We start from the raw sequence: 57,671 nt of genomic DNA, 5'->3' as shown, positions 1-57,671 counted from the left end.
ACGCGCGGTAAATTGTCTTTACCCTGTGTTTGATACTTCAGTTGTTCGTCAGCTTGCAAAAGCAACGGGTGGGGTTCCACGACTGATTAACCTTGTCTGTGATAAGGCGATGCAGCGAGCATGTCAACATTCACGCCACCAAGTCACCAAGGTGATGATGACTCAGGCATGTGATGATGTGCTTAGTTGGCAATTACCTGCAGCTCAAGCGGCTCGCTATTCTTCTGCAGCAATACCAGCAGGATTCATTCGATGGGGAACGACAGCGCTGGTAGCTGTTTTACTCGCTGGTGGTGGCTGGTATTGGAGCAGCCAGCAGGAAGACGGTTATACCGCGACAGCTACTGTAACAACAGTACCCGTTTCTACCGTTCACGTGAACGAACCCGCTCCTGTTTTTGCTGAATCTGTTGAAGAGGTTGAAATTGTTAAAGTGGCGACACCAGTAGAACGTCTTCAAGCGGCGATAACGCAAAGTCGACATGAACGACAAGCCATGCAATCGCTTTATCAATTGTGGGGGTTTGACACCGCGCTTAACCAAGCGAATTGTACAACGAGCCAACGAATTCAATTGACTTGCCATCAAGGTAATACGGATCTAAATCGATTAGGTTTAATCAATCGCCCAGCAATGGTGACTTTACAAGATAGCCAGCAACAAACGTTTTATGCCGTTGTTTATGCCGTTACAGCAAAGCGCATTGAGTTATTATTTGGTGGCGAACGGATTGCAGTTAAACCCGAGTGGTTTGAACAACACTGGCAGGGTGAATATACCTTATTGTGGCGTCCTCCTCATGGTAGTAAAACAACCATTCGTTATGGTCAGCAAGGGCCACGTGTTGCATGGCTTAGTCAGCAACTCAATTCCTTTTTAGGAGAAACTCAAACCCATTCTGATTATTTTGGTCAATCGGTATTAGATAAATTGCGTCGTTTTCAGCGATCGCAAGATTTAGCTGCAGATGGTATAGCGGGTCCTTTGACGCTAATGGTACTTGATTCTGCGTTGAATCTGCCTGGCCCGACATTGCAACCGGAGAGAAGCTAATGTCCAATTTGTTGAACGCGATTGAGCAGTCAGAGCAAGGACACTCAGCACAACAATCTCAGCCTGTTACTCATCAGGTACCCCATGGCAATGCGACGGTACATCCATTAAAACAAGATAAACTGACACCGAAAGTATCTGGTTGGTTACTGCCCTTAGTGATAGCTATTCTACCGGCCGTATTGATCGTCGGTTATAAGATACAAGTGTCTTCTGAAACAGTGTTAACGCCACAATCGCTTGAACCATTGACTCAGCCTCAGGAAGTACGCGTTATTGCCCCTGAGCGTGTGATACAGAGCGTAACGACGGTTAAATCGGTAAAGGCTAAGCCAGCAAGGGTAAGCAGCGCAGACGGTCAATTTGTGTTTTTAGCCTATCCAGAGTTAGTGACTGAGCCATTGCCTTTAGGTGATAGACAATATTTCGCTCAACCTGCCTATGCTGAGATTCAGACCGATACTCGACCAGCAAGCGTACCGATACCTCGTAAGGGGGCAGAACGTTATACCAATGAAAGTGCAAGTCGTGATCGCTCAGCATCATCCGAGACCGATCTTTTGCAATTGGATAACCTTGATTTATCGGGCTTATCACCACAGCTCGCCCGGCAGTTGAAATCGGCGATTGCAGCAACAGATGAGACGCCGTATTACGATAGCGAACCCACAGAAAGACGAGCAGTGCCGCAAACTAACCCTGAGCCAGCCATTGTGCCTCTTGGTCAATTGCCTGTTGCCGTTCAGGAGCGCTTACCGTCACTGAACTTTGAGCAGCATATTTACTCATCAACGCCAGAAAGCCGTTGGGTGAAAGTGAATGGTCGAGAGGTGTTTGAAGGTGATGAGGTCACTGATGGTGTGAAAATCTACCGAATTGATCCACGCCAAGTTGTGTTGGCATTCGATGGTTATTTAGTTTCGATGCCAGCGCTTTCTGAGTGGTAAGTGTTTTGAGGAGGCTTGGGTATACCGTTAATAGATAAAAAAATGGCAGCCCATAGGCTGCCATTTTTATTAGGTAATCTATTATTACGCCCAGCCGTTATTACGCTTACGGCGACGTGGAATGATATGTGGAAGTACTAGACCAAGTAGCAAGCCAAAGCCCGCCACCATACTGCCATACGTAAACCACTTCATGAGTAGATCATCTTTCTGAGTGTCAATTTTCGCACGTAACTCACGAATTTCGGCTTGAGATGCCGTTAATTGATCATTCATATTAATGCTTTTCTCTTCCATTTCACTGATTTGAGTATTGCGTAGCGCCAGTGAATTTTTCAATCCTGCATTTTGCTCATCGCTTGATTTTGTCGCTTCAGCAAGCGCTGCTTTTACTTTTGTTAATTCACTTTCAAGTGCAGGTACACGAGCTTGTAAGCCAACTTGACGAGAAACGAAGTCTGAGTTTACCCAACCGGAGCGTCCACGATCATCGGTAACGCGACTAAAGCCCGTTTCTTTGTTGGTTTCTAGTAATGCAACTTTGGTACCCGCATTCACACTACCGATAATACGAAATTGAGTGCTTGGACCTTTATGCATGTAAGTGAATAAATTATCCGAAATGTAACGAACTTGCTCAGCTTGCACAGGAGCTGTAACAACAGCGCAAGCTAATAATAAAATGCTAATTAGATGCTTCACAATTTGATCCTTGAGGAGCCGTATTCTTTAAGAGCACAGATACTAAAAAGTTTGTGCCTTAGGTGCAAGAAAAGAGGGAGGCAAAGCCTCCCTCTTTTGAACCTGAGTCACGCTTAACCAAAAATAGCTTGTATGATGTAGAAGAAAACAACAGCAAGTAGGGCACCAGCAGGTAACGTTACAACCCAAGACGCGACGATGTTACGTACAACGCCTAAGTTCAACGCTCCAATACCACGGGCAAAAGCGACACCAATTACACCACCAACTAACGTTTGTGTTGTAGAGATTGGTAAACCAGTACCAGATGCTAATACCACGGTTGATGCTGTTGCTAACTGAGCAGCAAAGCCTCGACTTGGTGTTAGTTCCGTAATACCAGTACCAACGGTGGCCATTACTTTATGCCCCATTGTTGCTAGACCAATAACAATACCGACACCACCTAATGGTAGAATCCACCATGCTATTGTTGTTTTCTCTGCAATTTGTCCCATGTTCTGAACGGTTGATACAATCGCAGACAGTGGACCAATTGCATTAGCGACATCATTGGAACCATGAGCAAATGCCATCGCACACGCTGTAACAACCATTAATAGGCTGAATACGCGTTCTACGCCAGCATAGCCATTGCTATCAACTGAGCTACCATCGTCAGTGTATTTTTTACTGATATAGATATAACCAAAAATCATAATCAGAGTAGATACAGCTGCCGATGCCGCCCAAGCTTCACCACTTGATAGATGTAATCCAACGTGTTTTAGACCTTTTGTAATTGTTACCAACGCAATGACCATCGCAGTGATAAACATGTAAATAGGGACAAAACGCTTGGCATTTATCAAGGGGTTATCAGTATCGAAAATGAGGCGCTGAGCACTGACAAAGATCAGGTAAGCAAAGAGACCTGAAATTAATGGGGTAATAAGCCAGCTACCGACAATGCCCTGTACCGACTGCCAATCCACAGCTTCAGTACCAACAGAAATACACGCAAAACCGATGATAGCACCGATGATTGAGTGTGTTGTTGATACCGGCCAGCCCATATAAGAAGCCAGCAATAACCATGTTCCAGCAGCAAGAAGAGCTGACATCATACCGTAAACCAAAACTTCTGGTTGATCAGCATAAAACGACATGTCGATAACACCCTTACGGATAGTATCTGTTACTTCACCACCCGCAAGGTAAGCACCTGCGAATTCAAAAATCATCGCAATGATGATTGCTTGTTTAACGGTAAGTGCCTTTGAACCTACTGAAGTACCCATAGCATTGGCAACATCATTTGCACCAATACCAATCGCCATCAAAAGACCGAAGATAGCCGCCACCAAAATAAGAATGGTGCCGTAGTTAGCCAGGATTTCCATTGTAAAACCTTGTTATTTTAAATTCTCGTGCTTTAAGAGCGCGATAGCATGATTTCTAATCGCGAGCCGACACGTTGTGCCTGATCAGCGATACCGCCAACCCACTCGAGAATTTTATAAAGGAACATTACATCTACCGGGTTGTATTGGTCTTCGATAGACATAAGCTGTTGGCGCAAGACAATCTGCATGCTGTCAGTATCATCTTCGATGACATCAAGCTGATTAATCATTTCGGCAACAAGCGTTACTTCTCTGCCTTTGAAGCCTGTTTCTAGCAGTTCATCCAATTCATTGATCACTCGACGAGCTTGGTCAGCTGAGTCAAGACAGCGTTGAACGTATGCGACGAAATCAGGATACATAACGGCAGGGATTTGTAGCTTACGACCTAAGACTCGACCTGCGATGTCTTTTGATAGATTGGCTAGTTTATCCTGTTGAGTAAGAAGTCCTAACATGTCAGTACGGTCGACTGGCATGAAAAGGCCACGAGGAAGCTTTAGACGGATCTCACGCTTCAATACATCCGCATCTTTTTCAAGTTGCGAAATCTGTTCACGTAAGTGAGATGCTTTGTCCCAGTCTCCAGCATTACATGCTTCAAAGAATGGTATAAGCAAATCGCAACATTCATTTACGCGAGTAACGTGACGTTGCAGTGGTTTCATTGGGGATTTAGCAAAGAGCCCCATTATTGTATTTACTGGCATAGCCGATCAACCTGAGAGAGTGCCTAAAATGGCTAATTCTTGAGCGATGGTCATTGAGGCGCGCATGGTAACGTATAACTAAGTATAGGGGAAACACTTTTGATCAAGCTTTTGTTGATATTTCTCTCTTGCCCCCAAGCGCATAAGGAAATATCCTTGGTTTGCCACTGTTTATAGGTATAACTATGGAAACTGAGATAGAACTGAAGCTTTTCGTTTCGCCGGAATTTTCGAGTCATTTATTGCGCAAAATATCTGAATCGAAAATACTGCAGCAAAGCAGCCGAATGCTAGGCAACGTCTACTTCGACACACCCGAACAAATTTTGCGACAGCATGATATAGGTTTACGCATTCGTCGTTATGATGACGTATATGTTCAGACATTAAAAACGGCGGGTCGTGTTGTTGCGGGGTTGCATCAGCGTCCGGAATACAACGCTGAAACCAATAGCACGGTACCTGATCTTACTTTGCATCCGGTCGATGCATGGCCAGAAAGTGTTGATGTTGCCGATATTCAACAACAACTTCAGCCACTATTTTCAACTGATTTCGAGCGGCAACAATGGTTGGTCGCAATGCCTGATGGTAGCCAGATTGAATTGGCTTTTGATCAGGGACATGTCAGTGCAAATGGCCAAACAACCCCCATCTGCGAAGTTGAGTTAGAGCTGATTTCCGGACAAACCGATGTTTTGTTTATACTAGCTCGTGAGCTTTGTACCGAAGGCGGTATGCGTCTGGGTAATTTAAGTAAAGCGGCACGAGGCTATCGTCTCGCGGCGGGGTATGAAGGTGATGATGTTAAAGCGTTGACCTTTGTGAATGTCGAACCTGAAGATTCAGTTGAAACGGTTTTCGTAAATACGTTAGAACATGCTTTAGGACATTGGCATTATCATGAGCAGATTTTTGCTGAGTGTCATGATCTAGCCGCGCTTAGCGAACTTAAAAATGCCTTAAGTTTGATCCGACAAGCCTTTGTTGTTTTTGGTGGCGTGATTCCTCGCCGTGCGAGTGCATTAATTCGACAAGAGTTACAGTGGCTTGAAGGTGAACTTCAGTGGTTAAATGAAGCGTCAAAGATTGTGGCGATTCAGGCAGAAAAAGGGAGTTTACTGAAAAAGCTAAATGCCCGTAAACCATTGCTTCAGCAGTTGGATGCTCGCTTTGAAGCGCTACCGACTGCCAGTGATATGTTGCAGCTATTACAATCTGCACGATATTGCGGTTTGTTGCTTGATTTAAGCCGTTGGATTTTAAGTCGAGGTTGGCAGCCATTCCTTGATGACAAAATGCGTAATAAATTAGCGGATAATATTAAACCGTTTTCTGATAGTGCGTTATCTCGTTCATGGGAAGAGTTACAAGATGTTTTTCCCTCTTCTCGTGAATTAAACCGGATTGATTATTTTGATCAACAGCCTCGGTTATTACGCAATTTGATGAGTGGGATGTGTTTTGCTGAGCTGTATGATGAAGGTAAACGTTCGTATTTTAGAATGCCATGGCAAGACCTTTTACAAGGTATTGAAGATCTCCACCAGTTAGATGTGGTTCGTTCTCTTGTGGCCCTTCAAGACGATGAAGAAGATCAAGCTCAGATTGAAAAATGGCTAAGTCGTAAAGAAGAGTCATTGATTCATGCGATGGATCAGACGCGTCAAATGGGGGTTGAATTAACCCCGTACTGGCCATAAAGATCCGCTTGGCAGTGAAAATGACTAATTGTTATGCTCATCTTTGAGATCATATAGAAAGAAGCGCACCTATTGATGGGGCGCTTTTTTATGCTCATCTTTTATATTTTCGTGTTGTTCTGTTCCCGCTTTTTCACTTAAACGACATTCTAAAGTTTCTAATCGCTCAAGAAGCCGCTTTTGTATATCAAGCATTTGTAGCCATTCTTTTTGATGCTTCTTTTCATTAACTTCTTTCTGTTTTTGTGGGTCAGAAACAACGGAGCTGACTAAACCTGCCACCATACCAAACAAACCAACCCCACAAATTATAATGATAGCAGCCAATAATTTACCGGAAGTCGTGACAGGATAATGGTCGCCATAACCGACGGTCGAAATGGTTACAAATACCCACCATACGGCATCAGTAGCAGAGTGAATATTAGCGTTAGGGTCGCTACCTTCTAAAATCAATATCAGCGCAGAACCGACAGTTACAAGTACCGTTATTAATAAAAAGATGGTGGCGACCGTTGCTTCCCGGCGATTACTTCGGATATGAGCTAAAACTTGCTGGCTAGAACGAATTAGCCGTAACACGCGAAATATTTGCAATATACGGATATAACGAACAGGTTCAATGATTGGAATGCTGGCAATAAAGTCTAACCAATGGGTTTTAAGGTAATTGCTTTTTTGCTTAGAACGGCATAAATCGGTCAATAATTGGCACCAAAACATTAAACAGATAAATGTGTCAATGCCCAGAAATAGCCTGTAAGCATCATCTGTTTGCGGAATAAATATTAAGCTGGTCACAATCGCTAACGACATGAAAGATAATATTAAAGCCATCAGACTCATGGGATGCAATTCATGTTTGACGCCGTCGATCTTTTTCATCATTTAATCTTCACAATCTGCTGCCGATAGTTAATATAGCTATAGTTTTTTTGAGCTTTGAAATAATTCAGGCTTTTTTGATTCAATGGGTAAAGCAATCGGTTTGTTGGACATGATATCGCTATCACTATAAACAACTGAGATCGTTGAGGCCAGCGCACGATTAATAGGGAGATACCAAATGACCAAGATGGTGTTCAAACCATGGGAAAAAGGATTAACAAATATACGTCTTGTGCCTAAGCTCGTATTGTTAATGGTATTCAGTACGTTGCTACTGATTGGCAAGCAATTATGGGATGCAAAGACCTTTCATCAGTCAGTTGTTCAGATTCAACAAGATCGCTCTGAAGAGTTAGCCCAAGCGAACGCTGCGTTATTAAATAATTTCCTTGCCCAAGGCGAAAGCGGCAAGGCAATGGCAGAGCAAATAATTAATACACAAGCCGCAAGCTGGCAAGAAGGTGCATACCTCTATTTAGTTGAGCGTGATACTGGAAAGGTGATTGGTCATCCTACGGCCCGTTCTATCAGTAATTTAACGGACACCACTGATCAAGGTATCTCTTTAGCGCGGTATTTTTCACAGCATACTGGTGCAGGATCTGTTGTTCTTAACGATCAGGCACGTTTTGACTATGCGATTGAATTACCTCAGTGGAATTGGCTGGTTGTTGCATCACAGTCTGCGTCAGTCGCTGATGGTTACTACAATGATTTCCTTACCCAGGTTGCTTGGCAAACGGGCTTAATGATTGTGGCATTCGTGATGATTCTATTGGGCGGCTCAAGCGTGATGTTACGCCAGACACAGTATTTAGCTGATAGTATTAAAAAGTTGGCTGATCGTGATTTATCTCAACCGATTAGTATGGATTGCAATGATGAATATGGCGATCTGGCGCGTGAGCTTGAACGAACACGAGTGCAATTGCGTGAAGTGATGGGTAATCAACGTGAAACATCAGCAGAGCTGTCATGCTTGGCTGAGGTTATGTCGATTAGTATGGTGGAAACGAAAGAATCTGCTAAAGAAGAATTTATTGAAATTGATCAACTCGCCTCAGCGATGAGTGAAATGACATCGACGGTACAAACGGTTGCTGAGCATGCTCGTGATGCATCAAATACCACTGAAGGCACATCTGAGCAAGCGGCACAGGGGCAAGAGTTTGTCTCGAAAACCATTGTTACTATTAATCAGTTATCTCAAGATATTACACAATCGGCTGGTGCGGTAAATCAAGTGGAAGCACGTGTTGATCAAATTGGCAGTGTGATTGTCACTATTCAAGGTATTTCAGAGCAAACTAACTTACTGGCACTGAATGCTGCTATTGAAGCGGCACGTGCGGGCGATGCCGGACGCGGTTTTGCCGTTGTGGCAGATGAAGTGCGTAATTTGGCGCAGCGAACCCAAACAGCCACGGTCGAGATTCAAGAGATGATCTCTCAATTGCAAAATAGTGCGAATCAAGCTGTTGGTTTAATGGAGCAAAGTGTTGTTGAAGCCGCTGAAGGGGTAGATTTAGTGACTCGAGCTGGTGGCGAGTTAGATAAAATCGTTGAGCAAGTGCAAAAAATCAATGATATGAACTTCCACATAGCCTCGGCTGCTGAACAGCAAACGGCAGTAGCTGATGAGATGAATCAAAATTTAACCAATGTTCGTGAATTGGTTGAAGCCTCTGTGACGGTTGTGACTGAATTGTCAGAAACATCAGACACGATGCAAGCTTACGCTAATGATTTGGAAGGGAAGATCCAAGCATTTAAAGTGTAAAAATCATCGAGTAGTGAGAAAGCACTCATCTTCAATGTTTTTATAAAGCGCCCACCTCTAGGTGGGCGTTTCTTTGTGGTATCGTAATTGATATATACCCAAGTCACCTCAGGATGCAAGATTCACCTTGAGGTGACTTGGGTATACACGCTTTATATTATTTGGCGATAGAAATGGCGTGAGCGATAAGCTCATCAGGAAAAAGGATCAAAGGAACTGCGATGACTCAACACCTAGAGCGACCTGAATTGTTGTCTATAGCCGCAACCAAAGCGTTAGATAAACTTCAACAAGCCCATCCTGAACTCTTGGCTCAGTGGCCAACAGAGCGCCAAAATGAACTTGAAACCGTAATTGGTTTAAGTGATTTTATTGCATCATCCCTAGTGTGCGATGGGCAATTATTACCTTGGCTATCCGAACATATTGATGATAAAGAGCACGCAGAGCAATACCGTCAACAACTTGAAATAAAGCTAGTGACCACGGCTGATGATGTCGGGTTAATGCGTCAATTACGCGCCTTTCGACGCCAAGAAATGGTGTGGATTGCGTGGCGCGATTTCACGAATAAGTCCACATTAGAGCAAAGCCTTGCGCACCTCTCTCAGCTTGCTGAAGCCCTTATTATGGAAGCGTATCAATGGCTTTATAATCAATGTTGTAAAGAATGGGGTATGCCGACAAATTCTGCAGGTGAAGCGCAGCCGATGTTGGTGCTTGGGATGGGAAAGTTAGGTGGCGGAGAACTAAATTTTTCTTCTGATATTGATCTGATTTTTACTTACCCCGAAAATGGCGATACGGTGGGGGGGCGTCGTAGCATGGCAAACGCCCAATTCTTTACCCGTTTAGGTCAGCGTTTAATAAAGGCACTTGATCAGCCAACCTATGATGGTTTTTGTTATCGTGTTGATATGCGGTTACGCCCATTTGGTGATAGTGGTCCTTTAGTGATGAGTTATGCGGCACTAGAAGATTATTACCAAGAGCAAGGGCGAGATTGGGAACGTTATGCGATGGTCAAAGCGCGTGTAATGGGGCGTGAAAGCTTTACCCAATACCAAGAGTTACGTCAAATGTTACGTCCTTTTGTTTTCCGTCGTTATATCGATTTCAGTGCCATTCAAGCATTGCGTCGCATGAAATCTATGATCAGCAGCGAAGTGCGACGTCGTGGTCTTAGTAATAATATTAAGTTAGGTTCTGGTGGTATTCGCGAAGTTGAGTTTATTGCCCAGTCATTCCAGCTCATTCGCGGCGGACGAGAGCCAAGTTTACGTGGTCGTAGCTTATTGAAAACCTTGGCTGCAATGAAGCAATTGGCATTACTGCCAGAAAAACAAATTGAGCACCTTGAGCTGGGCTACTGCTTTTTAAGAAAGTTAGAAAACTTGCTACAAGCGATTGATGATAAACAAACCCAAACCTTACCCGATAAGCCATTAGATCAAATACGCTTAGCGTTTGCGATGGGCTATGCAGATTGGCAATCCTTGTTTGAAGCCATTGAACTACATATGAGTGCGGTCCACCTTGTATTTGACGATATTATCGGTACTGACGAGGATGACGCTGGATGCTCTGTTAGTGAGCAATATCATGAAATGTGGGCAATGGCGAAAGATGAGGATGTTCTGTTGAGTATTATGGCAGAACTCGATGCGGCAGATCCCGCTAGCCAAGTTAGTACCATATTGGGGATGAAAGCAGAATTATCGAAGCGTACGTTAGGGCCAAGAGGTAGAGAAGTCCTCGCAAAGCTGATGCCTGAAGTTTTATCTCGTATTGTTCCACGCTCTGATGCTTCAGCCGTATTGGCGCGAGTGACTAAATTAATTGTGCGAGTTGCAACCCGCACCACGTATCTTGAATTGCTTGGGGAACACCCCGCGGCGCTGGGTCAGCTAATTCGATTATGTGCCGCGAGCCCGATGGTGGCAGAGCAACTAACGCTATACCCTATTTTGCTTGATGAGTTATTGGATCCTCAACATTTATATAACCCAACCCCATTGGATCAATATGGTGATGAGTTACGCGAATACCTTGCTCGTATCCCTGAAGAGGATATGGAGCAACAAATGGAGGCTATTCGTCAGTATAAGCAAGCGCAATTATTACGCATTGCAGCGGCTGATATCGCGGGTGCGTTACCCTTGATGGCCGTGAGTGATCACCTTACATACCTTGCTGAGGCAATTATCACAGCAGTGGTTAACCAAGCTTGGTTACAAATGGCCGAGAAGTATGGTGAGCCCACCCATTTAGTTGATCGTAATGGCAAAGGTTTTGGTGTTATAGGCTACGGAAAAGTCGGCGGCTGGGAATTAGGCTACGGTTCTGATTTAGACGTGGTCTTTTTACATGATTGCCCCGCCGATGTTTATACCAACGGTAAAAAAGAGATTGATGGGCGTCAGTTTTATTTAAGGCTAGCGCAGCGTATTGTACATTTGTTTTCGACGCGAACATCTTCTGGGGTGTTATACGAAATTGATGTGCGTCTTCGCCCGTCAGGTGCCTCTGGTCTATTGGTAAGTACTGTTGAGTCTTTTGATGAATACCAACAAAAAGAAGCATGGACATGGGAACACCAAGCATTAGTGCGTGCCAGAATGATCTATGGCGATGTGCCATTATTCGATGCTTTTTCTGATGTTCGAAAACGCATTTTAACTCAACCTCGAGATACCCAATCACTACAGGCAGATGTAGTGAGCATGCGTCATAAAATGCGTGATCATTTAGGCAGTAAAAAAGCCGGTATGTTTGGCTTAAAGCAAGATAACGGTGGTATTACTGATATTGAATTTTTAGCGCAATATTTGGTACTACAACATTCACATACTGAACCTTATTTAACACGCTGGTCTGATAATGTTCGTATTTTTGATACTATGGCGGAATGTGAAGTATTGAGCTTGCCTCAAGCATCAGCATTGAAGCAAGCGTATTGCGTAATGCGTGATGATATTCACCGTTTGAACTTACTTGGATTATCCGCTTATGTTGATGAATCACAGTTTGTCACAGAGCGTGGAACTGTACAGCAGATCTGGCAAGAATACTTAGTACCAAACAGTGATGAGTAATATATAGTTATTAAAATAATCATTGGTTTAACGAATACTTAAAATAAATTAATAGCGCTTATTATTGGTCAAAGCCAACTAAGTGTATTAAAACCGCCATAATGTAAGGCATTTTCACTTTATGTTAGTATTTGGCGGTTTTCACTATCCCGGAGATAAAAATGAAACTGACTCTTCCTGATTATGATCAAGCTAGTGTTCTGGTTGTTGGAGACATCATGCTTGATCGTTATTGGTATGGACCCACTGGGCGTATTTCGCCTGAAGCGCCAGTACCAGTAGTCAAAGTTGAGCAGATCGAAGAACGCCCTGGTGGTGCTGCAAACGTTGCAATGAATATTGCCGCCTTAGGTGGGCATGTTCATTTAGTTGGGTTAACAGGGATAGATGAGCCAGCGAAAGCCTTAAATGAAAAGCTGACCTCGCTAGATGTACGGTGTGATTTTGTGTCGTTGCCTGATTACCCAACCATTACCAAATTACGTGTAATGAGCCGTGGGCAGCAGATGATCCGGTTAGATTTTGAAGAAGGTTTCCATGGTGTGGATAAGGACCTTATTCTGCCGCGTTTAGAGCAATCTCTAACGCATGTAAAAACGGTTATCTTGTCTGATTATGCGAAAGGTGCACTGGAGCATGTCAGTGCCATGATTAAGCTAGCACGTGAAGCGGGTAAGCCTGTTTTTATCGATCCTAAAGGTACCGATTTTGAACGCTACCGTGGCGCTACATTATTAACCCCTAATCTATCTGAATTCGAACTTGTTGCCGGTAAAGTGACGAGCGATGATGAACTCGTAGCAAAAGGTTTTGAGCTGATCGAGCGATTTGATTTTGAAGCGCTATTGGTTACACGCAGTGAACATGGCATGACCTTGTTACAAAAAGGACAAGCACCTTTGCATCTGCCGACACTTGCTCAAGAAGTCTATGACGTAACAGGTGCTGGCGATACGGTGATTTCAGTATTAGCTTCTTCTGTTGCTGCGGGAAAATCGTTAGCGGATGCTTGTAAACTAGCCAATGCCGCTGCAGGTGTAGTGGTCGCTAAGTTAGGCACCTCGACGCTATCAACCATTGAGCTTACTGAAGCTATTTATGGTAGCCAAGATAGTGGCTATGGCGTGATCGCAGAAACAGAGCTTAAGCAAGCCGTATCGGTAGCAAGACAACGTGGTGAAACGGTTGTGATGACGAATGGTTGCTTTGATATCTTGCATGCGGGTCATGTTGCTTATCTAGCAGAGGCCGCTAAATTAGGTGATCGTTTAATTGTTGCGGTGAATTCTGATAGCTCAGTGCAAGGTCTAAAAGGTCCTGGTCGTCCAGTTAACCCTGAAGATCGTCGTATGGCGGTATTAGCAGGTCTAGGTGCTGTTGATTGGGTGGTTCCATTTACGGAAGAAACGCCTCAACGTTTAATTAGTGAGATATTACCCAGTCTGCTGGTTAAAGGTGGTGATTATAAACCGGAAGATATTGCGGGCGGAAAAGAGGTTATCGCTGCTGGTGGCGAAGTGCGCATTCTGAGTTTTGAAGATGGTTGCTCTACCAGTAAGATCATTGAAGCGATTCGTGGTGGTAAAGGTTAATACTATTCTGGTTCACTCTGGATAAGTGGTGGTTTTTAATTCCATTCGCTGGAATTGAAGCATAAAAAAGCGCCATAGTGTATGGCGCTTTTTTTATATTGGTATCATTGCACTATCTACTTCGAAGTACTATTCAATAGAAGCAGTATTCGATTGAAGTAATGCGAACGAGAAGATTACTTCTTAGCAGCAATCAAGCCTTTGTTAACATCAATGATGTCTTGTTCATTCAATGAACCAACTGCTTGCTTAAGCTGAATTTGACTGATGATGTACTGGTAACGAGAGCTTGATAGCTGACGGTTTGCATCGTATAAACGACGTGTAGCATCAAGAACGTCAACAATGGTACGCGTACCTACATCAAAACCAGCTTCAGTTGCTTCTAATGCTGATTTAGCAGAAATAACTGATTGTTGATAAGCGCGGATAGCACCAATCGTGGCATTTATGTTGTTATAAAGAGCACGTACGTCTTTTACAACACCACGGTATGAACCTTCTAAATCTTCGCTCGCAGACACATAATTAAACTGTGCTTGTTTCACTTCAGACGTTGTTCTACCACCGGTATAAACGGGTAAGTTTAAATTGATACCTGCCGTTAATGTACCTTCATCGGTAATACTAATTTTATCATCGTAGTTGTAACCTGCATCAAACGACAATGTTGGTAAATGACCGGATTCAGCAAGTGAAATATTATCACGTGCAACATCTTGAGAAATACGTGATGTTAGCAAGGTTAAGTTTTCATTGGCTGCATCTTGTAGCAAGCTTTCAACGTTCGATTGTGGCGCACTAGCCGAGAAACGTGCCGTATCTAAGATATTCAGGTTGGTGTGTTCTTGACCTGTGATCTCACGGATTTCTTCGTAGCTGTTGGTAAGTGCGTTCTCATTCAGAATTTCATCAGCCAATACGGTATCGTATTGAGCTTGAGCATCATGCACGTCAGTGATTGCAGAAAGACCCACTTCAAAACGTTGCTTAGTTTGTTCTAATTGACGACCGACCGCGGCTTTTTCAGAACGAACAAATTCTAGATCATCCATTGCTTTAAGCACGTCGAAATAAGATTGTGCGACACGGTAGATTAAATCTTGTTGTGATGCAGCGTAAGAAGCATCACTTTGGCGAGCCACTTTTTCGGCAATATCGAGATTTATCCAGCTTGAGCGATTATAGATAGACTGGCTAAGAGTCAAACCACCGTTAAAGCCATCAGTATCACCGTCCAATTTCGCGACGTTATATCCAGCCGTTAAGTTAATCTGTGGCAGTAATGAACTACGTGAGGAATTGATTGCCTCAAAAGCAGAATCTTTATCTGAAGCCGCTCTTAATAACTGAGGATCATTTTGTTTTGCTTGTTGGTAGATGTTAGCAAGATCATCAGCCAGTGCCGTTTGGCTGAAACTGCCAAGCGCAACGCTAATAATGAGCGGAAGCAATTTTTTCATGGATGCCTTTCCTGGTCCTGATAAAAAATAAAAGATAAAAATATACGCAAAGAATCAGTGTACCTTAAGTAAGCTGACTAGGAACTGATCATTACGTAGTTTTACTTAATATATCGTTGTTTATTTAATCATATGTGATTGTAAACTATCCAACTAGGAATGATTACTTAAAAAAATTCACAAAATTTATGATAAATGTTGAATTTGATCATTGCTGCTGACCCTTTTGAATGAAAAGATAGGGGATTCAGGAGAGCATGGATGACCCAAAAAGTGTCTTTAAGTGAAAACCAACCTTTTTATACCAAGGATGATGTTGAAATTTTGTCGTCCGAGAAAGTATATAACGGCTTTTTCAGTATGGTGAAATACCGCTTACGACATAAATTGTTTGATGGTAGTTGGAGTAAGCCACTTGATCGTGAATTATTCGAACGTGGTCACGCTGCGGCATTGCTGCCTTATGATCCCATTGAAGACAAAGTCGTGATATTGGAACAATTTCGTATTGGCGCGATGGTGGCTGAATTTACACCGTGGCAGTTAGAAATTGTTGCTGGCATTATCGAACCGGGTGAATCCGCTCACGATGTTGCATGTCGCGAAGCGGTAGAAGAAGCTGGCTTAACGGTGACTGATTTAGAAAAAGTGACTCGTTATTTATCGAGCTCTGGTGGGTGTTCTGAAGCATTGGATGTCTTTGTGGGTCGCGTTGATAGTACGCAAGCACAAGGGATTCATGGTCTTATTGATGAAGGTGAAGATATTCGCGTTCATGTGATAACACGACAAGAAGCTTACCAGTGGGTAGAGTCGGGAAAAATTGAGAATGCCGCATCGATCATTGCGCTACAATGGTTGCAGTTGAACTACTTACGTTTGCAAAGTAAATAGTAAGTATTGCGAGCTAATTTTGGATTGTGCTAGCGAAGTAGTTCTGAATGATATTAACCAAACCGATGGCACTTTCAGTGGTCTAAGGACACCGTTTGAATAAGCGATACACTGTTGATCTAACGGGTTTAATGCGTTTGTATGAAACCAATTATGCGAAGCTTCTTCCATTATTGCCTAAAAGTGATGACGTCGGAGATGAATGCGCGTATTTAGTTTTTGAACATGAATATCGACTTAAAATTACTGAGTCAACCCGCTATACCACAGTGATTTGCTTGTGGTTGCATAATGAAACAGATGCAGTGGAATACTTAGTGCCGCGTTTGACGGTAAGGTTATATCACGATGCAAAAGTGGCGGAAGTGTGTTCTGCTCAGCAGATTTCACGACTTAAGCCACGGTATGATTATCCCAATTTATGTATGTATCAAAAAGATGAAAAACATCAAGTTAATCGCTTTTTGGGAGATTGGCTGACCTATTGCCTCAAGAATGGGCTCAGGAAGCAATCAATTTGTTAATTGAATTAGAATAGACAAGGTTTTTGACGTTTTGCAGACGTATTTTTTGCCACAAACGAATCCTAATAGTGTGGTTCTACTTCAAATAACTGATACTCATCTATTTGCTGATGAGTCGGGTTGTTTGTTGGGGGTGGCGACTAAAGATAGTTTTAATGCAGTGATAGACGCTGTAGATGCTTCCGCACGCCCGTTTGAAGCTATTGTAGCAACAGGTGATATCTCACAAGATCATACTGATGAATCTTATCAGCATTTTTCAGATGGTATTTCCCGCTGGTCTCAACCTTGTTTTTGGTTGCCGGGTAACCATGATTATCAGCCTGCTATGCAATCTGTTTTGCCATCGCCACAAATTAAATCGTGTGAGCAAGTGCTTGCAGGGGATTATTGGCAAGTCATACTACTTGATAGCCAAGTTCAGGGCGTACCGCATGGTGAGCTAAGTGAAGCACAATTGTTGATGCTGGACGCTACGTTAAAGGCATACCCAGAACGTCATGCTTTAATATTATTGCATCACCATCCATTAGTGGCGGGAAGTGCTTGGCTTGATCAGCATCAGCTGCACAATAATGAAGCCTTTTGGCAAATCATTGATAAGTATCCCAAGGTGAGTGCAGTCTTGTGTGGGCATATCCATCAAGAACTTGATTGTGTATATCATGGTGTGCGTGTGCTTGCGACACCGTCAACGTGTATTCAGTTTTTACCCGATTCAAATGACTTTGCTTTAGATAAAACTAACCCTGGTTGGCGTTACCTTGAATTAACCCAAGAAGGGCAGTTAAATACTGATGTTTGTCGTTTACAAGGTAGACGCTTTATCCCCTTGTTTAATTCAGCAGGCTATTAAATGAAACCGTTGTTGCTTTATATCCATGGATTCAACAGTTCTCCCTTGTCATTAAAAGCGCAGGTAATGGCAGAGTACTGTAAGCAACATCGACCAGATATTCGTGTTGAGATCCCGCAAATGCCTTGCTATCCGGCACAAGCTGCCACATTTATTGATGATTTAGTTAGCAACTTTAAGCAAGATTATACGATAGGCTTAGTGGGTAGCTCATTAGGTGGATATATTTCGACATGGTTAAATAGTCGTCATCAGCTTCCTGCGGTATTGGTTAATCCTGCGGTAAAGCCTTATGAATTACTGCAAGATTATCTTGGTGAACAAGTAAATCCTTATACCAGTGAAAAGTATTGGCTAGAGCTTCAACATATTGATGAATTGAAAGCCATGGATGTTGAACAACTTGTTGATCCAAAACAATTTTGGTTGTTACAACAAATGGGTGATGAAGTCTTAGATTATCGTCAAGCTGTAGACAAATATGCAGCAAGTAAGCAAACCGTTGAGCCAGATGGCGACCACAGTTTTGTTGATTTTGAACGCTTTCCTGCCGATGTAATTCAATTCTTAAACCTATAACCGCAAATAAGTTAAGGTTATAGAGCGACTCACAATTGTGAGTTTTACCGTTGACCTCCGCTTGACAACCAAGCCGAGGTTACTGACTATTGTTGCCAAATTTCTAGTAGCCTTCCGTAATATGACAGAGCAAAGCTATAACGCCGGATCCATTGAGGTTCTAAATGGCCTTGAGCCAGTACGCCGCCGCCCAGGTATGTATACCGACACGGCTAGGCCCAATCACCTTGGTCAAGAAGTAATTGATAACAGCGTCGATGAAGCGCTGGCTGGTCATGCCCGAAAAATAGAAGTGATCCTTCATGCTGACCAATCACTCGAAGTGATTGATGATGGCCGAGGCATGCCAGTAGACATTCACCCTGTAGAAGGTGTCTCTGGTGTTGAGCTTATTTTATGTAAGCTGCATGCGGGGGGTAAATTCTCAAATGATAGCTATCAGTTTTCTGGTGGTTTACACGGGGTAGGTATTTCGGTTGTAAATGCCTTGTCTAAACGTGTTGAGGTATCCGTAAAACGTGATGGTCAAATTTATCAAATTGCATTTGAACATGGCGATAAAGTCTCAGAGCTCGAAGTGATTGGTACCTGTGGGCGCCGTGCGAAAGGTACGCGTGTGCATTTCTGGCCGGATGCTCGATATTTTGACAGCGCTAAATTTTCTGTTACACGACTAAAAAGCGTCTTAAAAGCCAAAGCTGTGCTATGCCCAGGACTTGAGATTGTTTTTACCAATAAAATTGCTGATGAAACCATTCGTTGGTGCTACGAAGATGGTTTAAAAGATTACCTGCTTGAAGGTGTGAAGGGTTATACCTTACTGCCTGAAGAACCTTTTATTGGCGTATTTACTAGCCAAATTGAAGCCGCTGATTGGGCGCTGCTTTGGTTGCCAGAAGGTGGTGAATTAATCACAGAAAGTTACGTTAACTTGATTCCGACCGCGCAAGGCGGAACGCATGTTAACGGCTTACGCCAAGGCCTATTGGATGCCATGCGTGAGTTCTGTGAATTCCGTAATTTACTACCACGTGGCGTGAAATTAACGGCCGATGATATTTGGGACCGTTGTGCGTATGTTTTGTCGGTTAAAATGCAAGATCCTCAATTTGCAGGGCAAACGAAAGAGCGTTTGTCATCGCGTCAATGTGCCGCCTTTGTGTCTGGTGTTGTAAAAGATGCCTTTAGCCTTTGGTTGAACGAGCGACCACAACTTGCTGAGCAACTCGCGGAAGTGTGTATTGCTAATGCGCACCGACGCATGCGCGCAAGTAAAAAGGTGGTCCGTAAAAAAATCGCTTCAGGACCGACTCTGCCAGGTAAGTTAGCCGATTGTTCTCAACAAGATCTTAATCGCACCGAGCTTTTTTTAGTGGAAGGTGACTCGGCGGGTGGCTCAGCGAAGCAAGCTCGCGATCGTATGTTCCAAGCGATCATGCCATTGCGCGGTAAAATCCTAAACACGTGGGAAGTGTCTGCTGATCAAGTGCTGGCGTCGCAAGAAGTACATAATATTTCTATCGCATTGGGTATTGATCCAGACAGCGATGATCTTAGCGGTTTACGTTACGGTAAAATTTGTGTACTTGCCGATGCCGACTCCGATGGTTTACACATTGCAACCTTGCTGTGTGCTTTGTTCATGAAGCATTTCGAAGCCTTAGTGCGTGCCGGACATGTGTATATTGCAATGCCGCCGTTGTATCGTATCGATTTGGCTAAAGAAGTGTATTACGCACTGGATGAAGCCGAAAAGAATGGTATTTTAGATCGCCTAAGTACCAAGCGTGGCAAAGTGAACGTTCAGCGATTTAAAGGTCTGGGTGAAATGAACCCACTGCAATTGCGTGAAACGACAATGGACCCCAATACACGACGCTTGGTTCAGTTAACGATTGATGATGACGCAAAAACCAATGAAATGATGGATATGCTGCTAAATAAAAAGCGAGCAGAAGATCGTCGTTTTTGGTTGCAAGATAAAGGCGATATGGCAGATGCTTAATTCAATTAGGCATGGTTTTCAATAACGTTTTTATTGTGTGTCAGCATACATAAGATTGAGTTTATGGGCTGTTTGAGCGCGTTTGTAAGCGCTCAAACAGTCCGTAAAAATGAATATATTAAACGGATTAACCCACGATGACTGATGTCTCAATGGATGGCGTAGAACAGCTTCCACTTAGGAAGTTCACCGAAGACGCTTATTTAAATTACTCCATGTATGTAATCATGGATCGTGCCTTACCATTCATTGGCGATGGCTTGAAACCGGTTCAACGTCGTATTATTTACGCCATGTCTGAATTGGGCCTAAATGCGACGGCTAAATATAAAAAGTCAGCGCGTACTGTTGGTGACGTACTCGGTAAATTCCACCCTCACGGTGACTCAGCCTGTTATGAAGCGATGGTATTAATGGCTCAGCCATTCTCATACCGTTATCCGCTCGTTGATGGTCAAGGCAACTGGGGTGCACCGGATGACCCCAAGTCCTTTGCGGCAATGCGTTATACTGAATCTCGTTTATCACGCTTTTCTGAGGTGTTATTGGGCGAGCTAGGGCAAGGGACGGCTGACTGGGTGCCAAACTTTGATGGCACCATGAATGAGCCGAAAATGTTACCGGCACGGTTACCACATATTCTATTAAACGGAATAACGGGTATTGCTGTTGGTATGGCAACCGATATTCCACCTCATAATGCACGTGAAGTGGCAAATGCAGCCGTGCATTTACTTGATAATCCAACAGCTGATCTTGATGAATTAATGGGGTTTGTTAAAGGTCCGGATTATCCGACTGAAGCAGAAATCATTACCCCAACTCATGACCTAAAGAAAGTGTATGAAACTGGTCGTGGTAGTATCAGAATGCGTGCGATATGGCATAAAGAAAATGGCGACATCGTCATTACTGCGTTGCCACACCAAGTATCTGGTGCGAAGTTATTAGAACAAATTGCGAACCAGATGCGCGCTAAAAAATTGCCAATGGTTGAAGATTTACGTGATGAGTCTGATCACGAAAATCCAACGCGTATCGTTATTGTGCCGCGTTCAAACCGTATTGATAGCGAACAATTAATGAACCACTTGTTTGCTTCAACAGACTTGGAAAAAAGCTTCCGTGTAAACCTCAATATGTTGGGTCTTGATGGCCGTCCTCAGGTGAAAGGCTTACTTGAGATCATCACTGAATGGTTAGTTTTCCGCCGTTCAACAGTGCGCCGTCGTTTACTGTATCGTTTAGATAAAGTGGTTGCGCGCTTACATATTTTGGACGGTTTACTGGCGGCTTATCTTAATATTGATGAAGTTATTGAAATCATCCGTAATGAAGAGAATCCAAAAGCGGAGCTAATGTCTCGCTTTGACCTGAGCGTTATTCAAGCCGATGCCATTTTAGAAATTAAACTGCGTCAGTTAGCGAAATTAGAAGAAATTAAGATCCGTGGTGAACAAGATGAACTTGCCAAAGAGCGTGATTATCTTGAGAAACTTCTAGGGTCAGAACGTCGATTAAGCACGCTAATTAAAAAAGAAATTCAAGCCGATGCAGAGAAGTATGGCGATGATCGTCGTTCTCCATTGGTTGAGCGAGCAGAAGCAAAAGCGTTAACTGAGCGAGATTTGATCCCAAGTGAAGCCATTACGGTCGTATTGTCTGAGAAAGGTTGGATTCGTCATGCGAAAGGCTATGACGTTGACCCAACGAGCTTGAGTTATAAATCCGGCGATAACTACTTAGCTCATGCGCGTGGTAAGAGTAACCTACCGGCGATTTTAATTGGTTCTGATGGTCGTAGTTATGCGTTGGAATCGCACTCTTTACCTTCGGCTCGTAGCCAAGGTGAGCCAGTAACAGGGCGACTTAATTTAACCCCAGGCACTAATCTTCGCCAAGTACTCATGGCCGATGATGAACAGATGTGGCTAATGGGCTCTGATGCGGGTTATGGCTTTATTTGTAAGAGTACCGATATGGTCTCGAAGAATAAGAGCGGTAAGGCGTTACTGACAGTACCAGAAAAAGCAAAAGTGATGGCTCCACAGCCTATCTCGAATCTTGATACCGATGAGATTTTAGTGATTACCAATGAAGGCCGAATGTTGCTATTCCCAATTAAAGATTTACCGCAACTAGGTAAAGGTAAAGGGAATAAGATCATTAATATTCCATCGGCTCGTTCTAAATCGCGTGAAGAGTTCTTGTCACAACTCATTGTATTACCACAAGGTGAGCAGGTCACGATACATGCTGGTAAGCGAAAGATGGGCTTAAAAGCGAGTGATCTGGATAACTTCCGTGGTGAACGTGGCCGCCGAGGCACCATGCTCCCTCGTGGTCTTCAGAACGTTACCCGCTTGGAAATTACCTCTACAGCGCAGGCGTCAGATAGTCCTGAATAAGCCACATTAGAGAAATTAATCTATATACAAACCCTTCTTCATGGAGGGTTTGTTCTTTTTATTGGTCTGTCAGTTAACAGTTTCGTTTGCTAGAAAGTCGTGCAAATAGGTTTATGTTCAATTAATACACATAATTGATGTAATTTCTCTTTGCCTGAGTATACTAGCGAACGCTTGTACGCTGAGGAGAGCTCCATGATATTTTTATTGCGCATTGTAGCCATCACAATTTTTGCCGTTTTCATGTTTGTATTTGGTTGTGGTTACTGTTTGTTTAGCCCGCGAAACCCTAAACATGTGTATACGTTAGGTCGTTTATTTAGCAAGATGACACGTATATTGGGGGTCAAACTCGAAGTTCGCCATGCTGCCAGTACCAATGATTCGGGAGCGAAAGTGTATGTTGCTAATCATCAAAATAATTATGATTTGTTTACCGTTTCAGGCGCAATCATGCCTAAGACTGTGACGGTCGGTAAAAAAAGCTTGGTGTGGATGCCGCTATTTGGTCAATTTTATTGGCTAACAGGTAACATTTTGATTGACCGTGCTAACCGTAGTAAAGCGGCTGGTACAATTGGTCAAATAGTCAGTAAAATTAAAGAACAAAAAGTGTCTGTCTGGATGTTTCCGGAGGGAACACGTTCTCGAGGTCGTGGTTTATTACCGTTTAAGACGGGCGCCTTCCACGCGGCAATTGGTGCAGAAGTACCCGTTGTACCTGTTGTGTGTAGCTCAACAGATAAAATCAAATTAAACCGTTGGAATAACGGTGTTGTGATTGTTGAAATTATGCCACCTGTATCGACGGAAGGGCTAGCAAGAGAAGATGTGCGTGAGCTATCAAAAACATGCCGCAACATGATGAAAAGCAAGCTAGTTGAGCTTGATGCTGAAGTCGCGACACGCTCAGGAAAATAAAGGTTTATCTGGCAGTGCCACTATTTAATAAGGACATGCTGATGAGTATTCGCATGTCCTTTTTGTTTTTGATGTGTAGAAGATAGAACTCATGATAATTGAAGAACAGGTTGTATTGGTCGATCAGCAGGGACGAGCACTAGGTTTGCAGGAAAAAATGCAAGCTCACCGTGATGGAGCTTTGCATTTGGCTTTTTCTGTTTTGTTGTATCGTGAGACGACGCAGGGCATAGAATTCCTCATGCAGCAGCGAGCCTTGGGTAAGTATCACAGTGGCGGTTTGTGGACCAACACATGTTGCTCTCACCCTAGGCAAGGTGAAACGTTAGAGCAAGCAGGTTTGCGTCGTTTAACCGAAGAGATGGGCATTGTCGGCTTAGAGTCATTGGATGATATTGCAAGCTTTGTTTATCGTGCAGAACTTGATAATCAATTAATCGAGCACGAGTGGGATCATGTATTGATCGCCAACGGGGCTGAATTAGCGATCATTCCTAATTCTGAAGAAGTGAAGTCTTATCGCTGGTGGTCTAAAGCAGATCTTGAGTTAGGGCTAGCTGATACCCCTGAACTATTTACTGCTTGGTTTCCCCAAGTATTACAGTATGTAATTAATGAGCTATCAAGCCAGTAATACCAAGCTTAACCATCGATACATTTTATTAGAATGGAAAAACAAAAAAAGCTGCCAAAGGCAGCTTTTTTATTGGTTTCATAAATCAAGATTCAAGCGAATTACTTACGAACGGCAATTGCTTCAATTTCAATTTTTACATCTTTTGGTAAACGAGCAACTTCAACACATGAACGTGCTGGGTATGGTGCGTTGTGCTCATCAAAAAACTGACCGTAAACTTCATTTACTGTTGCAAAATCATTGAGGTCTTTTACAAAGACGGTCATTTTCACGATATCAGAAACGTTAAGACCTGAAGAGGCTACAACTGCTTTTACGTTTTCTAGAGACTGACGCGCTTGCTCTGCAATGGCTTCTGGCACTTCACCTGTTACAGGGTTTACTGGAATTTGACCAGAAGTTAGCACCATATTACCAAGGTCAACACCTTGTACGTAAGGGCCGATAGCAGCAGGAGCTTGATCTGTATGTAGAACTTGAGTCATTGGTTATCCTTATTCAGTCATTCACAACTAAAGATGAAAGCCAGCAATAGAATTACTGGCTAAAAGTGTTCTTAGTGTGCAACTCAATATCGCTTAGGTCAAAGCAAAAACGATGTAATGCATCTATATCAACGTTCTGTGACGTAAGTTAAGCGGGTATACCCAGTCGGGTTTTGACAACCTTTTCGCACTCTTCAATACGCATGATATCTCTAGGTGCCACCATCACGGTATCGTTACCACCCACTGTGCCTAATATTTCAGCGTGAGGCTGAATATCGATTAAGCGCGCCACTAATTGCGCGCCTCCAGGGTGTGTTTTTACTACAACAACCAATTGATTGTGAGTAATGAATTCAATTTGTGACGATATTGATGAACCGACTTGAACGGGTTCATTCTCAAGTGTGAGGCAATAAACTTTCTTACCATAAGCATTAGGTACTTTTGCGACGCTTAGGCGAGACAATAAACGTGAAACTGTTGACTGGCTGACATCATCGTAACCTAGCTCGATCAATTGGTGTCGAATGTCATCTTGCGTTGTGAAGCTTTGCTGTTGTAACAAGCGTTTACATGCACTGGTAATGCTTTCGTCAGCAGCTGTTAAATCTATCGCGCCGTGCATATCGTATCCATTCACGGGCAACTCCTTATTATTATATGAGGGACAAAGATCGTATCGTTATTGTTTTCTTTAAATTATTTATGCACCTGATGCATAATCTTTCATAAGGATAATATCAGCAACTGATGTGCGGTTTTTTGACCCTTGTCACCAAATAATAAACCAATAAACCTACCAGTAATAAGCATTATATCCCATTTCATTTATGAGATTTTTGTTATTGATTTTATTGTATTTTTTGTCTTGCTTTTGTGACGTCTCTGGCTCGGATACGGTTGCAATTTCTGTTTGTACACCAGATAACGAAACAGTGCTGTTGGTTTGGATACTTTGTTTCTCAGACGCCTGAAAAATGGGTTTGATTGCGGCGTAATGGTTGAACGTTGAAAAGGGAAGTAAAGTGTAATTAGTTGGACTCTGTGTAAGATTTGTATCTGATTCTATGTTTTGCTGATTATATTCTGGGTATTGATTTAGCTGAGAAATCAAGGGAGCCACTTCGATACTGGCTAATTCAGGGCTGGCGTATCGGGTATCGACGCCGAGTTGTTTTAGCCAATCAAAAATAAGGGTCGCAGGTACAAATTGACTGTATCGCTCTGCTGGTCGAAGATTGGTGAGATCTTCTGGGTTGTTGACTATCGCGACGGTAATACCAACAATTTCACCTTTTTCATTAAAAACGGGACCCCCACTCATCCCTGACATAACGGGGGCGTCACTGAGGGAATATAAGCAATCTGTATTAGTATCGAATACATCTTGTAGGTATTTCCCTTCCCCTTTTACTTTATTACCTAGTAATGAATGCCCTTCATGGGTCACTTTTTCGTCTGGGTAGATCAGCCCCCATTGGGGAACATGGCTTGATGACGCTCGAACGAGGGATAAATCGCAGCGAGGATGATGAATAACATCTAAATCCCAAGATACTTGAGCAACATGCCGTGCCGTGATCTGATACTCCTCATTGACTGGCACTGAAGAGCCAAACCCGCCCAGAAACATTGGCACGCCAATAATGACTAAATGATTGGCTTCATTTGAATCAGCATGGCTAACACTGCCATTAGATTGAATGCATCCCGCTATAGCAATGATGGCTGCGAAAGGTAAGCTGCATTTAATAAGTCGTGATAATGGGCGAGTAGAAAAAGTCATATTTAGGTCCTTTCGATAAAAATGAAAGCCAAATGCTTTTTTATCTTGTGACCTAAAGATAGAGGTGACGCGGGGGACGTTTAGCGTTGAAAATGAGAAAAAAAATGTTTACTCATCACTGAGTAAACATTCTTATATGTGCACTTAAATCCTTGTTATAAGAGATTCTAGTGCCAATATTGTCTTGGTTAAGAATAAGCTAGTTGGCTTACTTTAGTTTCGCTCTGTGACGATTTCGCGAGAGAATACTTTTTCACAGTATTTACATTTTAGCTTGATATCATCATTCTTGTTGATAACCGTAAAGCTACTATCGACAGGCTCGTTATGCGTTATACAGTTACTATTTGGACATTCGAAAATCGCATTGATTTTTTTAGGCAACTCGAGCGTTAATTTTTTTGCAACTTCATAATTTTCAATTTGATTTACTGTTGCATGTGGTGCGTACAGTGCCAATTGGTTTGCTTGCTCTTCGCTAACGTAGACGTTTTCAATCTTAATAAGATCTTTAGCACCCATCGCTGATGACGGTAAATTCAAACCAATCGTAACGCGCTGATTCGTTTTATGCAGCTTGAACAGCTTCAGTACTTTAATACCCACGTTCGCAGGGATATGGTCGATAACAGAACCGTTTTTGATTGCTTCAACCTGTAGTTGAGTTTCCTTAGTCATTATTGTTATCTCCGGCTTAAAGTTGTTCGTTAAGTACAAGTGCTAGTAGTGCTTCACGTGCGTAAACACCGTTTTCAGCTTGCTGGAAGTAATAAGCATGCTTCGTTTTATCAACGTCTACTGTGATTTCATCAATACGTGGTAATGGGTGCAGAATTTTCATGTTATCGCGCGCTTCTGCCAGCATGTCTGCTGTTAGGATGTATGCCGCTTTCATGTGTGCATATTCTGACTCATCAAAACGCTCTTTTTGTACGCGCGTCATGTAGAGAACATCGAGTTCAGGAATAACTTCTTCCATAGATGCATGAAGGCTGTAGTTGATGCCAGCTTCATCCAACTCTTCACAGATGTAATCTGGCATTGCTAAAATTTCAGGTGCCACGAAGAAGAAGTTAATGTTGTTGAATTTTGATAATGCTTGCGTCAGAGAGTGTACTGTTCGCCCGTATTTAAGGTCGCCAACGAAAGCGACATTTAAGTTATCTAAGCGACCTTGTGTTTCGAAGATGCTAAATAAATCGAGTAGGGTTTGTGTTGGGTGTTGGTTCGCACCGTCACCACCGTTGACGATAGGTACACCGTTTGAAAATTCAGAAGCAAGACGCGCAGCCCCTTCTTGTGGGTGGCGCATAACAAATGCATCAACATAAGAAGAGATAACCTGAACTGAGTCAGCCAGAGTTTCACCTTTCTTTGCCAGTGATGTATTACCACCGTTATCAAAACCGATAACTGTACCACCTAGACGCTGTACTGCCGTTTCAAAAGACAGACGCGTTCGTGTTGATGGTTCAAAGAAGCAGCTCGCCACTACTTTGTTTTTAAGTAGCTCTGGATTTGGTTCTGCTTTTAGTTTTCCAGCAGTCTCAACAATAAGTTCAAGTTCACTTCGGTTTAATTCCGGAATGGAGATGATGTGCTTTTGAAACAACGAGTTCGCCATGGCTTCTCTTCCCTATATAGATACAGTTACGAAATATGTCCGCTCTCACGCAAAAAGCGGACAAAAAAAAGCCCCCTTAAAAAAGGAGGCTCTTTTTAAAATAAATAGAAACAAAAGAAAATAAAACCAACGCCAATTTTCGACGGTACTGAGTTAAATGGTATTTAACTAGTTGGTTCATGTCATCTCTCTGTTTTGACAAATTGCGAAGAATTATACGCCCATTCTTTGGCAACGCAAGCGTTTGCGTAAACTATTCATTTGATGGGATTTTATGCAAAAATACTGCGTATTATTATTGGTGGAAAACGAACAATAACCTACTGAATGCATGGGTATTTATAGTGTTATTTTGAAGGGTTCTAGTTGGCATAAAATGCAAATGCCGCCCAGAAGGGCGGCATTAATTATAAGAGTTTTAAGGGTTTCTACGTCGAATCTTTAAAACTCAAGAGAGTCGATTATTGACCTAATGTTGCTACCATAATTGCTTTGATAGTGTGTAGGCGGTTTTCAGCTTCGTCGAATACGATAGAGTGCTTAGATTCAACCACTTCGTCAGTTACTTCAACGCCGTCTTTTAGTTCTGGGTATTCTTGAGCAAGCTCTTTACCAACAACAGTGTCTTCACCGTGGAATGCTGGTAGGCAGTGCATGAATTTCACATGTGGGTTGCCAGTTGCTTTAAGCATCGCCATGTTTATTTGGTAAGGCATCATTAGGCTGATACGCTCAGCCCATGCTTCTTTCGCTTCGCCCATTGATACCCAAACATCAGTGTATAGGAAATCACAACCTTCAACGCCTTCTTGAACGTCTTCAGTTACTGTGATTTTAGCACCAGTTTCTTCAGCGATTTCACGACATTGTGCTACTAGCTCTTCTTCAGGCCAGAATGCTTTAGGAGCAACAAGGCGGATGTCCATGCCCATTTTCGCAGCACCAACCATTAGAGAGTTACCCATGTTGTTGCGGGCATCACCTAGGTATGCGAAAGTGACTTCACTTAGTTGCTTACCACGTGCGTGTTCTTGCATAGTAAGGAAATCAGCTAGGATTTGAGTTGGGTGGAATTCGTCAGTTAGACCATTCCATACTGGAACACCAGCGTGAGCGCCTAGTGTTTCAACGATCTCTTGACCGAAGCCACGGTATTCAATGCCATCGTACATACGGCCAAGAACGCGTGCAGTATCTTTCATTGACTCTTTGTAACCGATTTGAGAACCAGATGGGCCCAAGTAAGTTACGTTAGCGCCTTGGTCATATGCAGCGACTTCAAATGCACAACGAGTACGAGTTGACGCTTTTTCAAAGATAAGCGCAATGTTCTTACCCTTTAGGCGAGGCTGCTCGTAACCGTTGTACTTCGCTTTTTTCAACTCAGCTGCTAGTTCTAGCATGTGTTGAATTTCACGTGGAGTAAAGTCTAGTAATTTTAGGAAGTTACGGTTGCGAAGATTAAAAGCCATGATGTTTTCCTCTTAAGAATCAGTTTTACTGACCGACAAGCTGTCTAACGTGTGACAATGCAAAGTGTCGGTCTGTATTATGTATTGTTTATCGTATTATTGCGCCTTTGTGAATAACTATTCTGTTATCCTGCAATAATATTTGTTCCAGCTTCACCTTTAAGGATGCGTAAACCTGCTTCCAGTGAGCCGATACCGACTAATTTCCCGCCTTGATTGATGAACTCACATGAAGCATCAATCTTTGGACCCATAGAGCCCGCATCAAAGGCGTATTGCGCTAATTCGCTTGGTGTTGTGCTGCGTAATGCTTTTTGTGTTGGCTTGCCCCAATCAAGGAACACTGCGTCTGCATCGGTTAAAATTAACAGTGCATCGGCATTAAGTTGCTTAGCTAAGAATGCTGCTGACATGTCTTTGTCGATAACTGCTTCTACACCAACTAACTTACCGTTTTCTTTTTTCACTGGGATGCCGCCACCGCCCGTACAGATCACTAGGTGCTGTAGGTTAATTAAGGCTGTGATAGCGTCATCTTCAATAATGCCTGTTGGTTGTGGGCTTGGCACAACACGGCGGAAGTATTCACCATCTGGTTTTACTGTCCAGTTATACTTTTCTGCCAATTCGCGAGCTTCTGCTTCATTGTAAACAGGGCCAATTGGTTTTGTTGGGTCTGCAAACGCTGGATCTTCAGGATCAACGCTCATCTGTGTTACAAGGCAAGATACGTTCTGCTCTGGCAGAATGTTCTTCAACTCTTGCATTAAGATATAACCAATCATGCCTTGGGTTTCTGAACCTAGTACATCGAGTGGGTATGGGCTTACTTTCGTGTATTCCAGCCCTTGTAGTGCTAATAAGCCAACTTGTGGGCCATTACCGTGTACTAACACTACGTTATATTCTTTCGCAATTTCTGCGATAGATTTTGCTGCCGTAGCAATGTTCTGACGCTGGATATATGCTTCTAATGGCTCGCCGCGACGTAGTAGGGCGTTACCACCAAGTGCAACAACAACAGTTTGCTTGGTCATGGGATCGTCTCTCTTGGTTTTATTTTTATTGGCCGGTATTTGCTACCGGCCATATTTTTTGCTTAGCATTACTGCTTTGCACTCGAGCTTTTTATTGCTCAAGGTTACTTGACTATGGCTTAGATACCGTCACGTTCGATTGGGCAGCTCATGCAGCGAGCACCACCACGACCGCGGCCTAGTTCATCACCTGGGATAGGTAGAACAGTGATACCTGCTTTGTCGTATTTTTCGTTGGTGTAAGTGTTACCTTCGTAACCAATTACTACACCAGGCTTCACAGTTAGTACGTTGTTTGCATCATTCCATTGCTCACGTTCTGCAGTGAAGTTGTCACCGCCAGTTGTGATTAGGTTTAGCTTGTCTACGCCTAGTGCTTTTTCGATAGCAGTAACGAAGTAACCTTCTTCTTTCACGTTAACAGCGCCAGACTCATCACCCGTTAGGCTCCAGCACTGTACGTCTTTACGCACAACTTCTGGGTAAACAGAGAATGTATCTTCACGCATGTGCGTCATTACAGTATCTAAGTGCATGCAAGAGCGGTGCTTAGGAAGCTGCATTGCAATAACTTGCTTTGCTTGACCGTGCTTGAATAGACCTGATGCTAGCTGCTCAACACCTTGTGGTGTTGTACGCTCAGACATACCGATAAGTACAGCGCCTTTACCAATAACCAGTACGTCGCCGCCTTCGATAGTAGAGTTGTCGTACATTTTTTCTTCGTCGCCGTAGTACTTAACGAAGTCAGCGCCAGCGAACGTTGGGTGCCAGCGGTAGATTGCACGAACGTGGTTAGTTTCACGTTGACGAGCCGCTTTAGCCATTGGGTTGATAGAAACGCCGCCGTATACCCAGCAAGATGTATCACGAGTAAATAGGTGATTCGGTAGTGGTTCAATGATGAAGTCTGTTGGAGCGTGTATGCCTTGCATCATAGAAGACGATTTCATTGGCATTTCAGCGTAAGACAAACCACCAGTTAAGATTTTAGCAAGTTCGATGTTTGGTAAGTCACCTAGGTGGCAGCGTACGTCATTAGCAAATGTAGCACCTAAACGGTAATCAGATACTTGACGAGTTAACAACCACTCTTTAGCGTCTGCAACTGCTAATGTATCAGCAAGAAGGTCAGTTAGAAGTAAAACTTCTACACCTTGATCACGTAACGTTTTTGTAAACACATCATGTTCTTTACCTGCACGTTCTACTGCTAGCACGTCATCAAATAATAAGTCGTGGCAGTTAGATGGTGTTAAGTGGCTCAGTGAACGTCTTGGACGGTGAACTAGAACGCGACGTAATTGACCTACTTCAGAACCTACATAGAACTTACTCATGATCGTATCTCTCTATTTTTATGCCGACTTAATGTCGTCAGCTTTATTTGTTTTTGCGAAATCGAAAGTTAATTTAATTAAATCCTTCGCTTCGTTTCTGTAATTAATTCTACTCTTTCACTAATAGGAGTCTTAGAGGTTTGTCACACTTTACTCATTAATACACCAAGCTAAGGTGTCGGTTTTATTAACATTAATCATGCATTTGTATGTGGTTTTCAGACGTGGGTTTTTATGTGATTAAATCAACTTAATGCGTAATCTTATATATATAACGCATTGATTTTATGTGTCATTGGTTTTTTGCTAGATGTTTTATTCAATACTGACATTCATTTGATTTTGTATGAAAAATAATCTTATGCACTTAAAGTGGTTGCTTATATAGATAAAAGGTTACATTTAATATAATAGTAACAAATATTTTTCTTTTTATTGTGTTGTGACACGTTTTTGTAGTTTTAATTCATGATTGGTCTATGCATTAAAATAACTATTATTTACTTCTAATTGTTATTTTATGATGGTGGTTTTACTTGCCTTTGTTTATTGATTTATCATTTCAACTTTAATTTGAAATGTTGGTGGTGATTTTATTGGCGTAAGTTTTTATTAAATGAGATGAGTTTATTAGGCTGAGAGGGTTGGAAATAACAGCGTATTCTAAAATATAAAGCACTTGGTTCTTTATCGCCTGTTATTGTGCGTGATCGTGGGGAGGGTTAAGTAAGCAGGCAGTAAGATTAGTCTTAGCTTTGGTCATAAGGAAAGAGATGATATGCCTTAGGAAGGCGAGCGCATTGATTGGTTTGGTAAGATAAATAGACATAAAAAAGCCACCCAGAGGTGGCTTTAACATTAGAATTTATAGGTTATAAATTTTTTCTATTAAGGGTTATAGCATTGCGCCAACACTTAACATAACCATTGTAAGAACAATAAGAATACCAAGTAGAGGAGCGACCCATTTAACCCAGCGAACATAAGGAACACGAGCGATAGCCAAGCCACCCATTACAACAGCAGAGGTAGGTGTTACTAGGTTTACTACCCCAGATGCTGATTGGTATGCAGTCACAACAAGTTCACGTCCAACACCTGCGAAGTCAGCCAATGGCGACATGATAGGCATGGTTAATACAGCAAGACCTGAAGATGATGGAACAAGGAATGATAGTAAGATTTCTAACCAGTACATCACGTTGATGAACACAACAGAAGACAGACCTGTTACCGCATGTTCTGCTGAGTTTAGAATAGTATCGGTGATCATACCGCGGTCCATGATAACCACGATACCACGTGCGATACCGATGATCAGTGCAACACCCAGTAGGTCACGTGCACCATCAATGAAGCTGGTAGTGAACTCTTCTTCACTCATGCGAGCGATTATACCTATGATGATGGTTGCGCCAAGGAACATCGCTGAAATTTCAGCCATCCACCAACCTGCAACAGACACACCGTAAATCATGATGCCGAAAGAGGCAGCAAAAAGCGCTAAGATAATTTTACGCGTTGTTGTGAACTCAAGCATTTCGCTAGAACGATTGCCTAGGAAGTGCGCATTGTTTTCTTCGTACTTATCATAAACAATTGATTTAGTTTTATCTGCACGAACCATTTTTGCATAACGCATAACGTAAGCAACACAGATTAACCAGCCCACAACCAACATTGCGATACGTAGACCGATACCATCAGTGAATGGAATACCCGCTGCGTTTGCTGCAATAACAGTAGCAAATGGGTTAATGGTAGAACCAAGTGTACCGATACCAGCACCTAGCAAAACGGTTGCAGCGGCGACAACTGGGTCAAAACGTGCAGCCAGCATAACTGGAACAAGTAACGTATAAAAAGGTAATGATTCTTCTGCCATACCATAGATGGTACCGCCGGCCGCAAACAATGCCATAAGAATCGGTATCATTAACTCCTCACGCCCATCCAATCGGGCAGTAACGCGTTCGATACCTGCATCAATAGCACCAGTCTTAGTAACTAGACCAAGAAAACCACCGATGATCAAAATAAATAAAGAGACATCAATCGCTGCTGCTTCATAGCTATTGTGATCATAGAAGCCATCAATAGGCGCTAACAATACATCGACAATACCTTGTGGGTTACCCTCAACCGCATGATAAGTACCTGTAATAGGCACTTCTTTTCCTAGGCTTTCATTCATTTCGCGATCATATTGACCGGCAGGCACTATCCAAGTAAGTAGTGCGACTACGGCGATAAGACCAAATAATATTGTGTAGGCTGAAGGGAATTTAAAGTTGGCAAAGAAGCCACCTTTTTCTTCCTTGTTTACGGTTTGAGTCGTCATAATTGTCTCCTTGCACCTTATGCATATATTTTTAGCATTCGGTGTAAACCAGCACGCCGCATCAGAAATTAGGCGTAAAAGGGTTTGCCAAGCATATGCTCAGTAAAAGTATTCTGGATGTCGAGGGTGGGGTTTTACCCTATGGGATCAGTAATGCAGTGTAACTGCTCAGCCTCAGGATCGGCATCTGATGTATTCATGATCGTATCTCTCTGTATTTATTTGTAGCTCAATAGTCTTGATTGCCATCGAGTCTGTTTTTGTTTTGCGCCCTGATTTTAGTCTTCTGGGGACATGTTAACTTTGGGGTTGTTCACATTTTTCTGGCACTGTATTTTGGCTTAACCGACGATGATGCTTGTGGTTTCGGGTATTTTGCAACAATTACTGGGTGAATATGTTTTTAGTCATATTTTATGGTAATTGGTTTTATGCGTAATACGTAATGGGTATATGCGGCTAAGCTGTGATTATAAGGCGTTTATGTCATTTTATGCCGTCCTCGCTAAGCGCGTGTCTATGCGTTTTTTTTCAATAAGTCGTAGATTTTCATTTTTTTAAAAGTGAATAGGGTGGGTATTTATTCACTCTGCGTATGAGTAAAAGTGTGCGTAAGGTAGGGCAGAAATCAGAAGAAACATTGATAAATATCAATTTTATTGAACCGTATGACTAACCGATGGTAATTACTATCAATCCATGCGATATTTGCCTGCAAATTTATTCCTCTATTGGAGTTATCCCATGTCTTATGCAGAACTGATTGAAGAGCAAAAGGAAGAAACCCGCGATATTATTGCAGCATTGCTGGAAGATGGTAGCGAGCCTGAAGCACTTTATACGATTGAGCACCACTTCTCGGCAGATACATTTGCTGAGCTAGAAGCTGCTGCAGTAGAAGCATTTAAAATGGGCTTTGAAGTACTTGAAGCTGAGGAACTTGAGCTAGCTCCTGAAGATGGTGGCGGCAAAGTTGTTTGCTTTGATGCTGTGATGGAGTCAGCACTGAATGCTGAACTGATTGATGAGCAAACTGAAAAGCTAATTGCACTTGCTGATAAACATGATATTGATTATGACGGCTGGGGCACTTACTTTGAGTCTGATGAAGATGACGAAGAAGATGAGTCAGAAGATAAGCCAGAAGCTTAAGACTTATCGTTAGTTAAAAAGAAGCCGACAGAAGTCGGCTTTTTTCTGTCTGTAATTTGATTAGAACATCGGTTAACGTCGCTAATATTGCAAAACTTTTACTCTGCTCACAGAGATAGAATTCTCATCTCTACTTCAATCCATTAATGTCTTATAGCTTGCGTTTGCCCCTCATTTTAATCTCATTCTCACCTTATTATGTTGTCGTTGGTTTTTCTGGAGCGCGTAATGACAATCTCTTTAAATGGTCAGTGGTTACTGGCTTGTGTGCAGCGTAACTCAATTCAAGATATCGCTATTTCATTTCCAGGTGACGTACATTCAGCATTGCTGGATGTCGGCATTATTCCTGAACCGTACTGGGCTGATAATGAAGCAAAAGTACAATGGGTCAGTGAGTGTGATTGGGTCGTCTCACGCCATTTTGAACTGACAGAAGATGATATAGCCTGCAAGGCTTTAGATTTAGTGTTAGATAATCTCGATACCGTGGCTGAAATACGGGTGAATGGTCACAGTGTCGCTGATTTTCATAATATGTTTATGCGCCATAAAGTGGATATTTTACCCAGCTTATTGGTGGGTAATAATCGGATTGAAATCGTATTACATCGCGCAGATATTGCTGCTAAAAATCGTGCAGATCGCTTACCGTTTCCTATTCCATGGGCCGTTGGTAACAACCAGATCCCTCATATGAATACCCTACGCAAAACCCAATGCCATACCGGGTGGGATTGGGGGCTTTGTTTATCTGTCATTGGTATTTATGGCGATATTCTGCTTCAGCCTATTCAACAGGTGCGTGTGAGCCATGTGAGTACCAAGCAGCATTGGGATGATTGGCGTTGTGATCTTGAGGTCACGATTCACTATGAATCAATGCCTAACTCAGGGTTAGCATCCGCATCTGTTTCATTTGATGGGCAAACGTATCATTTGGCATTGGATCAAACATCGACCCAATCAACCGTGCTATTTAGAGTGGATCACCCTAAGCGCTGGTGGCCAGCAGGCTACGGTAAGCAGCGGTTGTATGACTTACAGGTTGTGGTTAATGGCTACCATATTGAGAAAAAAATAGGGCTTCGCAAGCTTGAATTATGCACTGAAGATGACGACATCGGCCAGAGCATGGTATTTAAAGTTAACGATGTGCCAATCAGCGCTAAAGGTGCGAATTGGATTCCTATGGATGCACTGCCAAGCCGGATGAATGATCAGCGTTATCGACAATTACTTGAAGATGCGGTTGCCGCCAACATGAATATGCTGCGTGTATGGGGCGGTGGCATGTATGAAAAAGACATTTTTTATCAACTGTGCGATGAGTTAGGTTTACTGGTTTGGCAAGATTTGATGTTTGCATGTGCGCTGTACCCTTCAACGCCTGATTTTATTACTGAAGTACAAGCTGAAGTGGAATTTCAAGTGAGGCGTTTAAAGGATCACCCTTCACTGGCTTTATGGTGCGGTGATAACGAAGTGATCGGTGCTATCGGTTGGTATCCCGAATCTCGTGAGAACCGAGAAAAGTATGTGGTGAATTACGACCGGCTTAATCGTGCGTTATCAGAGGTTGTCACGCGTGAAGATCCTTCTCGTCGTTTTTGGGCGAGCTCCCCGTGTAATGGGGAGTTAGACTTTGGCGATGCGTGGCATGATGATCACCGTGGTGATATGCATTTTTGGGATGTGTGGCATTCAGGTAAAGATCTCGAAGAATATCGCAGTGTAACCCCCAGATTTTGCTCTGAATTTGGTTTTCAATCGTGGCCTTCATTGCCAACGGTGCGCACCTTTGCACCCGAAAAAGACTGGAATATCACCTCTCCAAGCTTTGAATCGCATCAAAAAAATGCTCGAGGTAATTCAATTATTACCGAGATGTTTACCCGTTACTTCCGTTTTCCTAATGGCTTCGCCAACATGCTCTATGTTAGCCAAGTACAACAAGCGCTTGCGATTAAAACAGCAAGTGAATATTGGCGAGCACAAAAGCCAGTCAATCGCGGTATTTTGTATTGGCAACTGAATGATTGTTGGCCGGTGAGCTCATGGTCATCATTAGAATACAGTGGCCGATGGAAGCAACTGCATTACCATGCTCGCCGTTTTTTTGCGCCGCAATTGGCTGCTTTTGTACCTAATGACGGCGGGGTTGTTTTGCATCTGATTAATGACTCGCGAAAAAGTGCTGAATTAAAAGGTGAGGTGGTGTGGCAAAGCTGGCAAGGTGAAATCTTATATCGTGAACCAATCACGCAATATCTGGAACCCGATAAAAATATTGTGGCATGGCAATGGTTAGCTGAAGATTTACAGCAGCATGAAGCGGATGGCTTTTTTCATGTGCATTTAACCTGTGGACAAGAGGTGATAGAGAATACCTATTTTCCTTTAAGACCTAAGAATTGTGAACTGGCTGCACCTGAATTACGCTATGAAGTTGCTGATATTAATAACCAGCTTTACGTAATGCTAAATTGTGCACACCCTGCGTTCTTTGTTCATTTGGAATATGCCGGTGAAGGGCGCTTTGACGATTCTAGTTTTACGTTAGTGCCTGAATATCAGAAACAAGTGAAGTACCTTGGACCTGCTACCTATGAAGAACTTGTTGCGGGGCTAACTGTTTACCATTTGCACCAGAGCTACCAGCCTTAATCGAAGTGCACGCTAGTTAATAAAAAATGAGCCAGTAGAGGACGTTATTGTTTGTCTACTGGCTTTTTTATTATAGGTAATCAACTTGAATACAACTATCGCTTAAAAGGTTTTGAGCATGCGAACTTCACATGCATCGTGGCCGGTATCTCCCATCGCATGCGGAATATGAACAAACCCCAATGATTCATATAAGGCAATCGCTTCTGTTAGGTTCTCGGTGGTTTCGAGGTAGCATCCTTTGTAGCCGTATTCTCGGGCAAATTTTAACGCTTTTACCGCTAAGCTTCGGGCTAACCCTTTACCACGCAGCTCGTTCAGGAAGTACATTTTCTGTAATTCACACAATCCATCTGTATTGCTGAGTGCTGCAATGCCTCCACCGCCAAGTACGCGATGATCTTTTTCAACAACCCAATATTGACAGTCATCCGGTTGGTAAACCTCGCTCATCGAATCAAGCGTAGGATCGGCAACGCCATACCCTTTATCTGCGGTTAAACCATATTCTGCTGACACTTTTCGAATAATGGCAGCGACGGAAGCATTATCTAGAGGGGTCAATGGACGAAGGGTAAAACCGTGTTGTTTATGGGCGGTATGAATTGCTTTGTTGTAGCGTGTTAGGCTGCTTTTGAGCTGGCTTATTTCATCACTGTCCATCTGGTCCAGCACCGTTTGCACATGAAGATTGAGTTGGGTGTGTAAAGACGTCAGTGTCTGTTGACCTAATAACGTTAACTGAGATAGTTGGCTGCGTTTATCATCAGGATTAGGGGTGCTTTCAACCAAATCTAAATTGAGTAAGACAGCTAAGGTTCGACTCGCATTCGATTTATCAACCTTGAGTTTATCTGCCATTTGGCTAACAGTGCATGACGCATATTCAAGTTCAATCAATGTATGAGCTTGCACGGGAGTTAACTTTAACAACCCACAATGGTTATCCAGTAAACCGAGCTGGCGAACCAACTGGCGTGATAGCTGACGGAGTTCTTCTGGTTGCATGGCATGATCTCTCAAGTAAATATAGTTGCGATACACATATATATTTACTTGCGTATCGCAACAATGTCAATGAGTTCTATCGAATATTGTTATGAATACCATTGAAACCAGTGCTGAAAGCACATGACTTAGTGCTGGCAAACCATCATATTAAGCAAGTTATGATGATCTGCTTGTTGTTCTTTTCTTTGCCAAATACGTTCGTGGAAATAATACATCACGGTATTGATCGCAGGTTCGATCATCGCCATCATGCCGCCAATTAACGCATCACCAGTCAGTAAATACACCACAGTAAACGCGACGGTGAAATGTACCACGGCAAAACTAATGGTTTTACTGGCAGGGGCACTGTAGTGAGATTTTTTCAAGAGCTTGGTCTGCCACGCTTTTTCATGGAAGTAAAAGGCCACAGTGTTGACCATAGGTTCGATCATCGCAATCAAACTACCGATCAGTAGATCGCCAGTTAATAAGTATGCAACGGTAAAAGCGACTATAAAGTGAAGCCCGGCAAAACTGATGGTCTTTTTCATGGTGATGTCCTCTCTCTTGATGCCGCTATTATTGCGAATTATTATCAATTGTAAAATTCGATTGTTTATATTGGTTTGATAGGCATAGGCTATTAATTTGAGGTGAGGAAGAGAAGCGAATAGATTGTTTAGCCAGCAGAGATGCAGTCTCCAGCGATGCGATAGTATATACGTTGCTAGGTAGTGGAATTTAAACACAAAAAAAAGCCCGATGCTTGCGCGTCGGGCTTATTCAATCATGGACTGTGAAGCGAGGGCTTACAGTGCTGCGATCGTTTCTTTTTGAGCTTCTAGCTTCACCAAGGTTTCTTGGTAACCTTCTAGTTTCTCACGTTCTTTCGTGATAACAACTTCTGGTGCTTTAGCAACAAAGCCTTGGTTGTTAAGCTTACCTTCGATACGCTTAATTTCACCTTGTGTCTTTGCTACTTCTTTATCAAGACGAGCAAGCTCAGCATCTTTGTCGATAAGACCCGCCATTGGGATCATCAACTCAGATTTACCAACTAGTGAGGTTGCACATGCTGGTGTCGTTTCACCGTTAGCCAATACTTTGATGCTGTCTAGCTTAGCTAGAGAAGTCAGTACAATCTCATTGGCTTGAATACGTGCAGCGTCTTTTTCGTCAGCCACTTTAATCATCACGTCTAAGCCTTTGCTTGGTGCGATGTCGTATTCAGCACGTAAGTTACGGATGCTTGTAATGAACGCTTTAACCCATTCAAGATCAGCAACTACATCAGCGTTGAAGTTATCTTCATTAAACTGAGGTAAGGCTTGAGTCATGATAGTTTCCCCTTCAACACCGTCAACCAGCGGCTTAACGCTCTGCCAGATTGACTCTGTGATGTAAGGAAGAATAGGGTGAGCAAGACGTAATGTCTTTTCAAGAACCGTGATTAACGTGTAACGCGTTGCACGTTGTTGTGCTTCCGTGCCTTTCCAAAGAACAGGTTTAGTTAGCTCTAAGTACCAGTCACAGAATTGGTTCCAGATGAATTCGTACAGTGTATTCGCTGCCATATCTAGACGGTAGTTGTCTAAATGAGCATTAAACTCTTTTGCTGCGACTTCAAACTGCGATGCGATCCATTGGTCTGCTAATGAGAACTCAAGTTCTGCACCTTCAGCCATGCCACAATCGTGCTCTTCTGTGTTCATTAATACGTAACGGCTTGCGTTCCATAGTTTATTACAGAAGTTACGGTAACCTTCAAGACGCTTCATATCCCAATTGATATCACGACCTGTTGATGCCATTGCAGCAAGAGTGAAACGTAGGGCATCTGTACCGTATGGTTCGATACCGCCTTCAAACGTTTTACGCGTTTGCTTTTCAATTTTTGCAGCAAGCTTTGGCTGCATCATGTTGCCACAACGCTTTTCTACTAGCTCTTCAAGGCCGATACCATCGATCATATCGATAGGATCAAGTACGTTACCTTTCGACTTAGACATCTTGTCGCCGTTTTCATCACGGATAAGACCCGTCATATAAACAGTTTTGAACGGTACTTGTGCATTGCCTTCTTCGTCTTTTACGAAGTGCATGGTCATCATGATCATACGCGCAACCCAGAAGAAGATAATATCAAAACCAGATACTAGAACTTCTGATGGGTGGAATGTTTTCAGCGCGTCTGTGTTTTCAGGCCAGCCTTGTGTACCGAATGTCCAAAGCGCAGAAGAGAACCAGGTATCAAGCACATCGTCGTCTTGACGAAGAACAACCACAGGAGCAAGGTTGTTTTTCTCACGAACTTCATCTTCAGTACGACCAACGTATACTTTACCGTCGTTGTCATACCATGCTGGGATTCTGTGGCCCCACCAAAGTTGACGAGAGATGCACCAATCTTGAACGTCACGCATCCACGCAAAGTACATGTTTTCGTATTGCTTTGGAACAAATTGAATTTGACCATCTTCAACCGCTTTTACTGCAGGAGCAGCAAGAGGTGCAGTACGTACATACCATTGGTCAGTAAGCATTGGTTCAATTGCCACGCCACCGCGATCGCCGTAAGGTACAGTCAAATCGTGATCTTTAACTTCTTCAAGTAAACCTAATTCATCAAATTCTGCCACGATAGCTTTACGTGCAGCAAAACGTTCCATACCATGATATTTAGCTGGAAGTTCTGAGTTGTAAGCATCGTTTGCTTCACCGTTAGTGTCGAATACTTCAGCCGCATCACGGATGTCTGCGTTGAAGGTTAGAATGTTGATCATTGGTAGGCTGTGACGCTTGCCTACTTCATAATCGTTGAAATCGTGCGCAGGGGTGATTTTCACACAACCTGTGCCTTTATCCATATCAGCGTGTTCATCGCCAACGATTGGAATTAAACGACCAACGATTGGTAGTTTGATCTGTTTACCGATCAGATCTTTATAACGAGGATCTTCAGGGTTCACTGCAACACCCGTATCGCCAAGCATTGTTTCTGGACGCGTGGTTGCTACAACGATGTAATCTTTGCCTTCAGCTGTTTTTACGCCATCCGCAAGCGGGTAACGGAAATGCCACATAAAGCCTTTTTTGTCTTTGCTTTCAACTTCAAGATCCGAAATTGCAGTGTGCAGTTTTGGATCCCAGTTAACGAGACGTTTACCACGGTAGATAAGGTCTTCTTCGAATAAACGAACAAACACTTCTTGAGTGGCAGCAGATAAGCCATCATCCATTGTGAATCGTTCACGATCCCAATCGACAGAAGCGCCTAGGCGACGGAGTTGCTTGGTAATAGTACCGCCTGACTCAGCTTTCCATTCCCAGATCTTATCGATGAACGCATCACGACCGTAGTCGTGCTTAGTTTTGCCTTCTTCAGCAGCAATTTTACGTTCCACAACCATTTGGGTTGCGATACCTGCGTGGTCAGTACCGACTTGCCAAAGGGTATTCTTACCTTTCATACGTTCAGCACGGATAAGTGTATCCATGATCGTATCTTGGAAAGCGTGGCCCATGTGTAGGCTACCAGTGACGTTTGGCGGTGGAATCATGATGCTGTATGCATCTTTAGATGTATCACCGTGAGGCTTGAAGTAACCAGCCTCTTCCCAGCGCTGATATAGCGCTTGTTCAATTGATTGTGGGTTGTATGTCTTTTCCATAGCGCTCTTAGAAGGATCGATGTGGGAATTAGGGCGTCTCAGGGGCAGTGGCGGTCTGTATTTGAATGCCAGCAAGGCGATAAGCCTTGTAACGTTCACGTGCCAACTGCTTGAGGTTTTCATCGCAAGGGACGAAGTCTATCACTTGTGGGAAGGTTACGGCAAAATTTGGTGTATCTTGACCCAAATTTATTAGCAAGCCCCGTCGTCCACTATGACGTAAACCGGGCCAGCCTATTTCAACAGGAGATCCGCCTCGTGGTCCTTCTCCAATTAAATTGTGAGGAACGAAGTTATCTGGCTCTTGTTGCCATAAATACTCATCAAGTTGTTCTGCTTGTGCCTTATTGTCAGCTAACAGGTAAACTTTGTTGCCTTGCTGGTAACTCAATGCTGCCTGATGACAAGCAAAATGCAGCAGATAGTCGCTATCAGCTTCAAGATGTTTATCTTCAATTATATAAAAAGTAGCATGAGTCATAATGTTTTTCTCAAAAAGAAAGGGACCTTTAGGCCCCTCTTTTTAGTTGTCTATTCGACGTTTTCTAGGCCTGCGCGGTTTAACAGGAATTGGACCAGTAATGGTACTGGACGACCTGTTGAACCTTTCTCTTTACCACCAACCCAAGCTGTACCCGCGATATCGAGGTGAGCCCAGTTATACTTTTTCGTAAAGCGTGATAAGAAACAACCAGCTGTAATTGTACCAGCGCCCGGTGAGCCAAGGTTTGCCATGTCGGCAAATGGGCTAGCGATTTGATCTTGGTATTCATCAGACATAGGTAAACGCCATGCGCGGTCACCAGATTGTTCAGATGCGTTAATCAATTCGTGTGCAAGTGGGTTATGGTTACCCAGCAGTCCACTGATGTGATGACCAAGCGCGACAACACATGCGCCAGTCAGGGTTGCAACATCGACTACACACTCTGGATTAAAGCGTTCTACATACGTTAGCGCATCACAAAGTACTAAGCGACCTTCAGCATCGGTATTTAGTACTTCAACTGTTTGCCCTGACATCGTGGTAATAATGTCACCAGGTCGATAAGCATTGCCGCCAGGCATGTTTTCACAACCCGCAATAATACCCACGACATTAATTGGTAGATTTAGCTTCGCTAGTGATTTCATTGCACCAAAGACTGATGCTGCACCACACATGTCGTATTTCATTTCATCCATTTGAGCGGATGGCTTAATTGAAATACCGCCTGAATCAAAGGTTAGCCCTTTACCGACCAATACAATTGGCTTCGCGTCTGGATCGGCACTGCCTTTGTATTCAATGACTGACATCATGGCTTCATTTTTAGAGCCTTGACCTACCGCAAGGTAAGATGTCATGCCAAGCTCTTTCATTTCCTGCTCACCAATAATTTTGGTGGTGACAGTGTCAAAATCATCAGCAAGGCGACGTGCTTGTGAGGCTAAATACGCTGGGTTAGCCACGTTTGGTGGCATGTTGCCTAGATCTTTGCTCGCTTTAACACCTGATGCGACAGCAAGACCATGAGTAATAGCGCGTTCACCAAGCGACAGTTCACGACGTGTTGGTACATTAAATACTAATTTACGTAGTGGTCGGCGAGTCTCTGGTTTGTTACTCTTAAACTGATTAAAGGTGTATAGGCTATCTTTTGTGGTTTCAACAGCCTGACGAACTTTCCAGTATGTATCGCGACCTTTTACATGTAGTTCAGTTAAAAAGCAGACTGCTTCCATTGAACCAGTTTCATTTAACGTGCTGATGGTCTTTTTGATAATTTGTTTGTATTGGCGCTCATCAAGTTCACGTTCTTTGCCACAACCAACCAATAATACTCGCTCTGAGAGTACGTTTGGTACATGGTGAAGCAGTAGCATTTGCCCCGGTTTACCTTCTAGGTCACCACGGCGTAATAAAGAGCTAATATAACCATCACTGATTTTATCTAGCTGTTCGGCAATTGGAGAAAGTCGACGTGGTTCAAAGACGCCTACGACGATACAGGCACTGCGCTGTTTCTCGGGGCTGCCACTTTTTACACTAAACTCCATGCGTACTCCTACATCCTATTAAAGACAATTAATGCTAAATGTTAGATAATACCGCACTTATCTTGCTGGACCGCTTTTTCGGTATAGGATTAAAGTGCAGGCTAACAAATAGCCGAAAGATCAAAAAATAACTGATTTACCGAAAAACTATAGTGATTCCACTAAAAAAACAAGTTTTCTATGGGTATATAACGCGTGATTATTGTTAGGTATTTGACTCGTGAGACATTAAAAAGCCAATTAGCCGTTTTATTTGTGCTTTTTTTAGTCTTTATCAGTCAGAAGTTTATTCGCATTCTAGCAGATGCAACCGATGGTTCGATCCCTGGTGATCTGATTTTGACCTTGATGGGGCTGTATATGCCATCAATGGCATTGTTGATGCTGCCTCTTAGCCTTTACATAGGTATTTTGCTGACTTTTGGTCGTCTTTACGCTGAAAGTGAAATCACAGTGATGAATGCAACAGGGATTGGAAATAAGTTTCTGATCCAGGCTGCATTATTGCTGGCGATGATTACCGGATCGGTTGCGGCATTTAATTCCTTGTGGCTAGCTCCATGGAGTTCAGAGCAAGAAACACAAGTCATGGAAAGAGTCGAATCTGATGTGGGGCTTGATTTATTGGTTAAAGGTCAATTTCAACCCGCCCCTGATGGTAAAGGGGTCGTTTTTGTTAATGATATTACCGATAAAGGTAGCAAGCTCGAAAAAGTCTTTGTCGCTCAAATCGTTGCTCGTGACACCATGCGCCCCAGTGTGATGGTAGCTGAACGCGGTTATGTGAGTGAGTTAGATGATGGCCGTCAGGTACTCGAACTTAAAGATGGTACGCGTTATGAAGGTGTGCCGACTCGATTAGATTACTCTGTGACTGAGTTTGAAGATTACCAAGCATTGATTGGTCAGCGCGCGATTCGTGAAAAAAACCGAGATTGGGATGCGTTACCCACCCCTACATTGATGCAACATTCTGAGTTAGCGGCACGTGCTGAATTTCAGTGGCGTATATCGATGTTTTTATGTATTCCTTTATTAACGATGGTCGTTGTCCCTCTATCGTCAGTTAACCCTCGACAGGGGCGTTTTGCAAAACTCTTCCCAGCAGTATTGATCTATTTGGTTTATTTCTTAGCGATAAGTGCAGCGAAATCAGCTGTAGAAGATGGAAGTTTACCTTCGTATATTGGCCTTTGGTCTATCAATGCTGTGATGTTTGTTGTGGCAATCGCATTAAACTCTTGGGATACCATGCCTATCCGAGTGTTAAAAGATAAATTACGGAGACGCGGTTAATGTTTAAGATTTTAGATTGGTACATTGGCCGAACGATTATCGCAACAACGGCGTTGACGCTCTCAACCTTGGTCGGGCTATCTGCCATCATTAAATATGTTGAGCAGCTGCGTAAAATAGGTGACGGCACTTACGATCTATGGAAAGCATTGATTTATGTTTTGTTGAGCATGCCACGTGATATTGAAATGTTCTTCCCGATGGCGGTATTACTCGGTGCATTGATTGGCTTAGGCATGTTGGCGTCGAGTTCTGAATTGGTTGTTATGCAGGCTGCTGGTTTTTCTAAGCTTGATATTGGCTTATCTGTTTTAAAAACCGCAGTTCCTCTTATGCTTATAGTGATGGTGTTAGGGCAGTGGGGGGCACCTCAGGCACAAAAGTCGGCACGAGAATTACGCGCTATTTGGACTTCAGGGGGCAATATACTTTCGGTTCAAAGTGGGGTGTGGGCTAAAGATGGTAATGATTTTATTTATATCGGTCGCGTGCATGAACAAAGTACTTTAAATGCGGTGAATATTTGGCAGTTTGATGATAAAAATACACTGTCTAAAATGGTCTTTGCGAAGTCTGCATCTTTTACCGAGCAACAAGGTTGGTTGCTTGCTGATGTGACGGTAACCAATATTTCGAAAATACAGCAAACCAATACGAAATTTGACACTCTGCCTTGGAAGACTTCACTGTCTCCAGACAAGTTAGCCATCGTGATGGTAAAGCCTGAAGAACTTGCGTTATCTGGTGTGTATGATTACGTCAGTTATTTAAAAGAATCGAAACAAGATGCATCTCGTTATGAATTGGCGTTTTGGCGGAAGTTACTTCAACCGATTTCGATTGCCGTTATGATGTTACTTGCATTGTCTTTTGTATTCGGACCGTTACGTTCGGTAACCATGGGGGCAAGGGTCTTATCAGGTGTTATTTTTGGCTTTACCTTTTACATATCTAACGAAGTCTTTGGACCAATGAGCCTTGTCTACCGACTGCATCCAGCAATTGGTGCTTTGGGGCCGAGCCTCGTATTCTTACTGATTACAATTTATCTACTCAGACGTAAGTTATAGTCAAAACGTCATACAACGTGATGTAAAAAAAGGAGCCGTTTGGCTCCTTTTTTTATGGTCATTACAATGATTATTTAACTTCAATGACAACCATTTCACATTCGGCCATCAGATCTTGAAAAGACTGTTTAGTTGTACTGAACGGGGATAATAAGTTACCTAACCCAAATGCAGATGTTCCCATGCGAATGAACGCTTGTGTTAAACGAATATTAGAGCCGTCAGTATTCTGTAGACGTAGCTTCCATGCTCGCATTCCTAGTGTTTGTCCGCCCTTACACCAAAAGTAAGCGAAGAAGCTAATGACAACGGCTGCTAAATAAAAGCTGTAAATCAGACTTGCGACGGGGTGAGTGCCAAGATAAGCACTTGCATCTTCGTACCCCGTGATATCTAAAATACCAAAATGTAATAAAGCGGCAATCAACGCCATCACTACTCCGCCTGCCAACATGAGTACAGCCGCGACGACTAAACAGTCATATAGCCATGCCCCTAAGCGACGGAAAATACTAGGATATTGTTTTGACTGTTGAACATCCTTTGATTGTTTCTTTTTCATGTTTGTACCAACCCACTTCCTGTTAGTGCGATATAAAGCGATTCAAGAATTAGTGACGTGCCACTGTCTACTTTAAAAGCGATGAACCTGAATACTACCATTGCACTTCTTCTTTCATCAGAATTCTATTCATATTTTTCGATATGTTACTTTTCTTTGTTTTGTTTATGACCGTTTTTTATTGAATAGGCTAAATAAGTAGCGGTTGTTTTTTTTTGTTGATAGATACGGAATAAAGGCTTGCGCATCAATCTTGTATACGTATAATGAGCCGCATCTGCCCGAGTGGTGAAATTGGTATACACGACGGATTCAAAATCCGTTTCCTTCGGGAGTGTCGGTTCAAGTCCGACCTTGGGCACCATAGTTAAAATGATAAAGCCTCAACTTCGGTTGGGGCTTTGTTGTATCTGGAGTAATCAAAAGATTACCTCCGTTTTCCTTTCTTGTTATCAGCGTTTTTCACCTTCATCAGACTCGCCTTATCAGCTTCCAAAATTGTTTTATGGTCCATATATGGTTCATCACATGCCGAATCTGTGTTCAAGGGAATCCTAGTAAATCCAACAATCTCCGGTTCCTGCAAAATTACAAGCCAACATATTCAAGAACACTTTAGTAGACCTTTACGGCCGTTCCATGGTGATTTTATGGTGCTCAATTAAATGCCAACAACTATTTATCCAGGTTGGTATAACCTGACAATAAAAGTTGTGCTTTGTTACTGAATATAAGAGAAAACAGCCAAGATAGCTGCGGTGACTCGTATTCAGGAGGCCAGTAAGTTGTTACAGCAGCTATAATGTGTGTACCCATGTCAGAGCAAGATGTTTATTTTAGCGAGAAGTGAGTGGCTGGTAGTCATTGCTACACTGATTTCTCCCAATTAGATGCGTTGAGTTCATTTGGGTATAAATGCCAGTAATTGCCGGTCTATAGTGAGGATGATGTGTATAAGCTGGCGAAAGTTATTAGCTTGAGGGCAAGGTAAAAGGTGGAATTTTACTTTGTCCATTACAAGGCAATGTGGATTAAACAAGTAGGAGAAAGGCAATGGCAGATGCAAACAACAATACAACTAATTGGCCCGAGTTGGCTGGGGCTTTGTATGACAAACTCACTGAACGTCATGCTGAATTAACGTATGAATTTGACAAGATTGAGATTGGTGTACCCAGTGGCACTGGAGAAAAATCGGATCATTCGACTTGGACTGTCAATGGCAGCATCAGTATTCGAGGTCGAAACTTAGAGTAATATATGCTGAGTATTCATGGGGCGTTAGTCATGGAGGTGGATGACAAAACTATCCACCTCGTTGCCAATGAACAGACAATTACCCTTCATCTTAGTGATCCGACATTATTGATAGCGTGCCTTGAACTTGTGCGGGCATTGAAACTCAATTTTCGCTATTTGATAAGAGGGCTAGACTCGTCGTCATTATTTCGATTGATTATTACAGTGCCCAGTGGTGCCACGATCACTGTCACTGAGCGAACAGGGTGGCCTAAACGTTTTCTGCCTCTATCTATTGCGATCACTAATAAATCATATTGGGTAAAGATAGCGTCTAGGCTGTGGCAATGTTATCGACGGTGAAGCATCGTGGTGGCTGTTTATTTACCAGTATTTGGCGTATCGCCCGCATGACAGCAAGGCTATCATGTGGGCGAACTTTTAGAGAACGGTTATTACAATTTGGTGAATAACGTCACTTCGGTGTTCGGTGTCCAGTCAGCTTGTGAGATATGAGCTGTATTGACGAGGTAACGCTCATTCATATAAAGGACAATATCACCTTGGTTATAGCTGACGTTAAGCGTCCATACCGTTTTCGGCATGATGTTTAACCATAAGCTTGACGTTGACGATGGAGCCCAATCACCTTGTGCTACGTGCGCAACCGCGGCGCGATAACTAATATCGTCATGAGTAACAAAATCACCTTCTGCGTAGCTATCACCTACCGCCCACTGTGGGGTGTAGTTATCTAGAGTATCAAATACATATCCAGCTTCTTTAGCTATTTTAAGGAATTTAGCTAGTTTAGGGATGTTTCTGGTAAAACCTTCGCCACGCTTGCCATCTTCGTATAAGAAGGCATGAGTTAATACCACAACTTTATCGACGTGTTGTGGCGTATCACAAGGGAAGTTTTGCGACTTCGAGTTAACAGGCATAATGTTGGCAGGGGCACAAGAGTTCATCGCAGCATCAATGTAGCTTAAGAACTGCTCAGCTTCTGTAAGGCTGTTAGCTGGATTGGCAATTCCCCAGTTTTCTGGCGCCCAGTCAACATCCCAGCCGTGCATGATGTAGTTTTTATTGTTGAGAATATCAGCAACTTTTATCGATGCTTTTACACTGTTCGATGGGTTTTCAGGATCACAGATATAACCCGCTTCCCATGGTTTAAAGTCATCAGAGGTCGCACATAAACCATTACTCTGAAATTCTTTGGTTACCCGCCAGCTGTTAGTGTAAGGAAGGCGAGCAAGTTTAGCGCCTTTATAATTTGGGTATGAATTTACATTCGGGATATATGATTCAATAACCGTTAAATTCTTATCAAACATTGATGCATCATAAACAGCATCTTGGTAAGAGTCTATTTGGTGGTTACCTGTTGCATTACAAGCAGCGGCACTGTTATCACCATTAGCATCAACACAGTTATGTACCATGTGATCGTAACTGTGGTTAGCAACAACGTGTCCAGTATCTAGCATGTACTGAAGTGCTTCTAACGACTTTCCTTCGTTCTCATCGCCGATCCCATCAAGGTGCCAAGCATTTACATAAAACGTACCTTTTACATTGGCTTTATTTAACTCGTCAAGAATGGGAATTGTTGCATCAACAGTTCCATCATCAAAAGTAAGATAAATCGTTCCTTTCGGGGTTGCTTGAACTGCCATTGAGGCTGTTAGGATTGCACCTGTGCACAATACAGATAACAGTGTTTTTTGTAGTTTCATATATATCTCACTATTCAAATTGAATCGATGGTGAATTAAAAAACAAATGGATAAATCAAATTATCATTTATGAGTTTTAATAGTATTAATTCGAGTTATTCAATTGAGTCTATAGTGGCTGGTTATATGTGCGTGTTATATATCATATATTATATTTCCGTTGCTTTTGTTTGCATATTAATTTAGGTGTCAATATCATTATTTTCATATTTGACACTTAAGTTTTATTTTTTTTGTGTGACGTTGTTTCAGTGGAAACATTATTATTTGAGAGCTCGGTCATGATCGTGCAACCGGTTGCGCTTTAATGTTTTGTTTTATTTGTTTACAATCTTGTCGTGGTTGAAAATTGAATAATAAAAAATCCTAATTGTATTATGAAGAAAATTTCATTGGATTGTAGTGCAAAAATGTCCAACTGTATGCTGGTAAAGAATGGAACTGGCAGCAGTTAGCTATGGCATGGAGAGTGAAATTGAAGCTCTAGCTGTGTCAGTGTTTGAAGGTGTTATTCAACAGGTTGACGTCTGCTTGCTCGGTCTTTAAATCAGATTTCAGCGAGAAGCGCTGAAGTAAATGGCAAGCCAATGTGGTAAGCAGATTGATGCGATTCCACCCCTTGCATGCGGCATGATGAAAGGTGATAAAGTACTCGAACAAGCGCTCTATCTTATTGCAGAGTAATTAAATGAAACACGTAGGGTTCTTTATTTCATTGATATCGTAAATAAGCAGATTGAATATCTCCACATTAAAACATTTTTGAGATGGTTAATTATAATAAAAGGGAATTTTAGATGAAATTATATGATTCGATAATTAATTTTGTTGAAAAGATTGTTGCACCGCTGGCCGTTAAAGTTGGAAACCAAAAACATGTTCGTGCCATGCGTGATGGTTTTATTGTTGCGATGCCATTCATTATTGTTGGTAGTTTTGCCTTGGTATTTGCTTTTCCTCCATTTGCGGAAGATACGCAAAATGCTTTCGGCCGAGCTTGGCTTGATTTTGCCACCGCTAACTTTGATAACCTCATGATGCCCTTTCAAATGACGATGGGAATCATGGCAATATTTGTGTCACTAGGGATCGGATATAGTTTGGCGCGCGCTTATAAAATGGATGGCATTACCAGCGCCTCGCTATCGCTAATGTCATTTTTAGTGGCATCGGCACCAGCGACGAACGATACATTATCAATGGGGCACATGTCTGGTACGGGGATTTTTACTGCCGTGATCAGTGCATTTTTCTCTGTAGAACTGATGCGTGTTTTGAAAAAGTACAATGTTACTATCAGGCTACCAGAGCAGGTGCCACCCGCTATTGCCCGCTCATTTGAATTGTTGATCCCTGTGTTGGTGGTATTCCTTACTCTCTTCCCTCTTAGCCTTTTTGTACAAGCGCAATATGACATGTTAATTCCTGACTTGGTGTTGGAGATGTTCAAACCTTTGGTGAGTGCATCCAATTCATTACCTGCCATTATTGGGGCGTTACTGTTATGTCAGTTATTGTGGTTTGCTGGTATCCATGGTGCGGCGATTGTGGTTGGCCTACTTTCCCCAATATTCCTGACCAATATTAGTGCTAACCAAGCAGCTTATTTGGCTGGTGAACCAATTCCCAATGTCTTTACTCAGCCATTCTGGGATTTTTATATCTTTATTGGAGGTTCGGGCGCTACGCTGGCATTAGTGATTTTAATGATATTTAGCCGTTCTGTTCACCTTCGTAGTTTAGGCCGCATGAGCTTTGTTCCTGGCGTCTTTCAGATCAATGAACCTGTCATCTTCGGTAGCCCGCTGGTCTTGAACCCCACCATGTTTATCCCATTTGTTTTTGCGCCAGTATTAAATGCAACTATTGCTTATGCCGCAGTTCATATGGGTATCGTCGGGGCTGGTGTTTCGCAAACCGCGTGGACGGCGCCTGCGCTGCTAGGTGCGTCTTGGGGCTCTGGCTGGACGCTATCTCCGGTATTGCTGGTGCTCGCGTTGCTTGTGATGGACATATTTATCTACCTCCCATTCTTTAAAATATTTGAAAAGCAATTACTTAAAGAAGAAGGTAAGTCGGCTGAACAACAGCAAGATGCAGTACCAGTAAGTGGTGCGACAGCTTAATAACAATCGCAGGGTTATAGCAAAGGTTATAACCCTAATATGATTTCAATACATAAGGAGAGGTGGACAATGATTAAATCGCCGCTAAAGCTCGCCATTATCGGAGGGGGGAGTAGTTATACTCCAGAATTGGTTGAAGGTGTTCTAAAAAGGCTAGAGCGTTTACCTGTAAAAGAGATCCATTTTGTTGATATTGAAGCTGGTCAGGAAAAGTTGGATATTATCGAAGCGTTGGCGCGGCGTATGGTTAAAAAGGTTGGCGCCGACATTACCATTAAGGCTTCGCTAGATCGCCGTGCAGCGATTAAAGATGCTGACTTTGTTATGACGCAGTTTCGCGTTGGCGGGCTGCAAGCGCGTGCGAGTGATGAGCGTATACCCCTTAAGTATAATGTTATAGGGCAAGAAACAACTGGCCCTGGCGGTTTTGCAAAAGCACTTCGTACTATTCCCGTGATCCTCGATATTTGCAAAGACATTGAAGAGTTAGCCCCTAATGCTTGGATGCTGAATTTTACCAATCCTGCTGGCTTAGTAACAGAAGCGGTACTGAAGTATACCAAGGTGAAAACCATTGGACTTTGTAATGTTCCTGTATCGATGAAAATGATGATTGCAGAGATGATGGATTGCTCCCCGAATGATTTGTCTTTGGAGTTCGCAGGCCTTAATCATTTGATTTGGGCACATAGGGCTTGGCTTGAAGGGAAAGATATCACTGCCGAAGTATTGGAAAAGGTGGGTGATGGGGCGAACTTCAGTATGACAAATATATTTGAAGAGCCGTGGGACCCTACTTTTTTGGAAGCATTGGGGGCGATTCCTTGTCCATATCATCGCTACTTTTATCAAACGGATGCCATGCTTGCAGAAGAAAAAGAGACGGCATTAGGTGGTGGGACGCGAGCTGAACAGGTTATGGAAACAGAGCAAGAACTCTTTATGTTATATAAAGATGTGAATCTTGACCGTAAACCAGAGCAGCTTGAAAAACGTGGGGGTGCTTACTACTCCGATGCGTCCCTTGATCTAGTTGATGCTATTTATAACGATCTTAAGACGATAAATGTTGTTAATGTTCGCAACAACGGCACCATAGCAACGTTACCTGATGATGCAGTGATTGAGTGCAGCGCGGTCGTTGGAAGTTGGGGAGCTCGTCCACTCTCTGTTGGTCAGCTAAGCCCTGCGGTGAGAGGTTTAATTCATCAGGTGAAAGCCTATGAGCAACTGACGGTTGAGGCTGCTGTCCATGGGGATTATGAGAAAGGGTTAATGGCATTGGTAAACAATCCCTTAGTACCAGATATTAAGCGAGCCAAAGCAATTTTGGATGACATATTGCGAGTCAATCTGGATTATCTGCCTCAATTTAATAATTAAACTATGTTGAATCGAGAAACTGAGTGGCAAGGATGCCGAGTGTTATTAATTTAGGTGATGTTATGCATGTGATTTTCAATGCGGATGATTTTGGTTTAACCCCCGGTGTTAACTTAGGGACTATTGCGGCCAGCCAGTCAGGCGTTGTACGTTCAACCACACTCATGGTAGATATGGCGGCAGAGAAACAGGCTGTTGAGTTGGCATCCTCAGCCACTTCTCTCAATGTTGGTTTGCATTTGCGGTTTACTGCTGGTGCGGCGCTTACTGCCAGCAATACCCTCACAAGAGAAAATGGTCAATTTTTGGGGCAGGATGACTTTTGGCAAAATAATACTTTTTCTACTCAGCAGATTGCTGATGAAGTTACTGCGCAAGTTGAGCATTTTTTGGCATTAGGATTGAGCTTAAGCCATATTGATAGTCACCATCATGCGCATACTCACCCTCAGATACTACCGATTGTCACAGAGCTGGCTCGATATTATAAAGTGCCTTTAAGGGGGGGCACTTTTGATGGCGATCCTTCTCGCGATTATCGATATATATTTAGTAATGAGTTTTATGGTGACGAAGTGAGCCTCGATAACATTTTGGGGATTATTGATAAATATCATCATCAGTGTGATGTGTTAGAAATAATGTGTCATCCGGCATTTATTGACCAGCCATTATTAGAGGCTAGTGCTTACAGTTTATTAAGAGCCAAAGAGTTGGCGATTTTGACTGATGTAGGCTTGTCTCAACGCCTAGAAGCGAAGGATATCGAAGTTTGCGATTTTTCTATTTTCTCTAAATAAGTTGTACAGGTTTAATCTGCGGTAATCGCTTTAGTCAATGGGTTAAACCGTCATTTGGATGATAAACCAATAACGACTGCCAGTAACGCGAATTCCCCCTGTACCATAATGCGAACTACTGGCAGTTCGTTATTATTATTATGGGTTTTGATGAAAATACCGTTAGTACTGTATTTTCGCATGCGCAAGTTTACACTATAGCGAAAGGTTGATGATGTGACTTTTTAATTGAAATAAGAGGTAGTTCAATTAATTATTAGAGGTAGAATATAGAAGCTATGGCAAGGATTAAAGATGTAGCTCTTTTAGCTGGAGTTAACCGTTCAACCGTCTCTCGCATTATCAATGGCGAAGGTAAATTTAGGGCGGATACTAAACGCAAAGTTGAACAAGCGATGGCGGAGTTGAATTATCGCCCCAGTGCGATCGCTCGCTCTCTCGCGACAGCTTCATCAAATATGACTGGCTTGTTGGTGACTTATTATACTGGTGGGTTCTTTGGTGAAATGATGAATCAAGTTCAGACTGAACTTGATTTGCACAAGAAATTTTTGATTACAGCTCAGGGGCATCATAGTGCCGAGGGGGAGCGTGAGGCTATTTGCCGCTTCCATGCTCTTCGTTGTGACGGCTATGTACTCAATAGTCGCTATCTTAGTGATGATGAATTGCGATTATTGGCTAAAGAGCCAACACCTTTTGTTTTGCTTGACCGTAGCGTTGAAGGTTTGGAATCTAGATGTATAACGTTTGATCATTCTTTAGCGGGGCAGATGGCCGTCGACCATCTGATTAATCAAGGCCACAGAAAGATTGCGTGTATAACTGGTCCACTCAATCGAACGAACAGTAGACAGCGTTATCAAGGTTACCTTAATGCTTTATCTACCGCGGATATTACCGTCGATCAGACTTTGTGTGCCGAGGGTAATTATGGGCGAGAAAGTGGTTATCTAGCAGCAAAAAAATTGTATCAATCTCATCCTGATTTGACTGCGTTATTTTCATGTAACGAAGAGATGATGGGAGGGGCGTTGCAGTTTTTTCATGAAAATAATGTGAGCGTTCCACAGCAAGTATCTTTGGTTAGTTTTGATAGTATTGATCGCTGCGCCAGTTTTTATCCCACGGTTTCGGCAGTACATTTTCCTATTAGTAAAATGGCTCGAGTTGCTGTTGAAGTGCTGATAAACCTGATTGAAGATAAAGATATCAGTATAGACCGTCATTTTGAGCCACAACTTGTAATTCGCCATGGTGATCGTGTGATTTAGGAAAAGTTGGTTTAGGTACATTAAGTAAAGCTTGTATACGTATAATGAGCCGCATCAGTTCGAGTGGTGAAATTGGTATACACGACGGTTGCTTTCGATCGTGGCGGCTCAAGTCCGTCCTCGGGCACCAGATAAAAACGATGAAGCCTCAACGTCGGTTGGGGCTTTGTTGTATCAAGAATTTTCATTCCTTCTTTACCTTGCTTTACGTTAAATTCATTCCCCGTTCATTTTCTCTTCTTTAGTATCAGTGGTATCCCTTGTTATGGAGTGCCAACGATGAAAAGCTTATTTGACCAACTCATTAATCAAGCCAGCAGTTATATGGGGAAAAATTCTTCCTCCTCCTTCTCTTCGTCTTTTTCTAGTAAAGCTGACCTTGTAAAAGGAGTGGCGACAGGGGGGCTTGTTGGTGCATTAGTCGGAAATAAGAAAAGCCGAAGGCTGGTGGGCAAATATGGCAAGAAAGCAGCTGTGATTGGTGGCACCGCTGCCATTGGTACCGTGGCGTATCAGGCATATAAAAAGTGGTTTCAAGATCAGACGGAAACAACAACAGCGTCGGTGGATCCGATGTTGACTGAATTAACACCATTAAAGACGGATCAAGAAATATTGATGAAAGCCATGCTCTTTGCTGCCAAAGCTGATGGTCATATTGATATTGATGAAAAGGCAGCGATTACTCAGTGGCTACAACAAAACGGGATAACACACGATGTAGAAGCATTGATTGCACGTTGGCTGGATGAACCATTAAACCCTCATGTGATTGCAAATGCAGTTGATGGGCTTGAGCAAGCGTCGGAAGTTTACCTCGTCTCATTGCTGGTGGTTGATGTAGACCATTTCTTAGAACGTGCTTATTTGGATGCGTTGGCGGATGCATTGGCATTACCGCCTGCATTAATAGAACGCATCGAAGAGCAAGTTATACTTTCTTAGTGATGGGAAGTGTGATTTTAGAACGAATGTGGGTAAGTTGTTCGCATTTTATTCGGTCAGGAACGTTTTGCATAATTATTTCAAAATGCCCCTTGCCAAGCTGATCGAAGTCTCTATAATGCGACCTCACTGACACGGAGCACGGCGCTTAGCCAGCAACCTAGTCAGTATGTTCTTTAACAATTTGACCATGCAATCTGTGTGGGCACTCGTGAAATTTTAAGTCGAAAGATTTATCAATGAACTGAGTGACCTTAATCATCGCAAGATGACACAGTCAATTTATGCTTCATTTCTTCGCAAGAAGAAACGAAACAAGAATATCAGTAAAAATCATTGAGCCGGTCGAAAGACCAACAAAACTTTAATTGAAGAGTTTGATCATGGCTCAGATTGAACGCTGGCGGCAGGCCTAACACATGCAAGTCGAGCGGTAACAGGAATTAGCTTGCTAATTCGCTGACGAGCGGCGGACGGGTG

Annotated in this window: 46 protein-coding genes, 2 tRNA genes, 1 rRNA gene and 1 pseudogene (1 of these 50 running past the window's edge); 29 read left to right on the top strand and 21 right to left on the bottom strand. The window is 42.8% G+C overall.

The window, feature by feature from the left end; translation table 11 throughout:
- Together C9J12_RS13570 and C9J12_RS13565 are read left to right on the top strand one after the other, a co-directional pair.
- Positions 1-1,054, top strand: the 3' portion of a protein-coding gene (locus C9J12_RS13570; protein ID WP_107243208.1) for an ExeA family protein. Its footprint begins 614 nt before the window's first position; the window shows 1,054 of its 1,668 coding nt (coding positions 615-1,668); its start codon lies off the left edge, out of view; its stop codon occupies positions 1,052-1,054.
- Complete coding sequence (locus C9J12_RS13565) at positions 1,054-2,001, top strand: general secretion pathway protein GspB (protein ID WP_107243207.1); 948 nt, start codon at positions 1,054-1,056, stop codon at positions 1,999-2,001. Before C9J12_RS13570 ends, C9J12_RS13565 begins: the two co-directional genes overlap by 1 nt.
- An 84-nt stretch (positions 2,002-2,085) precedes the next feature.
- Here C9J12_RS13565 and C9J12_RS13560 read toward each other — a convergent pair whose 3' ends face one another.
- The 3 genes from C9J12_RS13560 to C9J12_RS13550 form a co-directional block, all read right to left on the bottom strand.
- Positions 2,086-2,703: a TIGR04211 family SH3 domain-containing protein gene (locus C9J12_RS13560; RefSeq protein WP_107243206.1), complete on the bottom strand. Its 618-nt coding sequence runs from the start codon at positions 2,701-2,703 to the stop codon at positions 2,086-2,088.
- A gap of 113 nt (positions 2,704-2,816) precedes the next feature.
- Positions 2,817-4,085, bottom strand: coding sequence for an inorganic phosphate transporter (locus C9J12_RS13555; RefSeq protein WP_107243205.1), 1,269 nt, complete (start codon positions 4,083-4,085; stop codon positions 2,817-2,819).
- Positions 4,086-4,117: 32 nt separating this feature from the next.
- Entirely contained in the window at positions 4,118-4,798 is a 681-nt protein-coding gene (locus tag C9J12_RS13550; RefSeq protein ID WP_107243204.1) for a TIGR00153 family protein, read from the bottom strand.
- A 185-nt stretch (positions 4,799-4,983) separates the two neighbouring features.
- Here C9J12_RS13550 and C9J12_RS13545 point away from each other — a divergent pair, with 185 nt between their 5' ends.
- Positions 4,984-6,501 (top strand): CYTH and CHAD domain-containing protein, encoded by a 1,518-nt coding sequence (locus C9J12_RS13545; protein ID WP_107243203.1) that lies wholly within the window; start codon positions 4,984-4,986, stop codon positions 6,499-6,501.
- Between the two features lie 69 nt (positions 6,502-6,570).
- Here the strand turns inward: C9J12_RS13545 and C9J12_RS13540 are convergent, their stop codons facing one another.
- On the bottom strand, positions 6,571-7,386 hold the full coding sequence (locus C9J12_RS13540; RefSeq protein WP_107243202.1) for a potassium channel family protein: 816 nt from the start codon (positions 7,384-7,386) through the stop codon (positions 6,571-6,573).
- A gap of 181 nt (positions 7,387-7,567) precedes the next feature.
- On the opposite strand from C9J12_RS13540, the gene C9J12_RS13535 reads away from it, so the two are divergent.
- From C9J12_RS13535 to hldE, 3 genes are all read left to right on the top strand, one after another.
- Positions 7,568-9,169, top strand: coding sequence for a methyl-accepting chemotaxis protein (locus C9J12_RS13535; RefSeq protein WP_107243201.1), 1,602 nt, complete (start codon positions 7,568-7,570; stop codon positions 9,167-9,169).
- 221 nt (positions 9,170-9,390) lie between these two features.
- Positions 9,391-12,264 (top strand): bifunctional [glutamate--ammonia ligase]-adenylyl-L-tyrosine phosphorylase/[glutamate--ammonia-ligase] adenylyltransferase, encoded by a 2,874-nt coding sequence (gene glnE, locus C9J12_RS13530; protein WP_107243200.1) that lies wholly within the window; start codon positions 9,391-9,393, stop codon positions 12,262-12,264.
- A gap of 161 nt (positions 12,265-12,425) precedes the next feature.
- On the top strand, positions 12,426-13,856 hold the full coding sequence (hldE, locus tag C9J12_RS13525; RefSeq protein WP_107243199.1) for a bifunctional D-glycero-beta-D-manno-heptose-7-phosphate kinase/D-glycero-beta-D-manno-heptose 1-phosphate adenylyltransferase HldE: 1,431 nt from the start codon (positions 12,426-12,428) through the stop codon (positions 13,854-13,856).
- A 176-nt stretch (positions 13,857-14,032) separates the two neighbouring features.
- On the opposite strand, the gene tolC is transcribed toward hldE, so the two are convergent.
- Positions 14,033-15,319: an outer membrane channel protein TolC gene (gene tolC / locus C9J12_RS13520; protein WP_107243198.1), complete on the bottom strand. Its 1,287-nt coding sequence runs from the start codon at positions 15,317-15,319 to the stop codon at positions 14,033-14,035.
- 261 nt (positions 15,320-15,580) lie between these two features.
- Here tolC and nudF point away from each other — a divergent pair, with 261 nt between their 5' ends.
- The 8 genes from nudF (at position 15,581) to idi (ending at position 24,140) form a co-directional block, all read left to right on the top strand.
- Complete coding sequence (gene nudF, locus C9J12_RS13515) at positions 15,581-16,213, top strand: ADP-ribose diphosphatase (protein WP_193944667.1); 633 nt, start codon at positions 15,581-15,583, stop codon at positions 16,211-16,213.
- A 95-nt stretch (positions 16,214-16,308) separates the two neighbouring features.
- Complete coding sequence (locus C9J12_RS13510; protein WP_107243197.1) at positions 16,309-16,737, top strand: DUF1249 family protein; 429 nt, start codon at positions 16,309-16,311, stop codon at positions 16,735-16,737.
- A 31-nt stretch (positions 16,738-16,768) separates the two neighbouring features.
- The gene (gene cpdA, locus C9J12_RS13505) at positions 16,769-17,593 is read left to right on the top strand and encodes a 3',5'-cyclic-AMP phosphodiesterase (protein WP_107243196.1); all 825 of its coding nucleotides are present in this window, start codon (positions 16,769-16,771) and stop codon (positions 17,591-17,593) included.
- Positions 17,594-18,172: an esterase YqiA gene (yqiA, locus tag C9J12_RS13500; RefSeq protein WP_107243195.1), complete on the top strand. Its 579-nt coding sequence runs from the start codon at positions 17,594-17,596 to the stop codon at positions 18,170-18,172.
- Positions 18,173-18,293: 121 nt separating this feature from the next.
- On the top strand, positions 18,294-20,177 hold the full coding sequence (gene parE, locus C9J12_RS13495; RefSeq protein ID WP_107243271.1) for a DNA topoisomerase IV subunit B: 1,884 nt from the start codon (positions 18,294-18,296) through the stop codon (positions 20,175-20,177).
- 137 nt (positions 20,178-20,314) lie between these two features.
- Positions 20,315-22,585, top strand: a complete 2,271-nt coding sequence (gene parC, locus C9J12_RS13490; RefSeq protein WP_107243194.1) for a DNA topoisomerase IV subunit A — start codon at positions 20,315-20,317, stop codon at positions 22,583-22,585.
- 195 nt (positions 22,586-22,780) lie between these two features.
- The gene (locus C9J12_RS13485; RefSeq protein ID WP_107243193.1) at positions 22,781-23,506 is read left to right on the top strand and encodes a 1-acylglycerol-3-phosphate O-acyltransferase; all 726 of its coding nucleotides are present in this window, start codon (positions 22,781-22,783) and stop codon (positions 23,504-23,506) included.
- A gap of 91 nt (positions 23,507-23,597) precedes the next feature.
- Complete coding sequence (gene idi, locus C9J12_RS13480; protein WP_193944666.1) at positions 23,598-24,140, top strand: isopentenyl-diphosphate Delta-isomerase; 543 nt, start codon at positions 23,598-23,600, stop codon at positions 24,138-24,140.
- Between the two features lie 101 nt (positions 24,141-24,241).
- On the opposite strand, the gene C9J12_RS13475 is transcribed toward idi, so the two are convergent.
- The 9 genes from C9J12_RS13475 to C9J12_RS13435 all read right to left on the bottom strand — a co-directional run bounded on the left by C9J12_RS13475 (position 24,242) and on the right by C9J12_RS13435 (position 34,231).
- Positions 24,242-24,628, bottom strand: a complete 387-nt coding sequence (locus tag C9J12_RS13475; RefSeq protein WP_011217257.1) for a RidA family protein — start codon at positions 24,626-24,628, stop codon at positions 24,242-24,244.
- Between the two features lie 148 nt (positions 24,629-24,776).
- Positions 24,777-25,256, bottom strand: a complete 480-nt coding sequence (locus C9J12_RS13470) for an arginine repressor (protein WP_170107564.1) — start codon at positions 25,254-25,256, stop codon at positions 24,777-24,779.
- 171 nt (positions 25,257-25,427) lie between these two features.
- Positions 25,428-26,417 (bottom strand): serine protease family protein, encoded by a 990-nt coding sequence (locus C9J12_RS13465; RefSeq protein WP_107243191.1) that lies wholly within the window; start codon positions 26,415-26,417, stop codon positions 25,428-25,430.
- 213 nt (positions 26,418-26,630) lie between these two features.
- Positions 26,631-27,095 (bottom strand): aspartate carbamoyltransferase regulatory subunit, encoded by a 465-nt coding sequence (pyrI, locus tag C9J12_RS13460; RefSeq protein WP_107243190.1) that lies wholly within the window; start codon positions 27,093-27,095, stop codon positions 26,631-26,633.
- A gap of 16 nt (positions 27,096-27,111) precedes the next feature.
- Complete coding sequence (pyrB, locus tag C9J12_RS13455) at positions 27,112-28,041, bottom strand: aspartate carbamoyltransferase (RefSeq protein ID WP_107243189.1); 930 nt, start codon at positions 28,039-28,041, stop codon at positions 27,112-27,114.
- Between the two features lie 461 nt (positions 28,042-28,502).
- Positions 28,503-29,513: an ornithine carbamoyltransferase gene (gene argF, locus C9J12_RS13450; protein ID WP_107243188.1), complete on the bottom strand. Its 1,011-nt coding sequence runs from the start codon at positions 29,511-29,513 to the stop codon at positions 28,503-28,505.
- Between the two features lie 125 nt (positions 29,514-29,638).
- Positions 29,639-30,550 carry a carbamate kinase gene (gene arcC / locus C9J12_RS13445; protein ID WP_107243187.1) on the bottom strand — a complete coding sequence of 304 codons (912 nt, stop codon included), beginning with the start codon at positions 30,548-30,550 and terminating at the stop codon, positions 29,639-29,641.
- A gap of 119 nt (positions 30,551-30,669) precedes the next feature.
- Positions 30,670-31,890: an arginine deiminase gene (gene arcA / locus C9J12_RS13440; protein WP_107243186.1), complete on the bottom strand. Its 1,221-nt coding sequence runs from the start codon at positions 31,888-31,890 to the stop codon at positions 30,670-30,672.
- An 895-nt stretch (positions 31,891-32,785) separates the two neighbouring features.
- On the bottom strand, positions 32,786-34,231 hold the full coding sequence (locus C9J12_RS13435) for a YfcC family protein (protein WP_107243185.1): 1,446 nt from the start codon (positions 34,229-34,231) through the stop codon (positions 32,786-32,788).
- 744 nt (positions 34,232-34,975) lie between these two features.
- Between C9J12_RS13435 and rraB the strand changes: the two genes are divergently transcribed.
- On the top strand, positions 34,976-35,383 hold the full coding sequence (rraB, locus tag C9J12_RS13430; protein ID WP_011217266.1) for a ribonuclease E inhibitor RraB: 408 nt from the start codon (positions 34,976-34,978) through the stop codon (positions 35,381-35,383).
- Between the two features lie 228 nt (positions 35,384-35,611).
- A complete protein-coding gene (locus C9J12_RS13425; RefSeq protein WP_107243184.1) occupies positions 35,612-38,050 on the top strand; it encodes a beta-mannosidase in 2,439 nt (812 codons plus the stop codon).
- Positions 38,051-38,152: 102 nt separating this feature from the next.
- On the opposite strand, the gene C9J12_RS13420 is transcribed toward C9J12_RS13425, so the two are convergent.
- From C9J12_RS13420 to pepA, 5 genes are all read right to left on the bottom strand, one after another.
- The gene (locus tag C9J12_RS13420; RefSeq protein WP_107243183.1) at positions 38,153-39,058 is read right to left on the bottom strand and encodes a bifunctional helix-turn-helix transcriptional regulator/GNAT family N-acetyltransferase; all 906 of its coding nucleotides are present in this window, start codon (positions 39,056-39,058) and stop codon (positions 38,153-38,155) included.
- A 128-nt stretch (positions 39,059-39,186) separates the two neighbouring features.
- The gene (locus C9J12_RS13415) at positions 39,187-39,594 is read right to left on the bottom strand and encodes a DUF2061 domain-containing protein (protein WP_107243182.1); all 408 of its coding nucleotides are present in this window, start codon (positions 39,592-39,594) and stop codon (positions 39,187-39,189) included.
- Between the two features lie 258 nt (positions 39,595-39,852).
- A complete protein-coding gene (locus C9J12_RS13410) occupies positions 39,853-42,714 on the bottom strand; it encodes a valine--tRNA ligase (protein ID WP_107243181.1) in 2,862 nt (953 codons plus the stop codon).
- 28 nt (positions 42,715-42,742) lie between these two features.
- The gene (locus C9J12_RS13405; RefSeq protein ID WP_107243180.1) at positions 42,743-43,195 is read right to left on the bottom strand and encodes a DNA polymerase III subunit chi; all 453 of its coding nucleotides are present in this window, start codon (positions 43,193-43,195) and stop codon (positions 42,743-42,745) included.
- 50 nt (positions 43,196-43,245) lie between these two features.
- On the bottom strand, positions 43,246-44,754 hold the full coding sequence (gene pepA / locus C9J12_RS13400) for a leucyl aminopeptidase (protein ID WP_107243179.1): 1,509 nt from the start codon (positions 44,752-44,754) through the stop codon (positions 43,246-43,248).
- A 195-nt stretch (positions 44,755-44,949) separates the two neighbouring features.
- Between pepA and lptF the strand changes: the two genes are divergently transcribed.
- Together lptF and lptG are read left to right on the top strand one after the other, a co-directional pair.
- Positions 44,950-46,050: an LPS export ABC transporter permease LptF gene (lptF, locus tag C9J12_RS13395; RefSeq protein WP_107243178.1), complete on the top strand. Its 1,101-nt coding sequence runs from the start codon at positions 44,950-44,952 to the stop codon at positions 46,048-46,050.
- On the top strand, positions 46,050-47,120 hold the full coding sequence (lptG, locus tag C9J12_RS13390; protein ID WP_107243177.1) for an LPS export ABC transporter permease LptG: 1,071 nt from the start codon (positions 46,050-46,052) through the stop codon (positions 47,118-47,120). Before lptF ends, lptG begins: the two co-directional genes overlap by 1 nt.
- Before the next feature lie 70 nt (positions 47,121-47,190).
- Here the strand turns inward: lptG and C9J12_RS13385 are convergent, their stop codons facing one another.
- Positions 47,191-47,682 (bottom strand): RDD family protein, encoded by a 492-nt coding sequence (locus C9J12_RS13385; RefSeq protein WP_107243176.1) that lies wholly within the window; start codon positions 47,680-47,682, stop codon positions 47,191-47,193.
- A gap of 279 nt (positions 47,683-47,961) precedes the next feature.
- Here C9J12_RS13385 and C9J12_RS13380 point away from each other — a divergent pair.
- The 3 genes from C9J12_RS13380 (at position 47,962) to C9J12_RS13370 (ending at position 49,284) form a co-directional block, all read left to right on the top strand.
- Positions 47,962-48,046, top strand: a tRNA-Leu gene (locus C9J12_RS13380).
- Positions 48,047-48,735: 689 nt separating this feature from the next.
- Complete coding sequence (locus C9J12_RS13375; protein WP_107243175.1) at positions 48,736-48,939, top strand: hypothetical protein; 204 nt, start codon at positions 48,736-48,738, stop codon at positions 48,937-48,939.
- 3 nt (positions 48,940-48,942) lie between these two features.
- Positions 48,943-49,284 (top strand): hypothetical protein, encoded by a 342-nt coding sequence (locus C9J12_RS13370; protein ID WP_107243174.1) that lies wholly within the window; start codon positions 48,943-48,945, stop codon positions 49,282-49,284.
- Between the two features lie 92 nt (positions 49,285-49,376).
- On the opposite strand, the gene C9J12_RS13365 is transcribed toward C9J12_RS13370, so the two are convergent.
- Entirely contained in the window at positions 49,377-50,663 is a 1,287-nt protein-coding gene (locus tag C9J12_RS13365) for a carbohydrate-binding protein (protein WP_107243173.1), read from the bottom strand.
- A gap of 377 nt (positions 50,664-51,040) precedes the next feature.
- Between C9J12_RS13365 and C9J12_RS13360 the strand changes: the two are divergent.
- From C9J12_RS13360 to C9J12_RS13325, 8 genes and pseudogenes are all read left to right on the top strand, one after another.
- Positions 51,041-51,347, top strand: a pseudogene (locus tag C9J12_RS13360) (PTS sugar transporter subunit IIB).
- Positions 51,348-51,460: 113 nt separating this feature from the next.
- Positions 51,461-52,789, top strand: a complete 1,329-nt coding sequence (locus C9J12_RS13355) for a PTS sugar transporter subunit IIC (RefSeq protein ID WP_107243172.1) — start codon at positions 51,461-51,463, stop codon at positions 52,787-52,789.
- A 69-nt stretch (positions 52,790-52,858) separates the two neighbouring features.
- Complete coding sequence (locus tag C9J12_RS13350) at positions 52,859-54,172, top strand: 6-phospho-beta-glucosidase (protein WP_107243171.1); 1,314 nt, start codon at positions 52,859-52,861, stop codon at positions 54,170-54,172.
- Between the two features lie 62 nt (positions 54,173-54,234).
- On the top strand, positions 54,235-54,972 hold the full coding sequence (chbG, locus tag C9J12_RS13345) for a chitin disaccharide deacetylase (protein ID WP_107243269.1): 738 nt from the start codon (positions 54,235-54,237) through the stop codon (positions 54,970-54,972).
- Positions 54,973-55,250: 278 nt separating this feature from the next.
- Positions 55,251-56,246: a LacI family DNA-binding transcriptional regulator gene (locus C9J12_RS13340; protein ID WP_107243170.1), complete on the top strand. Its 996-nt coding sequence runs from the start codon at positions 55,251-55,253 to the stop codon at positions 56,244-56,246.
- A 57-nt stretch (positions 56,247-56,303) separates the two neighbouring features.
- Positions 56,304-56,376 (top strand) — tRNA-OTHER (locus tag C9J12_RS13335).
- Between the two features lie 149 nt (positions 56,377-56,525).
- Positions 56,526-57,191: a tellurite resistance TerB family protein gene (locus C9J12_RS13330; RefSeq protein ID WP_107243169.1), complete on the top strand. Its 666-nt coding sequence runs from the start codon at positions 56,526-56,528 to the stop codon at positions 57,189-57,191.
- A 365-nt stretch (positions 57,192-57,556) separates the two neighbouring features.
- Positions 57,557-57,671 (top strand): 16S ribosomal RNA (locus C9J12_RS13325); the annotation flags it as partial.

Origin of the sequence: Photobacterium frigidiphilum, assembly GCF_003025615.1 — a bacterium.
GTDB classification, from domain to species: Bacteria; Pseudomonadota; Gammaproteobacteria; order Enterobacterales; family Vibrionaceae; genus Photobacterium; species Photobacterium frigidiphilum.
This window is presented reverse-complemented; position numbering and strand designations above follow the sequence as displayed.

What these genes read in the sequence shown, in the direction of transcription:
- C9J12_RS13565 (WP_107243207.1), top strand. Translation starts at nt 1,054, where the DNA reads ATGTCCAATTTGTTGAACGCGATTGAGCAGTCAGAGCAAGGACACTCA.
- C9J12_RS13555 (WP_107243205.1), bottom strand. Translation starts at nt 4,085, where the DNA reads ATGGAAATCCTGGCTAACTACGGCACCATTCTTATTTTGGTGGCGGCT.
- C9J12_RS13550 (WP_107243204.1), bottom strand. Translation starts at nt 4,798, where the DNA reads ATGCCAGTAAATACAATAATGGGGCTCTTTGCTAAATCCCCAATGAAA.
- C9J12_RS13545 (WP_107243203.1), top strand. Translation starts at nt 4,984, where the DNA reads ATGGAAACTGAGATAGAACTGAAGCTTTTCGTTTCGCCGGAATTTTCG.
- C9J12_RS13540 (WP_107243202.1), bottom strand. Translation starts at nt 7,386, where the DNA reads ATGAAAAAGATCGACGGCGTCAAACATGAATTGCATCCCATGAGTCTG.
- C9J12_RS13535 (WP_107243201.1), top strand. Translation starts at nt 7,568, where the DNA reads ATGACCAAGATGGTGTTCAAACCATGGGAAAAAGGATTAACAAATATA.
- glnE (WP_107243200.1), top strand. Translation starts at nt 9,391, where the DNA reads ATGACTCAACACCTAGAGCGACCTGAATTGTTGTCTATAGCCGCAACC.
- hldE (WP_107243199.1), top strand. Translation starts at nt 12,426, where the DNA reads ATGAAACTGACTCTTCCTGATTATGATCAAGCTAGTGTTCTGGTTGTT.
- tolC (WP_107243198.1), bottom strand. Translation starts at nt 15,319, where the DNA reads ATGAAAAAATTGCTTCCGCTCATTATTAGCGTTGCGCTTGGCAGTTTC.
- nudF (WP_193944667.1), top strand. Translation starts at nt 15,581, where the DNA reads ATGACCCAAAAAGTGTCTTTAAGTGAAAACCAACCTTTTTATACCAAG.
- yqiA (WP_107243195.1), top strand. Translation starts at nt 17,594, where the DNA reads ATGAAACCGTTGTTGCTTTATATCCATGGATTCAACAGTTCTCCCTTG.
- parE (WP_107243271.1), top strand. Translation starts at nt 18,294, where the DNA reads ATGACAGAGCAAAGCTATAACGCCGGATCCATTGAGGTTCTAAATGGC.
- parC (WP_107243194.1), top strand. Translation starts at nt 20,315, where the DNA reads ATGACTGATGTCTCAATGGATGGCGTAGAACAGCTTCCACTTAGGAAG.
- C9J12_RS13485 (WP_107243193.1), top strand. Translation starts at nt 22,781, where the DNA reads ATGATATTTTTATTGCGCATTGTAGCCATCACAATTTTTGCCGTTTTC.
- idi (WP_193944666.1), top strand. Translation starts at nt 23,598, where the DNA reads ATGATAATTGAAGAACAGGTTGTATTGGTCGATCAGCAGGGACGAGCA.
- C9J12_RS13475 (WP_011217257.1), bottom strand. Translation starts at nt 24,628, where the DNA reads ATGACTCAAGTTCTACATACAGATCAAGCTCCTGCTGCTATCGGCCCT.
- C9J12_RS13470 (WP_170107564.1), bottom strand. Translation starts at nt 25,256, where the DNA reads ATGCACGGCGCGATAGATTTAACAGCTGCTGACGAAAGCATTACCAGT.
- C9J12_RS13465 (WP_107243191.1), bottom strand. Translation starts at nt 26,417, where the DNA reads ATGACTTTTTCTACTCGCCCATTATCACGACTTATTAAATGCAGCTTA.
- pyrI (WP_107243190.1), bottom strand. Translation starts at nt 27,095, where the DNA reads ATGACTAAGGAAACTCAACTACAGGTTGAAGCAATCAAAAACGGTTCT.
- pyrB (WP_107243189.1), bottom strand. Translation starts at nt 28,041, where the DNA reads ATGGCGAACTCGTTGTTTCAAAAGCACATCATCTCCATTCCGGAATTA.
- argF (WP_107243188.1), bottom strand. Translation starts at nt 29,513, where the DNA reads ATGGCTTTTAATCTTCGCAACCGTAACTTCCTAAAATTACTAGACTTT.
- arcC (WP_107243187.1), bottom strand. Translation starts at nt 30,550, where the DNA reads ATGACCAAGCAAACTGTTGTTGTTGCACTTGGTGGTAACGCCCTACTA.
- arcA (WP_107243186.1), bottom strand. Translation starts at nt 31,890, where the DNA reads ATGAGTAAGTTCTATGTAGGTTCTGAAGTAGGTCAATTACGTCGCGTT.
- C9J12_RS13435 (WP_107243185.1), bottom strand. Translation starts at nt 34,231, where the DNA reads ATGACGACTCAAACCGTAAACAAGGAAGAAAAAGGTGGCTTCTTTGCC.
- rraB (WP_011217266.1), top strand. Translation starts at nt 34,976, where the DNA reads ATGTCTTATGCAGAACTGATTGAAGAGCAAAAGGAAGAAACCCGCGAT.
- C9J12_RS13425 (WP_107243184.1), top strand. Translation starts at nt 35,612, where the DNA reads ATGACAATCTCTTTAAATGGTCAGTGGTTACTGGCTTGTGTGCAGCGT.
- C9J12_RS13420 (WP_107243183.1), bottom strand. Translation starts at nt 39,058, where the DNA reads ATGCAACCAGAAGAACTCCGTCAGCTATCACGCCAGTTGGTTCGCCAG.
- C9J12_RS13415 (WP_107243182.1), bottom strand. Translation starts at nt 39,594, where the DNA reads ATGAAAAAGACCATCAGTTTTGCCGGGCTTCACTTTATAGTCGCTTTT.
- C9J12_RS13410 (WP_107243181.1), bottom strand. Translation starts at nt 42,714, where the DNA reads ATGGAAAAGACATACAACCCACAATCAATTGAACAAGCGCTATATCAG.
- C9J12_RS13405 (WP_107243180.1), bottom strand. Translation starts at nt 43,195, where the DNA reads ATGACTCATGCTACTTTTTATATAATTGAAGATAAACATCTTGAAGCT.
- pepA (WP_107243179.1), bottom strand. Translation starts at nt 44,754, where the DNA reads ATGGAGTTTAGTGTAAAAAGTGGCAGCCCCGAGAAACAGCGCAGTGCC.
- lptG (WP_107243177.1), top strand. Translation starts at nt 46,050, where the DNA reads ATGTTTAAGATTTTAGATTGGTACATTGGCCGAACGATTATCGCAACA.
- C9J12_RS13385 (WP_107243176.1), bottom strand. Translation starts at nt 47,682, where the DNA reads ATGAAAAAGAAACAATCAAAGGATGTTCAACAGTCAAAACAATATCCT.
- C9J12_RS13375 (WP_107243175.1), top strand. Translation starts at nt 48,736, where the DNA reads ATGGCAGATGCAAACAACAATACAACTAATTGGCCCGAGTTGGCTGGG.
- C9J12_RS13370 (WP_107243174.1), top strand. Translation starts at nt 48,943, where the DNA reads ATGCTGAGTATTCATGGGGCGTTAGTCATGGAGGTGGATGACAAAACT.
- C9J12_RS13365 (WP_107243173.1), bottom strand. Translation starts at nt 50,663, where the DNA reads ATGAAACTACAAAAAACACTGTTATCTGTATTGTGCACAGGTGCAATC.
- C9J12_RS13355 (WP_107243172.1), top strand. Translation starts at nt 51,461, where the DNA reads ATGAAATTATATGATTCGATAATTAATTTTGTTGAAAAGATTGTTGCA.
- C9J12_RS13350 (WP_107243171.1), top strand. Translation starts at nt 52,859, where the DNA reads ATGATTAAATCGCCGCTAAAGCTCGCCATTATCGGAGGGGGGAGTAGT.
- chbG (WP_107243269.1), top strand. Translation starts at nt 54,235, where the DNA reads ATGCATGTGATTTTCAATGCGGATGATTTTGGTTTAACCCCCGGTGTT.
- C9J12_RS13340 (WP_107243170.1), top strand. Translation starts at nt 55,251, where the DNA reads ATGGCAAGGATTAAAGATGTAGCTCTTTTAGCTGGAGTTAACCGTTCA.
- C9J12_RS13330 (WP_107243169.1), top strand. Translation starts at nt 56,526, where the DNA reads ATGAAAAGCTTATTTGACCAACTCATTAATCAAGCCAGCAGTTATATG.